Annotated in this window: 57 protein-coding genes and 2 pseudogenes (1 of these 59 only partly in view); 39 read left to right on the forward strand and 20 right to left on the reverse strand. The window is 60.6% G+C overall.

The genetic code is table 11. The features are described from left to right. Positions 1-195 precede the first annotated feature (195 nt). The 9 genes and pseudogenes from wecB to AC57B1_RS04625 form a co-directional block, all read left to right on the forward strand. Entirely contained in the window at positions 196-1353 is a 1158-nt protein-coding gene (wecB, locus tag AC57B1_RS04585; protein WP_496416780.1) for a non-hydrolyzing UDP-N-acetylglucosamine 2-epimerase, read from the forward strand. Then, complete coding sequence (locus AC57B1_RS04590; protein WP_496416781.1) at positions 1350-2597, forward strand: glycosyltransferase family protein; 1248 nt, start codon at positions 1350-1352, stop codon at positions 2595-2597. The genes wecB and AC57B1_RS04590 overlap by 4 nt, the downstream gene beginning before the upstream one ends. Next, positions 2594-3442 carry an ABC transporter permease gene (locus AC57B1_RS04595; RefSeq protein WP_496416782.1) on the forward strand — a complete coding sequence of 283 codons (849 nt, stop codon included), beginning with the start codon at positions 2594-2596 and terminating at the stop codon, positions 3440-3442. The genes AC57B1_RS04590 and AC57B1_RS04595 overlap by 4 nt, the downstream gene beginning before the upstream one ends. Further along, positions 3420-4823 carry an ABC transporter ATP-binding protein gene (locus AC57B1_RS04600; RefSeq protein ID WP_496416783.1) on the forward strand — a complete coding sequence of 468 codons (1404 nt, stop codon included), beginning with the start codon at positions 3420-3422 and terminating at the stop codon, positions 4821-4823. Before AC57B1_RS04595 ends, AC57B1_RS04600 begins: the two co-directional genes overlap by 23 nt. Positions 4824-5035: 212 nt before the next feature. Then, positions 5036-5200 (forward strand): annotated as a pseudogene (locus tag AC57B1_RS04605) (class I SAM-dependent methyltransferase); the annotation flags it as partial. Between the two features lie 315 nt (positions 5201-5515). Then, positions 5516-8167 (forward strand): glycosyltransferase, encoded by a 2652-nt coding sequence (locus AC57B1_RS04610; protein ID WP_496416827.1) that lies wholly within the window; start codon positions 5516-5518, stop codon positions 8165-8167. Positions 8168-8575: 408 nt separating this feature from the next. Then, positions 8576-8851, forward strand: a complete 276-nt coding sequence (locus tag AC57B1_RS04615; RefSeq protein ID WP_496416784.1) for a hypothetical protein — start codon at positions 8576-8578, stop codon at positions 8849-8851. A 119-nt stretch (positions 8852-8970) separates the two neighbouring features. After that, positions 8971-9444, forward strand: a complete 474-nt coding sequence (locus tag AC57B1_RS04620) for a GIY-YIG nuclease family protein (RefSeq protein WP_496416785.1) — start codon at positions 8971-8973, stop codon at positions 9442-9444. 229 nt (positions 9445-9673) lie between these two features. Continuing rightward, positions 9674-9832: pseudogene (locus tag AC57B1_RS04625) on the forward strand (Tn3 family transposase); the annotation flags it as partial. Here AC57B1_RS04625 and AC57B1_RS04630 read toward each other — a convergent pair. The 5 genes from AC57B1_RS04630 to AC57B1_RS04650 are packed head-to-tail and all read right to left on the reverse strand — an operon-like array spanning position 9826 to position 14476. Then, positions 9826-10353 (reverse strand): PH domain-containing protein, encoded by a 528-nt coding sequence (locus tag AC57B1_RS04630; RefSeq protein WP_496416786.1) that lies wholly within the window; start codon positions 10351-10353, stop codon positions 9826-9828. The pseudogene AC57B1_RS04625 and the gene AC57B1_RS04630 sit on opposite strands and share 7 nt — an antisense overlap. A gap of 14 nt (positions 10354-10367) precedes the next feature. Further along, positions 10368-13595, reverse strand: a complete 3228-nt coding sequence (locus AC57B1_RS04635; protein ID WP_496416787.1) for an LPD7 domain-containing protein — start codon at positions 13593-13595, stop codon at positions 10368-10370. Then, a complete protein-coding gene (locus tag AC57B1_RS04640) occupies positions 13589-13828 on the reverse strand; it encodes a hypothetical protein (RefSeq protein WP_496416788.1) in 240 nt (79 codons plus the stop codon). Before AC57B1_RS04640 ends, AC57B1_RS04635 begins: the two co-directional genes overlap by 7 nt. Positions 13829-13853: 25 nt before the next feature. Next, on the reverse strand, positions 13854-14219 hold the full coding sequence (locus tag AC57B1_RS04645; protein ID WP_496416789.1) for a plasmid mobilization protein: 366 nt from the start codon (positions 14217-14219) through the stop codon (positions 13854-13856). Further along, the gene (locus AC57B1_RS04650) at positions 14219-14476 is read right to left on the reverse strand and encodes a hypothetical protein (RefSeq protein WP_496416790.1); all 258 of its coding nucleotides are present in this window, start codon (positions 14474-14476) and stop codon (positions 14219-14221) included. The genes AC57B1_RS04645 and AC57B1_RS04650 overlap by 1 nt, the downstream gene beginning before the upstream one ends. A 346-nt stretch (positions 14477-14822) precedes the next feature. Between AC57B1_RS04650 and AC57B1_RS04655 the strand changes: the two genes are divergently transcribed. Beyond that, positions 14823-15353 (forward strand): hypothetical protein, encoded by a 531-nt coding sequence (locus AC57B1_RS04655; RefSeq protein ID WP_496416791.1) that lies wholly within the window; start codon positions 14823-14825, stop codon positions 15351-15353. Positions 15354-15575: 222 nt separating this feature from the next. Here AC57B1_RS04655 and AC57B1_RS04660 read toward each other — a convergent pair whose 3' ends face one another. Together AC57B1_RS04660 and AC57B1_RS04665 are read right to left on the reverse strand one after the other, a co-directional pair. Further along, positions 15576-15851, reverse strand: coding sequence for a MerR family DNA-binding protein (locus tag AC57B1_RS04660; protein WP_496416828.1), 276 nt, complete (start codon positions 15849-15851; stop codon positions 15576-15578). Between the two features lie 33 nt (positions 15852-15884). Next, a complete protein-coding gene (locus AC57B1_RS04665; protein ID WP_496416792.1) occupies positions 15885-18854 on the reverse strand; it encodes a Tn3 family transposase in 2970 nt (989 codons plus the stop codon). Between the two features lie 142 nt (positions 18855-18996). On the opposite strand from AC57B1_RS04665, the gene AC57B1_RS04670 reads away from it, so the two are divergent. Genes AC57B1_RS04670 through AC57B1_RS04680 form a run of 3 tightly spaced genes read left to right on the forward strand, consistent with a single transcriptional unit; the run spans position 18997 to position 20775 of the window. After that, a complete protein-coding gene (locus tag AC57B1_RS04670; RefSeq protein WP_496416793.1) occupies positions 18997-19653 on the forward strand; it encodes a recombinase family protein in 657 nt (218 codons plus the stop codon). After that, positions 19625-20407 carry a helix-turn-helix domain-containing protein gene (locus AC57B1_RS04675; protein ID WP_496416794.1) on the forward strand — a complete coding sequence of 261 codons (783 nt, stop codon included), beginning with the start codon at positions 19625-19627 and terminating at the stop codon, positions 20405-20407. Before AC57B1_RS04670 ends, AC57B1_RS04675 begins: the two co-directional genes overlap by 29 nt. A 26-nt stretch (positions 20408-20433) precedes the next feature. Next, a complete protein-coding gene (locus tag AC57B1_RS04680) occupies positions 20434-20775 on the forward strand; it encodes a hypothetical protein (protein WP_496416795.1) in 342 nt (113 codons plus the stop codon). A 106-nt stretch (positions 20776-20881) separates the two neighbouring features. Here AC57B1_RS04680 and AC57B1_RS04685 read toward each other — a convergent pair whose 3' ends face one another. Continuing rightward, a complete protein-coding gene (locus AC57B1_RS04685; RefSeq protein WP_496416796.1) occupies positions 20882-21025 on the reverse strand; it encodes a MerR family DNA-binding transcriptional regulator in 144 nt (47 codons plus the stop codon). Here AC57B1_RS04685 and AC57B1_RS04690 point away from each other — a divergent pair. The 7 genes from AC57B1_RS04690 (at position 21024) to AC57B1_RS04720 (ending at position 26160) form a co-directional block, all read left to right on the forward strand. Further along, positions 21024-21500, forward strand: a complete 477-nt coding sequence (locus tag AC57B1_RS04690) for a mercuric transporter MerT family protein (RefSeq protein WP_245292648.1) — start codon at positions 21024-21026, stop codon at positions 21498-21500. The genes AC57B1_RS04685 and AC57B1_RS04690 overlap by 2 nt on opposite strands. A gap of 17 nt (positions 21501-21517) precedes the next feature. After that, on the forward strand, positions 21518-21856 hold the full coding sequence (locus AC57B1_RS04695; protein ID WP_225246255.1) for a heavy-metal-associated domain-containing protein: 339 nt from the start codon (positions 21518-21520) through the stop codon (positions 21854-21856). 4 nt (positions 21857-21860) lie between these two features. Next, positions 21861-22079, forward strand: coding sequence for a hypothetical protein (locus AC57B1_RS04700; RefSeq protein ID WP_125302879.1), 219 nt, complete (start codon positions 21861-21863; stop codon positions 22077-22079). Between the two features lie 9 nt (positions 22080-22088). Next, the gene (merA, locus tag AC57B1_RS04705; RefSeq protein WP_052642505.1) at positions 22089-23519 is read left to right on the forward strand and encodes a mercury(II) reductase; all 1431 of its coding nucleotides are present in this window, start codon (positions 22089-22091) and stop codon (positions 23517-23519) included. Positions 23520-23528: 9 nt separating this feature from the next. Beyond that, a complete protein-coding gene (locus tag AC57B1_RS04710) occupies positions 23529-23789 on the forward strand; it encodes a hypothetical protein (protein ID WP_052642507.1) in 261 nt (86 codons plus the stop codon). Positions 23790-23919: 130 nt separating this feature from the next. Beyond that, positions 23920-25275: a dihydrolipoyl dehydrogenase family protein gene (locus tag AC57B1_RS04715; protein WP_052642509.1), complete on the forward strand. Its 1356-nt coding sequence runs from the start codon at positions 23920-23922 to the stop codon at positions 25273-25275. Positions 25276-25494: 219 nt separating this feature from the next. Beyond that, positions 25495-26160, forward strand: coding sequence for a hypothetical protein (locus AC57B1_RS04720; RefSeq protein WP_052642511.1), 666 nt, complete (start codon positions 25495-25497; stop codon positions 26158-26160). Here the strand turns inward: AC57B1_RS04720 and hisI are convergent. Both hisI and AC57B1_RS04730 read right to left on the reverse strand, forming a co-directional pair. Beyond that, a complete protein-coding gene (gene hisI / locus AC57B1_RS04725) occupies positions 26091-26507 on the reverse strand; it encodes a phosphoribosyl-AMP cyclohydrolase (protein WP_077472851.1) in 417 nt (138 codons plus the stop codon). The genes AC57B1_RS04720 and hisI overlap by 70 nt on opposite strands. A gap of 55 nt (positions 26508-26562) precedes the next feature. Beyond that, positions 26563-26856 (reverse strand): hypothetical protein, encoded by a 294-nt coding sequence (locus AC57B1_RS04730; protein WP_077472850.1) that lies wholly within the window; start codon positions 26854-26856, stop codon positions 26563-26565. A 387-nt stretch (positions 26857-27243) separates the two neighbouring features. Here AC57B1_RS04730 and AC57B1_RS04735 point away from each other — a divergent pair, with 387 nt between their 5' ends. From AC57B1_RS04735 to AC57B1_RS04745, 3 genes are all read left to right on the forward strand, one after another. Continuing rightward, a complete protein-coding gene (locus tag AC57B1_RS04735) occupies positions 27244-27666 on the forward strand; it encodes a mercuric transporter MerT family protein (protein ID WP_052642515.1) in 423 nt (140 codons plus the stop codon). Positions 27667-27685: 19 nt separating this feature from the next. Beyond that, positions 27686-27979 (forward strand): cation transporter, encoded by a 294-nt coding sequence (locus AC57B1_RS04740; protein WP_052642517.1) that lies wholly within the window; start codon positions 27686-27688, stop codon positions 27977-27979. 151 nt (positions 27980-28130) lie between these two features. Next, positions 28131-28529 carry a MerC domain-containing protein gene (locus AC57B1_RS04745; RefSeq protein ID WP_052642519.1) on the forward strand — a complete coding sequence of 133 codons (399 nt, stop codon included), beginning with the start codon at positions 28131-28133 and terminating at the stop codon, positions 28527-28529. Positions 28530-28661: 132 nt separating this feature from the next. Here the strand turns inward: AC57B1_RS04745 and AC57B1_RS04750 are convergent, their stop codons facing one another. After that, on the reverse strand, positions 28662-29288 hold the full coding sequence (locus AC57B1_RS04750) for a recombinase family protein (protein ID WP_052642521.1): 627 nt from the start codon (positions 29286-29288) through the stop codon (positions 28662-28664). Between the two features lie 95 nt (positions 29289-29383). Here AC57B1_RS04750 and AC57B1_RS04755 point away from each other — a divergent pair, with 95 nt between their 5' ends. Further along, on the forward strand, positions 29384-32281 hold the full coding sequence (locus AC57B1_RS04755) for a Tn3 family transposase (protein WP_496416797.1): 2898 nt from the start codon (positions 29384-29386) through the stop codon (positions 32279-32281). Between the two features lie 204 nt (positions 32282-32485). Here AC57B1_RS04755 and AC57B1_RS04760 read toward each other — a convergent pair whose 3' ends face one another. After that, positions 32486-34588 carry a ParB/RepB/Spo0J family partition protein gene (locus AC57B1_RS04760; RefSeq protein ID WP_496416798.1) on the reverse strand — a complete coding sequence of 701 codons (2103 nt, stop codon included), beginning with the start codon at positions 34586-34588 and terminating at the stop codon, positions 32486-32488. 202 nt (positions 34589-34790) lie between these two features. Between AC57B1_RS04760 and AC57B1_RS04765 the strand changes: the two genes are divergently transcribed. The 6 genes from AC57B1_RS04765 to AC57B1_RS04790 all read left to right on the forward strand — a co-directional run bounded on the left by AC57B1_RS04765 (position 34791) and on the right by AC57B1_RS04790 (position 37088). Next, a complete protein-coding gene (locus AC57B1_RS04765) occupies positions 34791-35204 on the forward strand; it encodes an antirestriction protein (RefSeq protein WP_496416799.1) in 414 nt (137 codons plus the stop codon). Positions 35205-35259: 55 nt separating this feature from the next. After that, on the forward strand, positions 35260-35580 hold the full coding sequence (locus tag AC57B1_RS04770; RefSeq protein ID WP_496416800.1) for a hypothetical protein: 321 nt from the start codon (positions 35260-35262) through the stop codon (positions 35578-35580). Beyond that, a complete protein-coding gene (locus AC57B1_RS04775; RefSeq protein WP_496416801.1) occupies positions 35577-35771 on the forward strand; it encodes a hypothetical protein in 195 nt (64 codons plus the stop codon). The genes AC57B1_RS04770 and AC57B1_RS04775 overlap by 4 nt, the downstream gene beginning before the upstream one ends. Before the next feature lie 44 nt (positions 35772-35815). Next, on the forward strand, positions 35816-36040 hold the full coding sequence (locus AC57B1_RS04780) for a DUF3717 domain-containing protein (protein ID WP_496416802.1): 225 nt from the start codon (positions 35816-35818) through the stop codon (positions 36038-36040). After that, a complete protein-coding gene (locus AC57B1_RS04785; protein WP_496416803.1) occupies positions 36037-36447 on the forward strand; it encodes a hypothetical protein in 411 nt (136 codons plus the stop codon). The genes AC57B1_RS04780 and AC57B1_RS04785 overlap by 4 nt, the downstream gene beginning before the upstream one ends. A gap of 341 nt (positions 36448-36788) precedes the next feature. After that, positions 36789-37088 carry an XRE family transcriptional regulator gene (locus AC57B1_RS04790; protein WP_496416804.1) on the forward strand — a complete coding sequence of 100 codons (300 nt, stop codon included), beginning with the start codon at positions 36789-36791 and terminating at the stop codon, positions 37086-37088. A gap of 110 nt (positions 37089-37198) precedes the next feature. Here AC57B1_RS04790 and AC57B1_RS04795 read toward each other — a convergent pair whose 3' ends face one another. The 7 genes from AC57B1_RS04795 to AC57B1_RS04825 form a co-directional block, all read right to left on the reverse strand. Continuing rightward, the gene (locus AC57B1_RS04795; RefSeq protein WP_496416805.1) at positions 37199-40033 is read right to left on the reverse strand and encodes an IS1096 element passenger TnpR family protein; all 2835 of its coding nucleotides are present in this window, start codon (positions 40031-40033) and stop codon (positions 37199-37201) included. A 16-nt stretch (positions 40034-40049) separates the two neighbouring features. Further along, positions 40050-40379 (reverse strand): hypothetical protein, encoded by a 330-nt coding sequence (locus AC57B1_RS04800; protein ID WP_496416806.1) that lies wholly within the window; start codon positions 40377-40379, stop codon positions 40050-40052. Between the two features lie 24 nt (positions 40380-40403). Further along, positions 40404-40676: a type II toxin-antitoxin system YafQ family toxin gene (locus AC57B1_RS04805; RefSeq protein WP_496416807.1), complete on the reverse strand. Its 273-nt coding sequence runs from the start codon at positions 40674-40676 to the stop codon at positions 40404-40406. Further along, the gene (locus AC57B1_RS04810; protein ID WP_496416808.1) at positions 40676-40963 is read right to left on the reverse strand and encodes a type II toxin-antitoxin system RelB/DinJ family antitoxin; all 288 of its coding nucleotides are present in this window, start codon (positions 40961-40963) and stop codon (positions 40676-40678) included. Before AC57B1_RS04810 ends, AC57B1_RS04805 begins: the two co-directional genes overlap by 1 nt. Before the next feature lie 815 nt (positions 40964-41778). Next, positions 41779-42633 carry a plasmid replication initiator TrfA gene (trfA, locus tag AC57B1_RS04815; RefSeq protein WP_496416809.1) on the reverse strand — a complete coding sequence of 285 codons (855 nt, stop codon included), beginning with the start codon at positions 42631-42633 and terminating at the stop codon, positions 41779-41781. 177 nt (positions 42634-42810) lie between these two features. Continuing rightward, complete coding sequence (locus AC57B1_RS04820; RefSeq protein ID WP_496416810.1) at positions 42811-43695, reverse strand: ParB/RepB/Spo0J family partition protein; 885 nt, start codon at positions 43693-43695, stop codon at positions 42811-42813. Beyond that, positions 43688-44509, reverse strand: a complete 822-nt coding sequence (locus AC57B1_RS04825; protein WP_496416811.1) for a ParA family protein — start codon at positions 44507-44509, stop codon at positions 43688-43690. Before AC57B1_RS04825 ends, AC57B1_RS04820 begins: the two co-directional genes overlap by 8 nt. A gap of 284 nt (positions 44510-44793) precedes the next feature. Here AC57B1_RS04825 and AC57B1_RS04830 point away from each other — a divergent pair, with 284 nt between their 5' ends. From AC57B1_RS04830 to pxpA, 4 genes are all read left to right on the forward strand, one after another. Further along, positions 44794-47064: a bifunctional diguanylate cyclase/phosphodiesterase gene (locus AC57B1_RS04830; RefSeq protein ID WP_496416812.1), complete on the forward strand. Its 2271-nt coding sequence runs from the start codon at positions 44794-44796 to the stop codon at positions 47062-47064. 4 nt (positions 47065-47068) lie between these two features. Continuing rightward, on the forward strand, positions 47069-48103 hold the full coding sequence (locus AC57B1_RS04835) for a helix-turn-helix transcriptional regulator (protein ID WP_496416813.1): 1035 nt from the start codon (positions 47069-47071) through the stop codon (positions 48101-48103). Positions 48104-48284: 181 nt separating this feature from the next. Further along, positions 48285-49340 carry a TRAP transporter substrate-binding protein DctP gene (dctP, locus tag AC57B1_RS04840; RefSeq protein WP_496416814.1) on the forward strand — a complete coding sequence of 352 codons (1056 nt, stop codon included), beginning with the start codon at positions 48285-48287 and terminating at the stop codon, positions 49338-49340. Between the two features lie 252 nt (positions 49341-49592). Next, a complete protein-coding gene (gene pxpA, locus AC57B1_RS04845; RefSeq protein WP_496416815.1) occupies positions 49593-50372 on the forward strand; it encodes a 5-oxoprolinase subunit PxpA in 780 nt (259 codons plus the stop codon). Between the two features lie 8 nt (positions 50373-50380). Here the strand turns inward: pxpA and AC57B1_RS04850 are convergent, their stop codons facing one another. Beyond that, complete coding sequence (locus AC57B1_RS04850; protein ID WP_496416816.1) at positions 50381-50779, reverse strand: helix-turn-helix domain-containing protein; 399 nt, start codon at positions 50777-50779, stop codon at positions 50381-50383. 90 nt (positions 50780-50869) lie between these two features. Here AC57B1_RS04850 and AC57B1_RS04855 point away from each other — a divergent pair, with 90 nt between their 5' ends. The 5 genes from AC57B1_RS04855 to AC57B1_RS04875 all read left to right on the forward strand — a co-directional run. Continuing rightward, the gene (locus AC57B1_RS04855) at positions 50870-51118 is read left to right on the forward strand and encodes a DNA-binding protein (RefSeq protein ID WP_496416817.1); all 249 of its coding nucleotides are present in this window, start codon (positions 50870-50872) and stop codon (positions 51116-51118) included. A gap of 146 nt (positions 51119-51264) precedes the next feature. Continuing rightward, complete coding sequence (locus AC57B1_RS04860; RefSeq protein ID WP_496416818.1) at positions 51265-51924, forward strand: lytic transglycosylase domain-containing protein; 660 nt, start codon at positions 51265-51267, stop codon at positions 51922-51924. Between the two features lie 50 nt (positions 51925-51974). After that, positions 51975-52340, forward strand: a complete 366-nt coding sequence (locus tag AC57B1_RS04865) for a hypothetical protein (RefSeq protein WP_496416819.1) — start codon at positions 51975-51977, stop codon at positions 52338-52340. A 7-nt stretch (positions 52341-52347) separates the two neighbouring features. Then, positions 52348-52785 carry a VirB3 family type IV secretion system protein gene (locus AC57B1_RS04870; protein WP_496416820.1) on the forward strand — a complete coding sequence of 146 codons (438 nt, stop codon included), beginning with the start codon at positions 52348-52350 and terminating at the stop codon, positions 52783-52785. Further along, positions 52785-54837 carry the 5' portion of a VirB4 family type IV secretion system protein gene (locus AC57B1_RS04875; protein WP_496416821.1) on the forward strand. 518 nt of this gene lie beyond the right edge of the window, so the window shows 2053 of its 2571 coding nt (coding positions 1-2053); the start codon lies at positions 52785-52787; its stop codon lies off the right edge, out of view. The genes AC57B1_RS04870 and AC57B1_RS04875 overlap by 1 nt, the downstream gene beginning before the upstream one ends.

The raw sequence follows: 54837 nt of genomic DNA on the forward strand, positions 1-54837 counted from the left end.
GCGACGAGGCTAAACGCTCCCGCCAGATGGACGAAGCGTTCGCCGCGCCGTAGCCCACGCCCTTTCCGACAGGGCGTCGCCGGCTAAACGTGCTTTATTTTCCGTTTTCTCAAGCGACCCCCTTTCGAAATCTTACGTAGAATGCCGAATGCCTCGGGCTCGGCTCGGCAATTTTTACCGGAGAGGGCTTTATCAATGAAAAAAAAAGTAGCTGTGGTTTTCGGTACTCGTCCCGAGGCGATCAAAATGGCGCCATTGGTACGCGCCCTCAGTGAATCCTCGCAACTCGAACCCGTCGTTATCGCAACGGCGCAGCACCGAGAAATGCTTGATCAGGTTCTGCAAATATTTGCAATCAAGCCTGACTACGACTTGGATCTGATGCGCCCCAACCAGACACTGCCGGGTCTCACCTCTCGCTTGATCACATCGCTCGATGAAGTCGTAAAGAAGATCGCGCCGAGTGCGATGCTTGTTCAGGGGGACACGACCAGCGTTCTTGCGGCATCCCTGGTCTCCTTCTACAACAACATTCCCGTCGGTCACGTCGAGGCGGGCCTCAGAACCAACGACATGCGCAATCCGTTTCCTGAGGAAATGAATCGCGTTGTCACCGGCCGCCTGGCCCACTGGCATTTCGCACCCACCCAGTCATCAGCACAGAACCTTCTGGATGAGCGAGTGCCGGCTGATGCCGTGTTTATGACGGGCAATACCGTGATCGATGCGCTGTTCGAAGCGCGCCAACATGCAGACAAGGTGCAGCGGCAAGTGGCCGATGGCCGCCAGATGATTCTGGTCACCACACATCGCCGCGAAAATTTCGGCGAGCCGCTCAAGCGTATTTGTGCTGCCATCCTTGAATTACTGGAACGCAATCCGGCACTCGATGTGCTGTTCCCGGTGCATCCCAACCCGAATGTGTCATCCGTCGTGCGCGATATGCTTGGCAACCATCCACGAGTCGATCTGTGCGCACCGCTCGACTATCTGTCGTTCATTGCTGCCATGGAAGCAGCACATATCATCCTGAGCGATTCGGGTGGCGTGCAGGAAGAGGCGCCCGCGCTCGGCAAGCCCGTATTCGTGCTACGCGAGGAAACCGAGCGTCCCGAGGCAGTGTCCTTCGGCGTGGCGGATCTGGTCGGCACCGATACCGCACGTATCGTCGAGAAAGTTCAGCGCCTTCTGACTGATCCGGCCGCTTACAGAGAGATGGCACGAGGCGCATCTCCTTATGGCGATGGTCTAGCCGCGCGACGCATCGTTGGGATACTTGAGGATGCACTGACCGGAGACGGTTCCGTTCCAGCCGGCTCCTCGACGTTCGCATCAAGCGGTCAGCCAGCATGAACGCGCGCGTGGATGGGGACAGCAGCCGCGGCGTCGCGTCGCACGGCCGACGTTTGATTTATTTTTCATCCATACCTTATGCCAGCTATGCGCAGCGTCCGCACTTCATGGTCGCTGAGTTCGCGAACAGCGGGTTCGACTCAGTGCTATGGATCGATCCCTATCCCACGCGTCTGCCGACAATCGCAGACTTGAAGCGGGTTCGCCCCGGGAAGGCGGCGATGGTGCACGCCGGCGATGCGCGCGTCCGGGTCTTGCGGCCCGCCGCTCTGCCCATCGAACCGCTTCCGATGAGCGCCTTCGTCAATCATGTCGTTGCGTGGCGAACGGTGCGTGCCCAGTTGCTGGAATTCGCGCGCGGAACTGATCATTGTGTGCTCGCCATTGGCCGGCCCAGCAAGCTCGCAGAATGGGCGCTGAAACGAGTTCCGCATGAACGCTCGTTCGTCGACGTCCTCGACAACTTTCCGGCGTTTTACCGCGGACTATCGCGAATCTCGATGAAAGCCCGCCTGCGCGCCGTCTGTCAAAACGTCACGGATGTGTATTGTTCCTCGTCGCAGCTCGCGTCGGACGTGAGCAGGATGAGGCGCGATGCGATCATCGTGCTTAACGGCTATCCAACGAGCCGCCTCCCCGAGCTGTCGAACGCGGGCCCACGGCGATACGTCGGCTACATCGGTACAATTGCGGAGTGGTTTGACTGGCCCCTGGTACACTCGCTGGCGCTCGCGCTGCCCGACGTGACGATCCGACTGATCGGACCTGAGTTCGTCGCCCGCCCCGCAAATCTGCCTGCCAATATCGAGTTGCTTGGCGAGTTGCCGCAAGACGAGATGGCGAATATGGTCCGCGAGTTTGCCGTTGGGCTAATTCCCTTCCGGATCACAGACCTGACGTCCGGTGTCGACCCGATCAAGTTCTATGAATATCGGAGCATGGGCGTACCGGTCTGGTCGACTGCCTTTGGTGAAATGAAATCTCGCGAGCATACGGAAGGCGTGACGCACATTTCGCGGGAATCCGACTGGCCGCGCTTGTGGGAACAGGCCCGGGCAACCACCGTCAACCCGGAGGCAATTGCGTCATTCCGTGCCGAAGTAGACTGGAACAGGCGCTTTGAGCCTATCCTGATCCGTTCGCGGATGGTAGCCATCGCACCGGCCACGCGACACGCGCACGATAAGGCTGTCGCTCCTTCACTTCAATCCACGCCGGACCGCCCAATCCTACCGAATCAATGAGCCAAATCAGCTTTATCAAGAACGGCGCTGAATTCAAGCATCGCGCGGCCCTCAGCAGAGTACTGCTTGACCTGTTCACTCATCGCCAGCTACTGCTCCAGCTCGTGCGCCGCGATATTGCGGGCCGCTACCGCGGTTCCCTGTTCGGCACGGTCTGGGCATTTTTGAACCCCCTCCTGATGCTGTCCCTGTACACCGTGGTGTTCGGGATATTCCTGCATGCGCGATGGTCCGGCGCGGCGAACAGCCTCCAGTTTTCCGTCGTGCTGTTTGCCGGTCTCATCGTATTCAATTTTTTTTCCGAGTGCCTCAACCGCGCACCCATGCTCATTGGCGGCCATGTGAACTATGTCAAGAAAGTGGCCTTTCCGCTGGAGCTGCTTCCATGGATGACTGTTGGAACCTCACTCTTTCATGCGGGCATCAGCCTCGTAGTCTGGACGGTTTTTTCCGCGTTCGTTTATGGCACGGTTCACTGGACGCTCATCTTCGTACCGTTGATCTTCGTGCCCCTGATCTTCATGGCGGTCGGCGTCAGCTGGATCATCAGTTCGCTCGGCGTGTATGTGCGCGATATCGGTCAGGTCATCGGTGTATTGACCTCCGTCATCATGTTCCTGTGCCCGATTTTTTACGCAATCGAGTCGCTACCCAAGCCGTTTCAGGCGTTGCTGCTCATCAACCCTCTAACGCTCATCATTCAGCAAGCCCGTAGAGTCATGATTGACGGCGCCATGCCAGACTTCGGAACGCTTGCAATGTACACAGCGGCAAGCATGGCTTTCGCATGGCTGTCGCTGGCCTGGTTCCAACGCGCACGGGATGGATTTGCCGATGTACTCTGAGTCAAATACGACACATACCGGCAGCGTGGTCAATGACGATGTGGCAATTCGAATTGAGGGTCTATCGAAGCGTTACGCTGTTTACCACACACCGTTGGAACGTTTGAAGCATGTGATCGCGCCGCGCCGACAAAAAGGATTCAGCGAGTTCTGGGCACTCACCGATATCGATCTGACGATCCGGCGCGGCGAGACCTGTGCGATTGTCGGCCGCAACGGTTCAGGCAAATCGACGCTCCTGCAGATTCTGTGTGGCACCCTTCGCGGGACGTCGGGCCGCATTGAGGTGAACGGGCGGGTCGCAGCGCTTCTGGAATTGGGCGCCGGGTTCAACGGCGACTTCACTGGGCGCGAGAACGTCTATATGAACGGCGCCGTGCTGGGTCTTTCACGCGCTGAGATCGATGAGCGTTTTCCAGAGATCGAGGCGTTCGCGGAAATCGGCGACTTCATCGACCAGCCCGTGAAAACCTACTCCAGCGGCATGTATGTGCGCCTCGCGTTCGCCGTCGCGATTCACGTCGATCCGCAGATCCTGATTGTCGACGAGGCCCTCGCGGTCGGCGACTCGCGCTTCCAGGCCAAGTGTCTGAACCGCATCAAGAAGATGCAGGCAAAAGGCGTCACGATCCTGTTCGTGTCGCACGACGTGGGGGCGGTTCGAACGCTGTGCGAACGCGCTCTCTGGCTGGATAAGGGTGAGGTCCGGATGCTGGGCGACGCGTTTTCCGTGACGGCCCAGTACAACCAGTATCTGTTCGAGGTCGAAGAAAGCGACGACGTCAATGACACGGCGCCCGCACAGGAAAGCCCGGTCGCGGTAAGCGAGAAGCCATCCCTGCAACCGGAGCAGGACGCCACCACGAACGACGCCCTGGAATTGATGGCGATGCATCACCCGATCAATCATTGGGGTAGTCACATCGGATCGATCCTAGAAGCGGGTATCTACAACGCCCGTGGCGAACGCGCGTCAACCTTCATGGCCCGCGAGGATATCGAAGTGAGGGTCAGGGTCCGTCCGCCGGCGAATGCAGACCGAACGACCCTGAGTGTCGCTTTCTCGCTGAAGGATTTGCGAGGTACGGATCTGATCGTGTCGACCACCTGGGATCAAAAGGCGATCGACTTCGCGCAGGCGGCCGACGTTGCCTTTGTGCGATTCCGATTGAAAAACAGACTCAATAGCGGCAACTACCTCCTGGCCGTCGCACTAGAAGATCGGACCAGCGTCATGCCCCAGTACTACGAGTACATCGAAGGTGCTCACTACTTCACGTCGCTCGTCGAGGAAAAGCTGTATGGGACGTTCCTACTGGATGTGGAGCAGGTCATCGATTCCGCGCAAGCGGCACCGCTAGCAAAACGGACATTCGCATGAGCCACCAAGAAAATATGAATAGCAATCCCTACTGGGACCGACGCTTCGTGACAGACTGGGAAGCGAACGGAGGCAGAGAGCAGAGCCGCTTCTTCGCACGCGTCGCGATCGAGGCGATGCCCGAATGGCTCGTGCATGCGGTGCGCTGGAATAATCTGACCGTCTGCGACTGGGGCTGCGCGCAGGGTGACGGTACGGAAATGCTTGCGCAGATGCTGTCATGGGACATTACCGGCATCGATTTCTCCAGCCCCGCCATCGAGAGCGCGCAACAGCAATACAACAGCATCAAGTTCTCTCACGAAAACCTGCTCGACGCGCCGAACCGCCCGGCTTTCGACGTTCTTTTTTCGTCGAACACGCTTGAACATTTCGCGGACCCATGGAATGTCTTTAACAAAATCGCGGACTACGCGTCCAAGTTCATCGTGTTGCTGCTTCCGTACCGCGAGTTCGAGCGGCATGCCGAGCACGAGGTGACGTTCGACGCGATCAACATTCCGGTCTCGCCCAATGCCGCCTGGTCGCTCGTGCACCGTTCAGTCGTCAATACGCGGTTCAGGGATCCGAGCTACTGGCCGGGCGACCAGATTCTGCTGGTGTACGCGCGTACCACGCAGCTCGCCACTCAACGCTTCACGCTCGCGGACGCCAGCTTATACGACGCGGATCATTCCGATGAGACTGCGGCGTTGCGACAGCAGCTTGCACTGGCAGAAGCGCGCCATGCCAGCGAGCTCGAAGCAGCGCGCGAGGAATGCCGGCTGGCACAGTCGCATGCAGAATCGATGCAAGCTCGGCTCGACGACGAAAAGTCTCGTGCGGATACTGCGACAGCGCAGTTAGCTGCTTCAGAAGCGCACCATGCCAGCGAGCTCAAAGCAGCGCGCGAGGAATGCCGGCTGGCACAGTCGCACGCAGAATCGATGCAAGCTCGGCTCGACGACGAAAAGTCTCGTGCGGATACTTCGACGGCGCAGTTAACTGCTTCAGAAGCGCGCGTGGTCATGTCCGAGGCCAAAACAGCTGCGCTACTGGTCGAGCTCGACGAAGAGCTTGGCAAGGTACGACAACTCACTAAACAAAACGCGATGCTGGTTGCAGCCGCCCATCAGGATAGCGAACGCGTTCATTTCCTTCAGTACCGCGAGCAGGCACTGATGACCGAGGTCAAGACCTTGCTTGCGACCAAGAGCTGGCGGATGACTGCCCCGCTGCGAGCGATTCGTGGCACCCCTGACTGGATGAAAGGCCGCCTTCGGGATGTGAACTACGCCTACGTGCATGGCGGCGTCCGCAGCGTCGCTTACCGGTCGCTGACGTATATCCCCAAGCATCTGAAGCGGCGGGCGGTTCTCCCGTTAAGCACGACATCGTTCCCTGACGGAATCGCAAGCGCACCCGCCAACGCGGTCGTGGTTGCGCATGCACCACGGGTGCAACGTGCCCTGGCAGACGTGTTCGTATTCAGCATTATCGACTGGCATTTCAGAATTCAGCGGCCGCAGCACCTTGCGCGTGAATTCGCGCGGGCGGGTCACCGCGTGTACTTTTTCTCCAATCACTTCGAAGACTCGAAGGAGCCTGGCTTCTCGGTCGAGCATCTGGACGACACTCTGCCGCTGTATCAGGTCAAGCTGAAGGTCAGCGGTGCGCCGGCGATTTATTTTGCAGCGCCGACGGCTAAAGCCACCACGCAGATCCTGGCTGGGATCAAGCTCTTCCGTCAATGGAGCGGCACTGATCGCTCGTATTCGCTTGTGCAGCACGGCTACTGGTATCCGATCGCTACGCAAATGCAGTCTGAATGTGTGACGTACGACTGCATGGACCATCACGAAGGATTCGGCAATGTACCGCAGGAGCTGCTCGACCTCGAAGAGCGGATGATGAGGCGCGCCGATCTGCTGGTCGCGACCTCGTCGTGGCTCGAGGATCACGCCCGCAAATACAATCAGCATGTCAAGGTGATCCGGAACGCGGGGCAATACGCCGATTTCTGCAATGCGCCATCCGAACGCTATATTGACCCGCGTGGCCGTCAGATAATCGGCTATTACGGTGCCATTGCAGAATGGTTCGATGCCGATCTCGTCGCGCGCGTCGCGCAGGCCTTTCCCGACGCACTGGTGCTGCTGGTCGGAGCCGACACCGCCGGTGCGGGCGCACGCCTAAGCGCGTTCGCGAACGTCGAAATGACCGGCGAAGTGCCTTACGCGCGGCTGCCTTACTACCTGTACGCGTTCGACATTTGCATGTTGCCCTTCAGGGTCATTCCGCTAACGCTCGCGACCAATCCAGTCAAGGTCTATGAGTATCTGGGGGCTGGGCGTTCCGTCGTCTCGATCGATTTGCCGGAAATGGCACAATTTGGCGAACGCGTCAGGCTGGCCGACACCCACGAAGGCTTTGTCGAAAAGTTGCGTGAGGCGATGACGGTGCTGCCCGATAGCACCGAAGTGATCGATCGCCGCAAGGCTTTCGCTGCGGGACAGACCTGGGCGCACCGCGTTCAAACATTCCGGCAGGCAATCGAAGCGTTACCTCGTCCGAAAGTCAGCGCGATCGTGTTGACCTACAACAATCTCGCGTTGACGAAGGACTGCCTCGACAGTCTGGAGACGTACAGCGACGATGTCGATCTGGAGATCGTCGTTGTCGACAACGCGTCGAGCGATGGTTCGCCTGCGTATCTGTCGTCGTGGGCTGCATCTCGCCCGAACGTCAAGTTGGTTCTCAATAGCGACAATCGCGGCTTCGCGGCCGGCAACAACCAGGGCCTCGCGGCAGCGAGCGGTGACTATCTGGTCATTCTGAACAACGATACGGTCGTCACGCGTGGCTGGGCCCGGCGCATGGTCAATCACTTCCGGAATGCGCCTGAAATCGGTATCCTGGGACCGCTGACCAACAACATTGGCAACGAGGCGCGGGTCGACACGCGCTATACCACGCTGGACGCAATGCACCACGAGGCTGAGGAAATCACCCAGTCGAATCTGGGCAGGTGGTTCGAGCTCAATACGGTCGCCTTCTTCTGCGCAATGTTGCCGCGTTCCACCTATGAACGCTGCGGTCCAATCTGCGAAGACTACGGCGTCGGTTTCTTTGAAGACGATGACTATTGCCGGTGCGTCCAGGCAGCGGGCCTTGTCGTCGCGTGCGCCGAAGATGTGTTCGTGCACCACCATTTGTCCGCTTCATTTAATAAGCTCGGCCAGGAAAGGAAGCGGATGTTGTTCGAGACCAATCGGGCTATCTACGAAGCGAAATGGGGATCGTGGACGCCTCATCGCTATCGCGTGCGCATCGATGATGCGCAGACGGCACAATCGCTTGTTTAAGGAACGTCACGCCCCTGTGACCGCTTCGGCAAGCGTTGCCGACCACACGCGAATCCGCTCGACTACCGGCGTGCGCGTACAGCGATGTCGTGTTTGGCTTGTTCCGCTTGCGGGCTGTCTGTCTGTCATTTTCCGAAGACGACTGAACGGAATGTCAGAAGTCGATTGCACCGGCTGTTCTGGCGGCTGCCCAAATGGATGGTGGGGGAAAAATCGCGGTTGTCTTAACCGATGCTCAGTATCGAGTCCTTGCGTGTGCCATGAAAAAAGCCCGCCGAGGCGAGCTGATGCCATATTGGATAGACCCTATCAAAGCCGGACTACTGAGTTCGGCGCACACAGGCCAGACCACTCAAACGTTGAGCTTTTGCGGGGGCGGCTGGTGAGCCTTTTCAGGAGCCTCAACCGATGACTACTTCTCACAAAGGCGCTCATGGCACCGTCAATCTGTTGGTCGACAGCGATGCTCTGACTGAGTGCGTGCGTCGCACCGTGCGGCTCGAAGCCGCGCCCGACGGCAGGAGCGTGCTGCTCATCGACGTGGATTCGCGCAAGCCAGGCATCCATCGTGAGGTACGCTATGAGATCACGCCAGCAGAGTTGATCGCTGCGATCCGTGCACACGGCGCTGAGTTGCGCGGAGAAAGTCACGCAAATGATGCTACCGTTTGCGACAGTCGGTAGACGGCCAACAACCGCCATTCACGGGCACGCCATCGTTGGGTAGCGCCGGAGGTGGATGCTCGAAAAGCCCTTCCAAAGGGCACGTGCTTGGCGGCGGAATAATATAACGAGAGCGACAAGTGGACGTTCCAGCACAACGGGGAAGCCGGCGGGTCGACCCTCTTCGGCTTATCGAGCAGAAGAACGAACTGATCCCCATCGCCGATATCGACGCGATCCCAAGAGGGCTGCGAGGAATCTATGTGTTATATCGGACAGCGGACTCGGGCAACCCTCGGAAGCCGTATAGGCACGTGGTCTATGTCGGCATGTCGGCCACTGGCATCAAGGGGCGCTTGCGTGCTCACCGTCGGCGCAAGAGCGATTACTGGGATTGTTGTTCAGTATTCGTTGTATGGCCCAACGTCCGCGCGGAGGAAATTCGCGAACTTGAAGGTATTCTTCGGCATATCTATCGCTTCGATCCGAACGCTCAACAGCTCAACGCGCAGGGTTCTTACAAGAAGTTGGCCCGGACACCCAAAGTCACGCTATCCGAGGCCTTCCGGCGCCAACCAGAGTACAGCGAACGCGACGATGTAGATGCCGAATAGAAAAGTCGTAGCCTCAGAGATTGAGGATCGGCCGCTTCTCGTCGCCATGCTGACCTGCTGTCAGTGAGTTGCAGATAATGTGAGCACGCGGCGATGGAATGCAAGCCCGCACGGCCGAATGCAAGCACGGTTGCAGATAATCCGAGCACGCGCGCTCCGTCAGTTGCAGTTATTGCGAGCAGGAAATCGCGTCGATTGCAAGCAAGGCCGGATTCAAACGCAAGTCGTTACACTTATCCGCAAGCTGTGCACCTACACCGCGCCGAATCCGACACGGCGCGCGATCTTCGAGTTCGACAAGCTCATCCGCAGCATCTACACGTTGCGCTACCTGCGCGATCCGCAACTGGAACGGAACGTACATCGCTCACAGAACCGTAGTCAGACGCGACCCATGTTTACTTCGCGAACGCCCTTGATATCGCGCAGCGCGATCGCGGCGCGGTTCAGCTCGTCGCGTAGCTGCTCGGCGTGCTTCATGCCCGGCAGACGCCACACCGGGTTATTCGAATCGCTCGTCATCACGACCACCCCGCCGATACCGAACAGGCGTTGCCACCACGGATGAACTGACGTGACATCCTGTATCCGGAACAGCTCGATGCTCGACACACGGCGGTTCAGGATGCCCTGCCGGCACGTGATGCGCTCGGTATCGATGATGATCTCGGTAAAGGCCGTTTGCAGGTACACCAGCAGCACGCTAAGACCGACAAGCAGCAGCGCGATCGCCGGCGCGAACCACGGCACCGGCCAGCGGTTCAGCGCGAACACGTAGCCAGCGACAATCAGTGCGGCCACAACGAGCCACTTGATGAATGCCGGCAGGTTCACGACCTGTGACGGCGTCCCGCTGAAGATGACTTGCCGTGCGATCTCCGCCCGGGCAACGATGCCATACCGCGCCATGATTTGTTTCCTCCTTATCGGTCGATGTCAGGCCCACGCTCCGGAGCATCCGGACCGTCTGGTACCTCAGGGTCCTCGCGATCGTCATTGCCGGGTCCGGCGTCGGCCCCGCCCGGTTCTGGTTCTGGCGCGCGCAGTATATCGCGCAGCCGTTCACGCTCATGAGCGTCACGCTCGCGATCGGTATCGCGCTGCGCCGCCCGACGCTCAGCCGCCTCGGCATCGAGCTCCGCTCGCCGGATCTGCCGGATACGCTCGAGCTCGGGATCGGCAAACTCGACGTGCATCCGGGTTTCGGCTGCCACGCGCGCGGCGGCCGCCTGAAATGCCTCCGGACCGGTGAGCGTCAGCGACGAGCCAAACTTTTGCTGTGCGAACCGCAGCGCGATCTCCAGCGCGTCACGCTCCTGATCCCACAGGCGCAGCGTTCGCCCCTCGTCGACGAACAGCGCGGCGCCATCCTTGCGGTAATCCACGTTACCGTTGACGAGCACTTCATAAGTGATCGACGGTCCACGATAGATGAGTTCGTTCGGCTCGCCGGCATCTGCCGGTCGGAACGCCACCGTGCGTGTCTCGTCTGCCGTCCTCGCGAGTTCCGACCGCAGCCGTTGCATGCGCCGCAGCTCGCGCAACGCGCGTTCGTCGCCCGCCTGCGCGCGCTCCTGCAGGAAGTCGCGATACTGGTCCGTCAACGACCGCCGGGCGGCGCCCTTCAACGCGTCGCGCTCGCGGGCGACCTGCTCCCGCAACGCCGCCTCGGCTTCAAGCCGTCCAACGCGTGCAGCAGAGAGCGCGTCCTTGCGTTGCGCCGGCGATAGATCTGTCCGGTCGGCAATCGCGCTGCGTTTCCCGTAGAACGCTGACTTGATGGCCGTCCGTCGCTCCGTCTCGTGCCGGCCCTGCGTGGTCCATTCGCTGCGCAATGCATCGCGGTACGCCGCGCGCCACGCCTGAAACTCCGCCCACAGATCGCGCTCCGGTGTGCGCCGCGGAGCATGCGCCGGATCCCGTCCGGTTTGCGCGCGATAGGTATCGCGCAGCAGCTGCGCCGCGTCGGTCCACGACAGATTCATTTCCTTCGTCAGGAAGTCCGAGACATTGAGATTGCGCGAGCCTGCCTTGATCCGGTCGGCACCGTCGCGGCCCTTGCCGACCTGGTATTTCTCGACGATCAGACCGTGCGAGTGCGCAAGGGCTGCGAGCAGCCGGCTCGCATCGAGCGTCGCGCGGATTTCCGCAAACTCGGCCCGCTCGCGGTCCGCCCGAACGGATCTCGTTTCGTCCAGATCACGCGCGAACTGGTCGAGCACCGTATCGGCTTCGCGTCCGGTCGATGCTCTCGCGCGGGCATTGAACGACTGCCCCGCAGACCTGCCAGCATCTGGCCAGTTGCGCGGCGCCTCCATCGTTCCGGGCGGTTGTCCATAGGTATCGGACAGCCCGTCGCCAGCGTCGAATGGATACAGTGGCCGCTCAAACGCGTCGATGCCTGGCAATGTGATCCGGTCACGACCCGCCGCCAACGTCACGGACCCGAACGGCATCGACGCGATCGCGTCGAACGACTGGATATCCGAAATACTTCGAGGCGACCGGTCCTGTTTGAACTCTCGCGGCATCCTGCCACCGCCGAGCGCCCGATTCATTCCGAAGGTCTTGCGCTCGAACTTCTCCGCGCTGGTCGCTACAAGTCTCGCCCTCTCAGCCGGATCAGCCTGCTGATACGCCGTGTACATCCGCGCCGCGATGGATCTCCAGCTCGGCGCATCGCGCTCCCCTGTCAGTCCTCCTTCTCGCTCGCGATCGCCAGACCATCGCAATGCGTCAACTCGTTCGGCTTGCTGGTTTCCCAGCTCCAGTAATGCATCAGGCGGCAGAAGCATTTGACGTCGAGCGGCGTCGCCATCCAGACCGCTGCCGGGCACACCTCGCACACGGTCGAAGGATTGGGGCGCCGGGCCGGATCGATCGAAACGAGCGTCAAAGTCACGATCCGCTCCGGCTCGCCACCGCCTGGTGATTTCTTCGTGTTCGCGTTCGAGCGCTTCCCAGCTGGTTTGCCCCCGCTCTGACGCTCCTCCGGCTCCGGGTTCCCGCCCGTGGCCGCGAGCTCTTCCCAGCCCCCGCCAATCTCGCCAGTTTCCGGGTCCACGGCTGCTGCGTCGTTCGCTACGTTCTTCGATTCCGCGTTCATCCAGTCCTCCAGTGCGTTGATAGAAGCGCGTCTCACGGTGGGCGAGCAGGTGCCGCTGCTCGTCCGGCGATGCCTTCCGGTAGGTTTCGTAAAAGCTGCTGCCGCTGTTCAGATACTTGATTTCCCGCGCCCGCACCGCATGCCACTCGTTCAGCAGTTCAACATACGCGGCCGGCGTCTCGCGCGGCACGCCGGGTTCGATGTACTTGGCGTGGATGTCCGATGCGAGCGCGTCGCGCTTGGCGTCCGCATCGAGCTCGATAAACTCGCGCGAAAACACGTACTCTTTCAGATTGACGCCCTTTGCCGCGTCGTGCGGCTTGACGTTTTCATACTCGACTTCACGCCCGGCGTTGCGCGTGCGCGTGTCGCCGTACTCGGCCAGCAGCGCCCTGAAGTCGTCATGGCGCGTGATGTTGCGTGTGAGTATCGCCTCGAGGATCGATGCCTTCAACTCCCGGTTCGCGCCGGCGAACGCATCGCCCTTGTACCGGCTGATCATCTCGGATGCGTCGGTAAACGCGACGCGCCGGTTGTCCTTCGGACTCGCGAGGCCATATTTCGCGTTCGCGTGCTCCTGAAAGGCCTCGAGAAAGCGTGTCTGCTGGTCGACCTTGCCGAACGGTTCCAGCCGTCGCCCGGTCAGCAGATTGACCTCCGGCACCACAAAATGGATATGGATCTTGCGCTCGATCGGCTCGCCGCTTTTGCGGTCGGCGTAGCTTTTAAGCCGCGGCACGTGCGCCTCGGCATAAAACGCATACTCGTCGGGTCGATAGGCGGAAAAGGCAAACGCTTCGAAGTCACGCGCAATCGCTTCCAGCACGTCGCGCGAGACCTCGTCCTCCTTGAATGACAGGGTGATTGTCAGATACCGCTCGGCCGCCGTGTCCATCGACTGGATGATCTCGTTCGTCAGGTCCAGGTCGCCCGCGAGAATGACCCGCTCGTCCATCTCGTCGCGCTCGAACTCGCGATCCTGCTTCTGGCCTTTCTCCAGATATTCCTTGATGCCGTCATGGTGGCCACGCACGCGGATCAGCATGAGCCGGCCTCCGGCTGCGCGCGCGCCTCAAGCCACAACTCGACCTGCGCAATGCGCCGCTCGAGACCGAAATACACGTTCGCGTACAACAGGTGCCGCGCTGCCATGACCTGAGCGCGCACGCCGTCGCAGTGCGTGCGGCTCAACGCGCCCCGCCCGGCGCCAATGAGTTCGCAGTGCAGCCGCGTTTCAAGCTCGGCCACTGATGCGATCGCCTTCTGCACCTCGCTCATGTCGTCTCCGTATCAGGTCACCGTATCAGTCGACCTTGCCTAACGTCGCTTTCAGGTACCGCGAGATCATCTGCAACTGGTCAAGCAACTGCGCATACGTCGCCTCGGACAGCTTGCCGCGCACGTGCTCGGAGTTCGCACGGTGCGCGATCTGGTTCAGGTTGTTGCTCGTCTTGTTGAACACGTACAGCAGGCGCTTGCGATCGGTGCTTGCCTTCGGTCGCGCGACGATCTGCGTGCGGTTGGTCAGCACCGCTTGGCGGAAAAACTCCGATTGCGTCATCCCGCTTTGCGCCACCTTGGCAAGGTACGCTGCGCGATCCGCATCCGACAGACGGAACGCGATCGGCTTGCCCAGCCCTGCCACGCCATTGCTTTTCTGCTTTGGCATCACCAGAGCCCCTTTGAGCGACTACGGTCGATTTCAGCGCCGACCATCGCAAACGGCCTGCCGTCGTCATCGATCGGATGCGCGCGAAACTCGTATTCCGGCCACCGCAACTCGCACTCGCGCAGCACGCGCATCGCCTGGTCCCCCGTCATTGGCCACGTATAACCGGCCCACGGCGGATAACGCGGCTCGCTGCCGCGCTCATCGGCACGCGGCCCCACGACAAGCTGGATCACCCATTCGCTGCTCGGAATCATCGCCTGACCTCCGTATTCGCTACATATGCATTACGCATACCTGGCAGTGCTTAGTGTCGGTAACGGAGTGCCGACATGCTGACGCGGCAGTAGCCCGCGTCGGGGTTTCAAAGGGGCTCGCCCCTTTGGCACGAGATATTTTACGGGATGCGTAGCATCGCGTAAACATATCCGACGTGCCTCGCCTCGCCTTCAATTTTAACCGCGCTACCTCACAATACCCGCCTACACCCCGAACCATACCCTAAATGCACCTTTCAGGTGGACATCAACAGACACCAAGTGGACACAACATACCCATCATATGCCATCATCATCCCGTCCAGTACCCTCCCAGCAGACACCAATGCCCAAGATTGACATTGATGCCATTACCCAGTCGCTCGCACCCGACCATGACGCCCCTTCCGATCGCCGCGAATCGGCTTTGCTGGTCGATCTGATCGAGCACATTGACGCCGCCATTGCGAGAGGCGTCCCACGCGCCGTCGTCCTGTCGCGCCTCCATGAAGGCGGATTCACCATGACACTCCCGGCTTTCATCAAGGCCTTGCAGCGGATTCGCAAACGCCTGGGTAGGCCAGCCCCCCGCCGAGGTTCGCGCAACCCCGACCAGGCCATTGCGCAACCAGCCACACCGACACCTCAACCTCGGCCCGCATCGCCAGTCACTCACGCGCCTACGCCCAACGCAGCGTCTGCCATGACGAATAGCGCCACCGTCAAGACACGTGAAGAACTGCAACGCGACAACCCAACCTTGTCGAGCGTTCAGATCAGCAAACTGGTTGCCCAGCAGTACGCCGATCCAGTCGTTACGTCCGAAGAGCTTGAAGAAATGAAACGCAAATACAACCCACCTCAGGTGAAGCGCTAAACCGTATCGCCCCGCCGCGCTGCGCCGGGTCGGGCCGCTCCCCATGCATCCTGCATGGGTCCCCGTGGCCCTCGATACGGGCGCGCGGCGCGCGCCAATCCGCCTGGTGGTCGTCAGGCGCAGCAAAGGGTTTTCAGAAAAGGGGCGGTATTCAGGGTTTTACTGCCGTGCCGTTAATGGGGTCGGTTCCGGTATGGGGCGAAATGACACCCTAAGCGCCCGTCAAGCGGCGAGCGCGTTAAGGATCGGGCATTCCGGCACGTCTTCGCCAGAGCATTGCGAGATCATTGTCACGAGCACCGCTTCAATGCGCTGGAGGTCGGCAATCTTGGCGCGAACCTCGGCTAGATGCGGTTCGGTCCGGCGCTGCACCTCCGCGCAGGTCTGGCTTCTGCAATCGACAAGATGAAGCAGGCCGCGGACCTCGTCGATGCCAAAGCCGAGTTCGCGCGCCCTGAGGATGAAGCGCAGGCGGCGGACGTCGGTTTCGTCATAGATGGGGGCATCGCAGAATCTGGTCGTAAACGTACGCTAAGGTTCTGACTGGCGGTTTTGTGTGCGTAATGGACGGAATCCATCTTCCGGCAATTTCATATCACCCCAGAGGTAATCGCCGGTGAGGCTGATGTGCTCCCAGCCCAAGGGCGCCGAATGGCTGAGCAATGCGTCGTTGATGTCGCGGCCTTGCCCTCGAAGATAATCTGCCGCTTGCCCCAGATAGACGGTGTTCCACAGGATGATCGCCGCCGACACGAGATTGAGGCCCGAGGCCCGGTGCCGCTGATTTTCAAATGTGCGATCCCGTATCTCACCAAGCCGATTGAAGAATACGGCACGGGCCAAGGCGTTGCGGGCCTCACCTTTGTTGAGATTGGCGTTGGTGCGGCGACGCAGATCGATGTCATCAAGCCAGTCGAGCATGAACAGAGATCGTTCTAGACGGCCAATTTCCCGTAGCGCCCGCGACAATGAATTCTGCCGCGAATAGCCCGCGAGCTTCTTCAGCATGACGGACGCACTGACTGTACCGGTGCGGATCGATGCGGCCAGATGCAGCACATCCTTCCAATCGTCCTCGATGGCCTTCACATTGATGGTCCCGCCGATCAATTGATCGAGGGCGGCAAATTCGACGCTGGGCGTAAGCGTATAGAGCCGCCGCTCGCTGAGGTCGCGAATACGCGGGGCAAACCGGAATCCCAGCAAATGGCAAAGCCCGAACACATGATCGACAGCGCCAGCGGTGTCGGTGGCATGCTCCTTGATCTCCAGTTGGCTCTCATGGTTGAGCAGGCCATCGATGACATGCGCCGCCTCGCCAGCGTTGGCGGCGATGACCTTGTTGTAAAATGGGGCATAGCGGTCTGACACGTGGGTGTAGAAGAGGACCCCGGACTCTGAGCCATATTTGGCATTGTAGTCCGCGCGGCCTTCGCCCTTGGCGCCGGCTCGGTAAAACTGACCATCTGACGACGAACCGGTGCCTGGTCCCCAGATCGCCGAATGCGGCAAGACATGATGGTAATCGACGATGGCCGCCAGTGCGGCCGCATAGGTTTCGTCGCGGATGTGCCACTGCGCGGTCCAGATCAGGCGGGCGTGCGTCAACCCTTGCGAGCTTTCTGCCATGCGCCCCAACCCGAGATTGGTGGCATCGGCCAGGATGGCGGCCATCAAGGCTGGCCCATCCTGGGGCGGCTCGCCGCTTCGCACGTGGGCGAAGTGATCGCCAAACCCTGTCCATACCGCAACTTCGGCGAGCAGATCGGTGATGCGGATGCGCGGCAATAGGCCGTAAAGCTGGGCTTTGAGCACCTCGGCTTCCTCGGGAACGGCGTTGCGGAGCGGGGAGATTTTGAGACCGCCATCGTCGAGGATTACGTCGGGCAACTGGCCCTTCAACGCTTTGCGGTTAACCTCGGCCATGCGTGCACCGAGCCTTTGGCGTCGATCGGCGAGCCAGGCAGCAAACGAGGTATCGACCGCGACGGGGACATTCTGCTCGAGGAGCATGGTTTCGAACGCGGGCTTTGGAAGCAAATAGTCACTCAGCGTCCGATATGCCCGGCTGCCCTCGACCCAGATCGCGCCCGACGCCAAGCGCTCCCGCAAATGCACAATGACTGCGATCTCATAGGCCCGGCGATCCACCGTGCCGTCCTGAAGAACGAGCTTGCGCCAGCGAACCCGAAGAAATCCTAGCGGCACGTTGGGCGGAAGAGCCCGCCGGTTGGCCGTATACATGTCATTGAGTATAGCGACTGCCGCAAGAACGGGTTCGTTCGACTTCGCTGCCCTGAACGTAAAGGCCGCCAGAAAAGGCGGGGCGAAACGCCGTACCGATGGATAGCGTTGAAGCACATCCTCAAGGCCGTCTTCGCTCCCAGCAGTGAGCAACTCGGTTTCGCGAACGCTGCGCTCGATGTTCGACCATCCAATTTCCCGGTCAATTGCATCTCTAGGATCTTCGGGATTCCAGCGCCCTTCGATCAACAGGCGTCCGAGGGCTGCATAGATTTTGCCAATTTCCTTCAGACGGCCAGCTTCCTCGACAAGCCGGTCGGAGCGCGATCGGGCGGCACGACGGAAGAGCGACCCGATCATCTTTTCCATCATGAAGACGGCGGCGTCGGTCAGCGCCACTTCAATTTCGATGGTGAACGCGCAGAGCGTCGCGGTACGCCGAACCTCATCCAGCCTCGATAGATGCTGTGCGCTCATGATCGCCGCCTCGCGTGCCATGACGGCATAGCGGTTGGCGTGAATGGTGCGCGCCCGCTCCGGCTCGATGGCCAGACCCCGCGCTATTTCCAGCCTTTCAATCACTGCGGCGAGGTTGCCGGCGCTCGGCGCTTCGGGATATTCGCGCAACCAGGCCAACGTCGTCCGGCCAAGAGCTGGCCCCGTAATGAGCAATTGTGCGAGATTATCCCGCTGGTCGCCAGATAGGCCACGCGCAATTCCGGAATAAGCAGATTTTCGCGCACGGGCGCGGGCTACTAGGGCGATACGCTCGAACGTATCGCTGGCCGGCAAGGTGACATTGTTGTCGCGCATGGCCTGCACCATTGCCACAACGATCGCTTCGCCCCTGTCGGTCGCTGCAGCCACATCGGCGGCGATTTCGAACAGCGCACGCCTATCTGAAACCACGAACGGGCGCATGCCCAGCCACGCTTCGGCTTGAGCGCGATGTTCGCGCAGCGTCGGGGATCGATCTGCATAGAGGTCAAAATCCTTGACTGTGCAGGTGAGCTGTTCGGCGAGCAGCGCCAGCATCGGCAAGGGCGGTGCCTCATCTGCGCGAAGGGCTCGGCCCGGCGCTCGTAAATAGCAAAGCTGGACGGCAAAGCCGATCCGGTTAGCGGGACGACGCCGACGAAAGATCTCCGCCAGCTCCGCACTGCCCAGCGTGTAGACCCGCTCAATGCTGGAATGGTCTGTCGGGGGATCGAACAGCGCCGCACGCTGCCCGGGAGTGAGGATGGTTTTGCCCGCCATGTGCGATTCCCGATTTCACGTGTCACTTATTCATATTGAGAACCGTTTATCATCCATAGACAAAATGACGGATTATATGACACTATCGTGTCCAGTGGCAGGGTGCTGGCAACCGCGCTCCATAAACGGACGTATATGTGACATGCTCATCGGATATGCCCGCGTCTCGAAGGCCGATGGCTCGCAGGCCCATGACCTGCAACGCGATGCGCTGGTTGCCGCCGGTATCACCGCCGACCAGATCTACGAAGACAGTGCATCGGGACGCCGTGATGATCGCCCAGGGCTCGACGCCTGCCTGAAGGCACTGCGTGCCGGCGACACTCTGGTCATCTGGAAGCTGGATCGTCTAGGCCGCGACCTGCGACACTTGGTCAACACCGTCGGCGAACTGACCACGCGCGAAATCGGTCTCAGGGTTCTCGCAGGAGAAGGTGCCTCGATCGACACAACGACTGCCAATGGCCGCCTCATTTTCGGAATTTTCGCCGCACTGGCAGAATTCGAGCGCGAACTGATCGTTGAGCGCACAAAAGCTGGTCTCGCGGCGGCCCGCGCGCGCGGGAGGAAAGGAGGACGGCCATTCAAGATGACGCCAGCCAAGCTTCGCCTCGCGCAGGCGGCGATGGGAAAGCCGGAAACCGTCGTGGCAGACCTTTGTGTGGAAATCGGGATTACTCGGCAAACACTGTACCGGTTTGTCGATCCCAAGGGCGCATTGCGCGCCGAAGGCGAGCGCCTGCTCGGTCAGAGGAAAACTGGAAAATCTGATGAGCGAACCGTTAAAATCTCTGAGTGAACGGGAACAGGACACGTTGCGGTTGCTGCTGGCGGGACATGATGCCAAGTCGATCGCAAGAGATCTCGGTCTTTCGGTTCACACGGTCAACGACCGCCTTCGCGAGGCACGACGCAAACTCGGCGTTTCCAGCAGCCGAGAGGCAGCCCGGCTTCTCGGCCAAGCTGAGGGCGAACACCCCAAATCTCTTGCACCCACAAATTTCGGGATGGCCGAGCAGGAGATTGGAACTCAACAGACGGTGCGCACCGGCCCACTTACGGGCATCAACCACCGTCGCTGGTGGCTCGCAGGAGGATTACTCGTGTTATTTGCCATCGTCGCCGTCGCCTTCCTCTCAGTGAATGGCGTAGAGGAACCCCGCGCTTCTTCAGCGCTCGCGAGCCAAGCTAGCGCCCCTTCGCCCGCGCCGTCCAGTGCGGCTAGTGCAAGCCAAGCCCAAAAATGGCTGATGCTTGTCGACCAGCAGAACTGGTCGGAGAGTTGGCGCGAGGCGGGGACGATATTCCGTTCCCAGATTTCAGCAGATGGCTGGGCCTCTGCAATCGTCCCAGTCCGTAAGCCGCTTGGCGCGGTAATATCCCGTTCGCTTGCCAAGGCGACGAAAGCCACCTCGCTACCCGGCGTGCCAGCAGGGGAATATGAGGTTCTCGAGTTTCAAACGAACTTTGCCGCCAAGCGAGGGGCGATTGAGACGGTGATACTGGCAAAAGAACAGGCCGGATGGAAGGTAGATGGTTATTTCATCCGCTAACATTCTGATCGACGGGAAGCGCTGAGATGATCCAGTCAATCATCGCCCTCATCGCAATAGGCCTGCTGATCCGCATGTCCTTCCGTGCCAATGCTCGCTTCCGCAAAGAGGTCCGGTTGCCCATGCAATGGGCATTGGACGGATCGGTAAATTGGACCGCGCCTCGCGTTTTTGCGCTTGCGATGACGCCAGCTTTGGCTTCCTGTATTTTGTCCGCCATCGTCGCGGTGACACTTTTTCTGTCGCCCAGACCGGGCCAAGAAGGAATGGAAATTCCAGGGGTGATTTTCATAGCCTTGGTTTTCCTGACCGCGCACTGGTTCCATCTCTGGATGATTGAGAAGTCACTGAAAAAGAACGACCTCTGATCCCCAGCGATCCGGGCACCTGATACGTTAAAGCCAGAGCCATTGCCGCTCCGCTCGACAAGCGCAGGCCTTAGCGTACGTTTACGACCAGATTCTGCGATGCCCCCTAGATGCGATAACCGCTGGCGCTGCGCGGCGGGTCGGGTAGCAGGCCGATCTTCTCGTAATAGCGGATGGTCTCCAGATGGCAGCCGGTCGCACGGGCCAATTGGTGGCGCTGCAGTCCCTTGGCGGAAAGAAGAGAATTCATGGTGAAAATACCTCTTGAGTCTGTACTGGCTACAGAGCCTATCCTGTTTTCAGTCAGAAATCGAGGATGGTTTGCGATGAACGAAATTGGTAGCAAGACATTGAATTCTTCGAAGGCGGCCGCCGAACCGGATCGGCGCGAGGGCGGGCTCGCGGCGATAAGCGTTATCGGCGCTTTTCTGGCATCGGCCTGTTGCATCGTCCCGCTGCTCCTGGTGACACTCGGTGTATCGGGCGCATGGATCGGCAACCTGACGATGCTCGAACCCTATAAGCCCTATATCGCGGCGGCGACACTCGTGCCGCTCGGGTTTGGCTTCTGGCAGGTCTATTTCAAGCCCAAAGCCGCGTGCGAGCCGGGTTCCTACTGCGCCCGTCCGCGCTCCGCCATCATCACCAAGACCGCGCTTTGGATCGCAACGATCCTCATCGTGCTCGCCAGCACCATCGGCTGGTGGGCGCCGCTGTTCTATTGAAACGAGGAGATAACCACGTGAAATACCTGTCGAAACATCTGGTCGCCGCGGCTGCGCTTGGCTTGAGCGGTACTATTATGCTGCCACTTGCCCTTCCCGCGTCCGCACAATCCGCGTCGGAAACGGTTACCGTCAAGGAGCTGACGCAGACCTTCGCAATCGAGAACATGTATTGTGCCCTTTGTCCGGTCACCGTGCGCAAGGCCATGGAAGGCGTTGCGGGCGTGAAGTCGGTCAAGGTGGATTTCGAGGCCAAGACGGCGACGGTTGCCTATGACCCGTCGACCGCGACGGTCGCGGCCATTGCCGCTGCTTCCACCAATGTTGGCTATCCTGCCAAGGCGATCGGGAGTTGAGTCCGTGCCTGACCGGTCCATGCTTGGCGTCGGAGTGGTTGGCGTCTTGATCGCGGCGCTGTGCTGTCTGGTGCCGATCCTGCTGGTGGCGGCAGGTTTGATCGGCGTGGGAGCGCTGACAACAGCGGTCTACGGTCTGGTGCCAATTCTCATCCTCATCATTGCCGCAGCCGGTTACCTGCTGTGGCGACATCGTTCACACATCGATACCAGGAAACATTAGGAGATTTTCATGTCTGACTGCTGTGCGCCCCAAAAAGGCAATGGCCGCTACGATCTTGCGGTGATCGGTGCCGGTTCGGCCGGGTTCTCGGCCGCAATCACGGCCTCTGAGCAGGGGGCGAATGTCGCCCTGATCGGCCACGGCACGATCGGCGGCACCTGTGTCAATGTCGGCTGCGTACCGTCGAAGACGATGATCCGCGCTGCCGAGGCGCTGCATGGTGCACGCGCCGCGCATCGCTTTCCCGGTCTTGCCGGGGAAGCCAACGTCGCTGACTGGGGCCGTTTGGTCGCCGCCAAGGACGACCTGGTGACCACGCTCAGGCAGAAGAAATATGTCGACCTTCTGCCACAATACAACGGCGTCGCCTATCTGGAAGGGAAAGCGCGCCTGAATGGTCAGGGCGCTCTGATTGTGAACGGCGATCCGATCATGGCTGGCAAAATCATCATTGCTACCGGATCAGCGCCGGCCCTGCCGGACATTCCCGGCATTGGGGATGTGCCTTACCTCACCAGCACGACCGCGCTCGAGCTTTCCGAGCTGCCGCGTTCGCTGCTGGTGATCGGCGGTGGCTATATCGGCTGTGAACTGGCGCAGATGTTCGCCCGTGCCGGGGCGGAAGTGACACTTGTAACCCGCCGCCGCCTGTTGCCGGAAGCCGAGCCGGAAATCTCCGCAGCATTGACCGGTTATCTTCGCGACGAGGGCATTACCGTCCTAACCGGCCTCTCCTATCGCCGGATCGCGCGCACGGACCGCGGTGTCGAACTGACGGTCGCCATCGACGGAGCGGACGAAGTGATCGCGGCCGAGCAGGTGCTTTTGACCACTGGGCGGTCCCCGAACACCGGCGGTCTTGGCCTTGCCGAGGCGGGAGTTAAGCTATGCGGTAATGGCGGCGTCTTGGTTGATGAGCGGATGCGCACCTCAAAGCCTGGCGTCTATGCGGCAGGTGATGTCACCGGTCGCGACCAGTTCGTCTATATGGCAGCCTATGGCGCCAAGCTCGCTGCCCAAAACGCACTGAACGGTGACAGCCTTGTCTATGACAATGCGGCCATGCCGTGGGTGACGTTCACCGATCCGCAGGTCGCGGGCGTCGGCCTGACCGAACAGGCGGCTCGCGACGCCGGCTTCGAGACCAAGACTTCGATCGTATCTCTTGACCAGGTGCCGAGGGCGCTGGCCGCGCGCGACACGCGCGGGCTCATCAAACTGGTTGCCGACGCCAAAAGCGACCGATTGCTTGGTGGACAGATCCTCGCGCCCGAGGGCGCCGACAGCATCCAGACGGTGGTGTTGGCCATCAAGCACGGCATGACGGCGAAGGCGCTCGGCGAGACAATCTTCCCTTATCTCACCACGGTCGAAGGGTTGAAACTGGCGGCGCAGGGCTTCGGCAAGGACGTGGCGAAGCTGTCATGCTGCGCCGGATAGGAGGCTTCGATGGAACCTTCGAACGGATACGGCCTTGCGGGATTGCTCGCGGCTAAGATCGTCTGCTGCGGCGCGATTGTACTGGCAGCAACAGGCGCGATCAGCTTTGCCGGCCTTGCCAGTTGGCTGGTCGGCGGCGGCTACTTCTGGCTGGCAGCGGCCGTCTTGGCCATTGTCGGAATCTACTTGTGGCGGCACCGCGCGCGGGCAAATGGCAAGACCGACGGCAAAGGCCCCGTCGGTCAACCGATATACGGTCGGCGCAAGTAGTTCTGCTCAAAAGCGTCGCCGGATGTCATGTTGAGAAGGGTATTATTGCAGGCAGGGCGTTGCAAACCTTGCTGTGGGGGTTAGGTTTTTTGTCAGGGGGAAAAGTAGTCTTTTAGGAGAGGAGAATTGCATGAGCGATAACAAAAGCTTCGATCTGATCGTGATCGGAGGTGGGACGGGTGGAAATGGTGTCGCCCGGATGGCCGCTGACGCTGGCTGGAAGGTCGCCAGCATCGACGCCCTTCCTTTCGGCGGCACCTGTGCATTGCGAGGCTGCGATCCCAAAAAGATGCTGATCGCCGTGACTGAGGGCATTGACTGGGCCCGCAACTTGAGCGGCAAGGGGCTGGAAGCACAGACATCCGTCGACTGGGCGGACATGATCGCCTTCAAGCGCACGTTCACCGACGCGATGCCTGGTCGCATCGAGGGCGGGCTGGAGAAAGCCGGTATCACCGTGTTGCATGGCGAGGCACGCTTCACCGGGCGAGACAAGATCGAGGTGAATGGCGAGATCTTGTCGTCCCGGAACTTTCATATCGCCACCGGCGCTCGGCCAATGACGCTGAATATCCCCGGCGAGGAGTTGCTGGCGACTAGCACCGACTTTCTCGAGCTGCCCGAACGGCCGGACCGGGTCGTGTTCGTCGGCGGCGGATTCATTGCGATGGAATTTGCCCATATCTCCAAACGCGCAGGGGCGCGGGAAGTCACGGTTCTGGAGATGATGGAGCGACCGCTGGGCAATTTCGACCCCGACCTGGTCGGTATCCTTTCCGAGGCGACCGCCGATCTGGGGATTGACCTGCGGACCGAGGCCAAGGTTCTGAAGATCGAGAAAGACGGGTCGGATTTCACCGTTACCTATAAGACGCCGGAAGGAAAGCAGACGATCAATTGTGATCTGGTGGTTCATGCCACCGGGCGCGTGCCCAACATCGAGCATCTCAACCTGGAGGCCGCGGGCGTGGAATACGGCCGCAAAGGCATCAAGGTCAGCCCCTACATGCGGACCACAAATTCCGCCATTTTTGCAGCCGGCGACTGTGCCGACAGTGGGCCTAATCTGACCCCGGTTTCGGCCAACGAAGGCCGGATTGCAGGCAAGAACCTGCTCGCAGGAAAGGATGAGCGCGCGGTCAGTTATCCGCCGATCCCAAGCGTTGTCTTCACGCTGCCGCAGCTTTCCTCGGTCGGCCTGTCCGAAGCCGCAGCACGCGACAAGGGGCTGGCCTTTGACACGCATTTCGAAAAGACCGCCGGCTGGTACTCGTCGCTGCGGGTCGGGGCGCGCTACAGTGCCTACAAGGTTCTGGTCGAGAACGGGACCGGCCATATTCTTGGTGCACATCTGATCGGCCCCGGAGCGGAGGAACAAATCAATCTCTTTGCCATGGCTATGGGCGCAGGGCTGACCGCGAACAGGATCAAGGGCATCATCTTCGCCTATCCCAGCTATGCGTCGGACATCAGTTCGATGGTGTAGCTGATGCGGCAAGGCTGGCATTTCGATTGCGGGCGTCTCTGAAAACGCTCGACGCGACGGGGAGCAGAGTTTGGGAGGCGCCCCACCGGCAGACACACGATCGTTTCGAACGGCCAACGGCCTTACCATCGAGGACAGCATGAGCAAAGGAATGTCCCCCAGTCAGCGATTCCCGACGGTCGAGCGTCTTAGTCCTGCCCGTTCAGCAGGATTACGCCCATGACCAAGCGCCGGGTCTGTGATTCCGAGGCACCCTACGGCGATCCGGGCATGCATCTCGGCCGCCTCGCACTCGGTCTCTCCGACAGCGCCGCTGCGTCGACCGACGCGCGTGCGGTGATCCGCGATATCGGACGGTTGCTGTCCGCGGCAACGCTTCGCGTCGATCGCATCTTTGTGAGCGCGCAGCCGCTGCATCCGGCCTTCCGTGCCCGGACCTATCTCTGGCTTGCCGACGACGACAGAGTTCGTGTCATCGATTGGCCGCATGGTCTGAAGAACCGACCGGGCTATCTCGCTTCCCCGGATCATCATGTGCACACGACGCGCACGGAGCTCCGCGTTCCTCGCCTGCAGGACGTCCGAGCGTTTCGGTGCGACCTCTACGGCGAACTTAGGGCTGACGGCTTTACCGACTATCTTATCGTTCCGCTGCGCTTCGGTGATGGCACGATCAATACTCTCTCCATCGCGACACGCCGGCGGAACGGCTTTCCGGAGGTGGCTTTGGAGGGTTTTCGGCGGCTGGTCGGTCTTCTGACCGTGATACTGGAGCGCCTGGTCGCGCTCGAAAACATCGATATTACCCTGAGGACCTATCTCGGCGGGGCATCCGGCACCCGGCGGAGCGTCGGGCGACCCGGCGCCGTAACGATCCGGCGATAGAAGCAACTCGCCCGGCCGGTATGGCAACATCCGCCGTCTCCGCCAGCGCGCACCTTGAGCCACACCGCGTCCTGATCACAATCGATGCGCAGTTCCTCGACCTGCTGGACTTGCCCACTCGTCGCGCCCTTATGCCAAAGACACTTGCGGGACCGGCTCCAGTACCAGGCCTGACCGGTCTCGATCGTCTTTTCCAGCGCCTCCGCATTCATCCACGCCAGCATTAGCACCACACCGTTCGCCGCATCCGTGGCGACTGCAGGAATGAGCCCATCCGCGTTGAATTGCGGCGTCAGAATGGAGTTTTCTTCGATCGTTTCCGCGAGGTCCGCGGCCGGCGTGGTCATGGGCAAGGGCGTATCTCCGAGTGTACGGGGTATTTCGCGATTGGAGTGTGCCGGCTCAAAGGATGGTTGGTGGTTGGCGGCTGCCGGGCCGTGCTTTGGGCTCGTCACATGTGCATGTCGGGGAGGCATCTTCCCGACGAGATGAAGCCCGGCGCCAGCGCATGAGGGCATAGCCGGCGGCTCCAGCCAGGAGTGTCAGCACACCCCCTATCACGAGACCTTGCCCGCTGAACCAGCCCAAAACGCCGCCCACCGCCGAGCCGATGACTACCGGTCCAAGGCAGCAAAGCGCGACTAAAGGCGCGATGATGATCGCGGTCACGATGCCGGCGGTCGGTTTGTCGTCCAAGGCGCTCTCCGTTCTGATCGCAGATCCATAGCATCGCTGCGGCGCGGTCCATTAATCACAAGCACGACCGCGTCGGGTATCCCGATGACGCGATCGCTGCCAAAGAGATTCGTTACACCCTGTACTCGGTACAGGGTCAAGACAAAATCTTGATCGCTTGGCCACGTAGGCACTGCGGAAACAGAGATTGGTAGCGCCACGGTTCATGATGCTTGAAAACCCCAGCTACGGTCTTCAGACGACAGCGACTGCTCAACGGGTTCCACTTTCCAACGCCCTCACAGAAGCGTGATCGCAAATCGTTGAAATCCCCCTTGAGTCTGTAGTGACTACAAGGCGTAGGCTACTTCGCAAATCGCTGTTCAACGATGCAGAAAGTGAGCAATTATGGAGGCATCATCAGGTCTCAAAGGATCCCGAACGTCGGCGACCGCCGCCATCCACGTGACATCGGAACACCAGCGGGGCGGACGCCAGCAACTGCTCGCCGCCGGCGGCATTCTCGGGGCGATCGCCGTCTCGAGTTGCTGCGTCATCCCGTTTGCCCTGTTCACCGTGGGCATCGGCGGAGCCTGGATCAGCAACCTCACCGCCCTCGAACCGTATCAACCGATTTTTGCCGCCATGACGTTCGGTATCCTCGGCTACGGGTTCTATCTCGTCTATCGCGAGCCAAAGGTCGCCTGCGCTGAGGGCTCCTATTGCGCCCAGCCCAAGTCGGGACGGATCGCCAAAGCCGGCCTCTGGGTTGCCACCGTCCTCGTCATCGTCGGACTAGGGTTCCCGAGACTTGCGCCCCTGTTCCTCTAAGCCAAAGGAGAATGATCCCATGATCCGCCCTGTCGCAGTTGCCGTTCTCCTCGCTCTGCTTTCCCCGCTCGCCGCCGTGGCCGGCGAGAAGACTGTTATACTGAACGTTGACAACGCCACCTGCGCGCTCTGCGCCCCCATCGTCAAAACGGCCCTCTCTCGTGTCTCGGGTGTCACAGCGGTCCAGGTAAAGGAAGCCGACGCAATGTCGGGTGCTGTCGCCACGGTCTCTTTCGATGACGCAGTCACCGGCGTACCGACCCTCATTGCTGCGACGACCAACGCCGGCTATCCGTCGCATGTGGCGCAATAGCCGCCGGCTGATTGGCGGCGGCGGGCGGAGAGCGGTATCACCTCTCTTCGCTGCTCCACATCGGCACGCTGCTGCCTCAAAGGGTGAACGGCGCCGTCGAAAATATCCACCCGGCGGGTGCGAAGTTGCAGGTGTGTAGGAGACTGCAGCTATGGCCGCGAACACCATCGAGCAAAGTACCTTTTGGAAACGGCACCTGGACAAATTCGGGGCCGCCGGATCGGTCTTCGCGGCGCTCTGCTGCCTCGGTTCCCCGGTACTCCTTTCGATTGTATCGGCCGTCGGGCTTGGCTTCATCAAAAGAGATGCGATCCTGTTCCCATTGTTAGCAGCGTTTCTGGCCGTCACCCTACTCGGGCTATATCTTGGAACACGCAGCCATCATCAACCGTGGGCTCTCATCATCGGGGGGCTCAGTACGCTGGCGATAGCGGTCGTGTTTCTCGGTCTCATGCCAAGCCTTGTCCTGGCCTACGTCGGCATTTCTGGTTTGATCGCCGCCAGTTTTCTCAATGTCTGGCTCAGAGTACGCCAGCTAAGGAGCCGGTAACACCGAAACAATCAGTTCGCTTTTGGCGAACGGGAGACGATGTAGGCGTATCTCTGGTCATGGAGCCGGCGTTGCCCGGCGATCAACCGGCGTTCCGGTTCTCGCTCGATGTCATCGGGACCTTTATCGGGCTCAACGATTTGGCTCGCGAGCGACGATAGCGTTGCGGTTACGTTGCACGATATCGGAGACGGTGTTCTTGCTGAGCCCAAGTTCGCGACCAATGAGCCGATAGCTGCGGCCTTCAGCAACGAGCGCCAGAACTCGCGGAGCCAGACGGTCCGACTTCGGGCGCTGCCCCCGCTGTCGACCGAGTTTCTTGCCGCGCGCTTTGGCAACGGCCAAGCCCGATTTGACCCGTTCGCTGATAAGATCGCGTTCGAATTCAGCGATACCGGAGAGGAAAGTCGCCAGCATACGGCCATGAGGAGATGACAGATCGAAGGTCATGCCGTTCATGGCGATGACTGAGACCTTCCAGCTTTCCAGCTCGCGCAACGTGTTGAGGAGATCGATCGTCGAGCGTCCCCAGCGGGAGAGTTCTGTGACCAGGATGGCGTCGATATGTCTGGCCTGAGCGAGCGCCATGATCTTCTTGCGCTCGGCCCGGTCCAGCTTCACGCCCGAGCCCGTCTCTTTATATATGCCGGCAATTTTATATCCGGCACGTCCGGCGAAGGCGGTCAGATCTCGCTCCTGTCGTTCGCAGGACTGATCAGCCGTCGAAACCCGGCAATAGATGGCCACGCGCTGTCCCAATTGAACCCTCGTGGTTTTGTGGCTCGCAAAGCCTTGATTTGCATGGGGCGATTGTTGTCCAAAACAGACTGTACTTCAACAGGGACAACGCGCGCATGCCAAGACGACATATTCTCGCCGAGCGACAGCGCTCGGCGTTGCTCGACCTGCCGACGGACGAGTTATCACTGCTGAAGCATTACACATTGGGCGACGACGATCTGGCAAACATTCAGGAACGCCGCAGACCAGAAAACAGGCTGGGTTTCGCCCTGCAGCTTTGTGCACTACGCTATCCAGGGCGCGCGCTGGCTCCGGGCGAAATGATTCCGCATGAAGTCCTTTCCTTCATCGGAGCTCAGCTCGGCGTTCCGGCCGATGCGCTTCTCACCTATGCCGCCCGGCGTCAGACCCGCCAGCAACATATGGAGGCGTTGCGCGAGATCTACGGCTACAAGACATTCACGGGGCGCGGGGCCCGTGATCTGCGGGATTGGCTTTTCGATCAGGCTGAAGATGCCAGGTCGAACGAAGATCTGGCGCGGCGCTTCGTCGCGCAATGCAGGAAAATGGTGACCATCCTGCCGGCGGCGTCAACGATCGAGCGTCTGTGCGCCGATGCCCTTGTTGCCGCCGAGCGATGCATTGAGACACGGATAGCGGAAAGGCTCGACTTTAGTGTGCGCGAGCAACTGGACGGGCTTCTGACCGAAATGGTTGACGGAAACATCAGCCGTTTCATCTGGCTTCGCCAGTTCGAAGTCGGCAGCAATTCCGCATCAGCGAACCGCTTGCTTGATCGGCTGGAGTTCCTGCGCGGTCTGGAAGTCGATCCCCAGATCCTCCTAGGCGTACCGCCACACCGCATCGCGCGCCTGCGTCGGCAGGGCGAGCGTTACTTCACGGATGGCCTGCGCGACATCAGTTCGGATCGGCGGTGGGCGATCCTCGCCGTTTGCGTCGTCGAATGGGAAGCCGCGATCGCCGATGCCATCATCGAAACCCACGACCGCATCGTTGGGAAAACTTGGCGAGAGGCGAAACGGCTACATGACGAGCGGATTGCCGGTTCCAAGGCCGCAGTCACCGATACGCTTCGCGCTTTCACGGCATTGGGAGCCTCTTTGCTGGAAGCTCGCGACGATGGTGTTCCGTTGGACAATGTGTTGGCACGGTCGGCCGAATGGCATCAGCTTGAACAGCTGGTTGCCGTAGGGACGCAACTCACCAGTACATTGGCAGACGAGCCGTTGGCTCACGTCGGACAAGGGTATCATCGTTTTCGCCGATATGCGCCGCGGATGTTGCGATGCCTGAAGCTCAAGGCTGCGTCGGTGGCGGAGCCATTGATTGCAGCCGCGAAAGCCATCGGCGAAACACGTGCGCCGACATCAACAGGTATATCATTCCTGCGGCCGAATTCGAAATGGCATCGCCATCTCCGAGCGCAAGACCGAGGCGATGGTCGTTTATGGGAGGTCGCGGTGCTGTTTCATCTTCGCGATGCTTTCCGGTCTGGAGACATATGGCTGGATCATTCCCGCCGCTACGGCGATCTCAAGCAGGTGCTTGTTCCGATGACCTCGGCGCAGGCGAATGCCAGGATGGCTGTTCCTCTCGATCCTCAAGCTTGGCTGGCTGACCGCAAGGGTCGCCTTGCGGATGGTCTGAAGCGGCTGGCACGTGCCGCTCGCGACGGGACCATCCCCCATGGTAGCATTGAAGATGGAACGTTGCGGATCGACCGGTTGACCGCAGACGTTCCCGAAAGCGCAGAGGAACTGGTCCTCGATCTTTATCGTCGAATGCCGCCTGTGCGGATCACTGACATCTTGCTGGAAGTTGACGCGGCGGTCGGATTCTCGGACGCCTTTTCCCATCTCAGAACCGGAGCGCCATGCAGCGATCGGGTCGGCTTGCTGAACGTTCTGCTCGCCGAAGGGCTGAACCTAGGCCTTCGAAAAATGGCGGAAGCCTCGAACACGCATGATTACTGGCAGCTCTCGCGCCTTGCCCGCTGGCATGTCGAAAGCGAGGGCATGAACCAGGCGCTGGCGATGGTCGTGGCCGCGCAGGGCAAGCTGCCGATGTCCCGGTTCTGGGGCATGGGAAAAACCGCATCAAGCGATGGTCAGTTTTTCCCTTCGGCACGACAGGGCGAGGCCATGAACATGATCAACGCCAAGTACGGCAGTGAGCCTGGGCTCAAGGCTTATACCCACGTCAATGACCAGTTCGCGCCGTTCGCCTCACAGACTATTCCCGCAACCGTCAGTGAAGCTACGTACATCCTCGATGGCCTGCTGATGAATGAAGTCGGCCGGCAGGTCGGCGAGCAATACGCCGATACGGCGGGGTTTACCGATCATTTGTTCGGGACCAGTGCCATGCTCGGCTACCGGCTCGTCTTGCGCATCCGCGACTTACCGTCGAAACGGCTTTATGTCTTCGATCCCGCGGGGACACCCAAAGATTTACGCAAGCTGGTGGGCGGCAAAATCCGCGAAGAACTGATTGTGTCAAACTGGCCTGATCTCTTCCGCTGTGCTGCCACGATGGCCGCCGGAAAGATCAGACCGAGCCAGTTGCTCCGGAAACTCGCATCCTATCCCCGACAGAACGATCTTGCGGCCGCGCTTCGGGAAGTCGGCCGCGTCGAGCGCACTCTCTTTATCATCGAGTGGATCCTCGATACCGATATGCAGCGCCGCGCCCAGATTGGCCTCAACAAGGGCGAAGCCCACCATGCCCTCAAGAGTGCCCTGCGCATCGGCCGTCAAGGTGAAATCCGTGATCGAACCACTGAGGGGCAGCATTACCGGATCGCCGGGCTGAATCTGCTGACGGCGATCATCATCTACTGGAATACCGTCCACCTTGGCCACGCCGTCGCCGAACGGCGAAACGAAGGCCTCGATGTGCCACACGAACTTTTAGCCCACATCTCTCCTCTGGGCTGGGCGCATATCCTGCTGACCGGCGAATATCTTTGGCCCACGGAGGCAAACGCTTAGGGTGTCATTCCGCCCCCAGCCGGAACCGACCCCTTAATGAGGCTAGCCGGTTGGTCGCCCGATCCGTCGGCGTGTGTTTGCGGAGCCAGGCCTGACCGTACCTGACGGCCTCGGCTCCCTTTTTGTGCCCACACGACATGCAGGGCGCAAAAAGCCGCCCGGGCCTGCACCCGGACGGCTTCACGTGTGAACAGCTACCGTCGTCTATGCGGCTTCGGCCAGTCCTTCGTGGTCGTCGCCAGCTTCGTGCCCGGCCTCATCAATCACGTCATCCGGATCAGCACCCGCGTTGTGCGCCTCGTCGTCCGCTTCACCGTCTGCGTCATCATCCGCCCACGCATACGACCGAAATTCCGGCACCGCGCGGTTCGCGAGCACTTCCGGCAGCCAGCCCGACTCGGCCATCCGCACTTCGGCGGCAGCCGCCGCCGCGTCCTTCTTCATGCCCTGCACCTCGGCGGCGGCCTGCGGTGAAACGTGCTCGCGCAGCACGTCCGCGATGCGCGATTTCGACACGTGGTCAAAGTAGCTCGCGCGCGTGGGCTTCCAGTAATACGACAGGTCCACGTTCAGCACGTCAGCAAGGCTGTTGACGGCGTGTTCGCCGTCACATCCGTCGATACCATCAACGGTGGCCGCCACGCAGAACGCAAACAGATTCGACTGGATATCGGAACCCTGATCAAGCAGCCACGGCAGCAGTGCATCCGCGCGCGCCGGAAGCATGCGCATCCACTTCGCGCGCTCGGCCTCGGTCTCCTTCCACGCCACGCTGTCGGCCATGTCGTCGGCGTGCTTCACCAGGGCGTTGCGTGACGTGCGCAGGTCAACCTGGATCGCGTGCTCCGGATACTGCCGTTCATAGTGTTCTTCGAACACGACCGGAATCATGCGGCTCATCAGCACCGCGAGCGCGACGTTCGGATGCCTCGCCAGTTCGGTCTGGATCGCCGCCGTGCGGTGTGCTGTCAGACGGCGGCACAGCTTTTCGTTGTGCAACGGCGTCACACGCGCAGGCTTGCCGGATTGCTCCGTTGCCGTCACCGGCAAGGCATTACCACCGCGTGCGGCGGTCCTCTCCTCGGGCCGGATCAGGCCGCGCTCGATGGTTACGAACCCATCGTCATCGAGATAGACGAACGCCCCGGCGCGCTGCATGTCCTCCGGTGCGAACACTTCGAAGCGTTCGGCGTACTGGTCGACCGCGTGCGTGGCAACATCGACAGCCGTACTCAGGCGGTCGTGTCGTGCCTCATCTTCCTCGCCGTCCTCGTCGTAATAGGCGTTCAGTTCCATGTGCGCCGCGTCGCGTGTCGCGACCAGTGCGGCAAGCTCGGCCTTTTCGCTCTTCGTCGGCTTGCGCGTGGTCGAATGCACACGGCCATAGCGGATCAGTTCGTTTGCGTCGCCCCGGGTCCGGGTCTCTATCCAGTTCCACCCCTGGGCGGCGACAGCCTGGGAGATTTCAATCAGGCGGTCGGTCGCGAGCCGGTGCAGCAGGTCGGCATCCGTGATGTATCCGGCATTCTCGCCGTCGCTGAACAGGTCCCGACGCACGAAGCCGCCTGCCGCCTCATACGCGTCCAGCCCGACGAACTTCGCGAGCGCATTGTCGCGTGAATCGATTTCGGCCTTCGTGATCGCCGCGCGCAGCTCGGACGGGCGGCGTTGCCATGCGTTGATCGCGTTGTTCCACACGCTCTCCTGCGTCGCGTGATCGTCGGCCAGCGCCAGCATTTTGGCCTGCTCGTAGTCGAGCTTGTCATCACGCAGCAGATCCAGCAGCGCCGGCGCAAGGTTGGCAATTTTTAGCGCACGGCGCACCACCATTTCCGACACCTTGAACAGCGCGGCGATGTGAGCCGTGCTTTTCCCCTCCTCGGTGAGCAGCCGGAAGGCGACGCTTTCGTCTGCGATCGACATGGCTTCTCTTTCCCGGTTTTCGATCAGCGACGCGGCCACCGCTTCGCCCTCGCTGACGATCAACACCGGCACCTGGTAGTCCTTCGTAATCCGCTCCTGCGAAAACAGCAGGTCCAGCGCGGCGAGCCGCCGCTGTCCGGCGCACACGCCGAGCTTCGGCTGCTTGCCACGGCCCTTCATGGCGTGCACGACCAAATTTTGCATCAGGCCTTTTTCAGCGACAGTTCCGGCGAGCGCCTCGATGCCGGTGGGAGCCTTCTTGCGGACATTCAGCGGCGAGCGGCACAGCCGGGCGTACGGGACGTATTCGATCTGCGTCGCCTGGACTTCGTTACTGGGATTCTTTCGGGATGTTTGCATCAGAGTTATCTCCGGTTTGGCCATCGCTTTATTGCGAGGCACACCGATATCTTATCAGTCTTTTAGCCCTAATAAACGTAATGTCGATGATTTAATCTAATTGATTTATTTTGCCAGTAAACATATTAAATCAATTCTATGCAAAATAGACGTTTCTAAGGGGCTTTTAGCCCTTATAATGAAATCGTGCCTCGCAATAAAGCGATGGCCAAACCGGAGATAACCGATGACCCAGACTCTTGCCCGCATTACCTCTTCCGTCGTCCCTGACGAGTTGCGCCTCAATGTGCTTCCCCGCTACCTCGGTCGCCACTTCCTGCCGGGCGAGGCGCTTGTGTACGACTGGGCGGCCCGCCTTTGCCATGCCTACGACGGCGGCTTCTGGAATTTCTTCACGTTGTCCAATGGTGGCTTCTATATGGCTCCGGCCAACCTTGGGCGGGTCCATGTCCGCTGGCACCTGAACGGCTATAACGACACGATGGGCGCGGACGCCTTCGGCATCGTCGTCACGCTGTTCGCACTGTGCCATCTGGCCGAAAAGACGCGCGATGACGCGATCATCAACCGTTACCACGAACTGCGCACGTTCGCGACGCAGCACGTGGAAGCGGCCAACATCCTGCGCGTAATCGACTGATCGTGTTTTCCGGCCTGTGGTCTTCCCACAGGCCGGACATACCAAGGACACCGAAATGGATACCCTGAACATCCGCCCGACGTGGCTCACTGCCCTTCTTCCGTTGCTGGCCGTCTATCAATATGGAGACCGGGAAATCGTACGTGCTGAACTGTTCCGCATGGCGCTGTCTGCGGATGCGGCGGCCAGGTCGGCCGACGCACTGCACCGTATCGCCAACATGCTCGACCGGGACGGTCACGCAATCGACATGCACCGTGAGGAGCTTTGCGCCATCGCGCGTGCGGCGCTTTCCGAATTCGACCGCGTACCGCCTCGTGCGCCTCTGGTTGCGGTTCATGAAGCCGTCCAGCGCACCCGTGAGCGCGCCGCATGACGACAGAACTGAAACAGGGTTGCGACCTGAAGCGCGGCGACGTGCTGCGTACATGGTTCGGCAACCAGACGATTCTTCAGGTGCTGCCGTACAGCGGCCCGTTCGACTTCATCTGTGGTGTAGCGAAGTTCCCGGGCGCTGAAATGTCGATTGTCCGCGCCGGGCGTTACGAAGTGCTGGTCACCCGATAACCGGAACTGCCCGCGCGTACCGCGCGCGGGCTATGGAGTCTGACATGCCAACCTTTACAATTGCCGAAATTGAGCAGGCGATCAACGTGTGGCGCAATCGCCAGGCGTCAGGAGAAGACGCGGCGCTGTGCCCGAAAGCGCGTCGCCTTGCCGACATCTATGGCGAGATGATCTATACGCACGCAACGACCATCGACGTGTCTTCGCTGTCAGCCGAGCAGGTGGAAGCTGTGACCACTGCCCTTTATCAACAGGAATTGCCGCTATGACCGACGAATCGAAGTTTCCCCCCGAAGTGCTCGAACAGTTTCGCCGCGAGCAGGAGGAAAGCGACGCCCACTTTACTGCCGCGCCTGAGCGGTTTTTTGAGGCATGGAAACAGGCTGTCATGCTGGCCGGTCCGGTGTATTTCGGCGATGGCACCAGACAAGCCGTTGAGAAGGCGAAAGACAAATGGGCGCTCGCGCCCAATGGCGCGGTCATTCTCGATGCCTTCGGTGTTCTCAGCAGCGGCGAGCGGACCTTCCTTGCCGCGCTGTATTCGTTCTACAACTCGGACGATAGTGTTCCTCTGTGGGAGAAAGCGGGCATCAGGGGCTTCGCCTACCTGTCGGGGCTGGACCTTGTTCGTCGCAAGCTGATCGCGGAGCTTTTGCTGAACTACGTTGGCTGGTGATGGCCCGGTGTATCTGTGTTCGAGGCTGACAGGCTCCCACTCGCCAGTCTGGTTGCAGACACCTGTGCCGTGCCCCCCTTCCTGCTAAACACGGTCTCAGGATAACCGGGAGCGTATCGCGCGCGCCGGCGCGCCCGGATCGAGGCGCCTGGGGACCCACGCCGGCAGGCGTGGGGTGCGCGCCGGCGCGCCGCAATAGCGGCGTGACGATCCGGTGCGGCCTGGGCAGACCGCCGCCCGGGGTCGTCAAGCGTCCGCAGGACGCGTGAATCCTCCGCGGCGCAGCCGTGGGGGCACGAATGCAGGAGGTTCCCTGCGACCACACAAAGGAAATTGAACCGATGAATTACGAAGTGAACATCAGGCCGGAATGTCTGCGTCCCGCAGAGGCGGGATGGGAGCGACCACACGGCGCCGAGATCCAGGAAGTGATCCGGCGCACCGGCTTGCCCGGGCGGGGCGTCGCGCGCGTGCTGGGCTTGTCTGAATTCGGTGGCCGGCAGGTGCGTCGCTGGATCAGTGAGGACGCTGCCATTCCCTATTCCGCATGGGCGCTGCTGTGCGATCTGGCGGGCCTGGGCTGCATCTGGCGCGTCCCAACGCCCGGCACACAAGCCGATCCGCCAGACTCGCCGGCCTGATGCGGCATGGGGCCATCGCACGTGTGCCGCCTTGCTTGCCCGCTGCTACGTCAATCCGCACCGTATTGCCCGATCAGGTATGGCGTGCCGCCACGCTCCTCAATCATGCGTCACTCCCAGCCGCTGCCGATGTTCGCAAGCCGCGCATTCGCTTCGGCGACGCGAAACGCCTCCGGATCGAACGACCCGCCGAGCCAGTCGAGCAGCTCGCGCCGGGCGCCCGTCCTCCGGCCGGCGAGCGTACGCAGCAGATGCGCGTAGCCGGGCGGACCGCCACAGTCTTCCGGTGGGCAGGCGCGCCGGCCTGCGACACAGCGCGGATACCGGATGCGCGACGAGGGCGGCACTTCCGCCTCGATCTCAACCGCGTGATGCCAGTCGTCGCCCATGTCATACGTGTAGCCGATCGTGTCGCCCGGCTGACAGACGTTGAGCAACCGCACGCCGTCGGCGCGATCGACGTCGAGATCGACCCGGTCGAGGAAGCCGTACAGTCCAAACCCGTACCGGTGCATGTCGCCCCACCCCATCGCTGCCTGAAGTATCCCGTGCAGCCCGGCCAGACTGATGTCGGTCGGGATCTCGATGCGCCTCCAGATCTCCGGCGCGACACCGAGCAGGCTCACACGCAGCCGCCAGATGCGCGGCGGCGACACCGCGGGCTTCCCCGATTCCGGGAACGGAATCACGTCTGCTATAGACCGTTCATCAGGCAACCCGGAGTGCGTCCAGCGACGCTCGCCCCACTGCGCGTCGATCGCGCAGGTGCAGTTCCGGTCCTGCGCCTCGATCGAGATGTCATCAAGCCAGGCCTCGACCTCCCTGTCGAGCAGGATCTCCTGCCCGTAGGCGATCGTCAGCAGAACCACGCCCGGTTCGACGGTCTCGGCATCACTGGTCTCGAGGATCCAGCGTTCGAGCTCGCCGCGTACGCGCCCGGCCAGACGATCGGATGACGCCTGAACCTGCAGCGTCAGCCGGATCCTGGCAATCTGTTCGACGACCGGAGGAAGTCCCGGTGGGACCGGCCCGGCATCCCCGGCGGGAGCCACCGGTGGTGGCGTTGCCTCGTGACCGGATTCCAGCGCGTCTTCCACGGATCCGGCCGTCGCCGATGTCGTCAGCGCCTGCATCTGCCCAAAATAACCCGCCAGTTCGCGCCGGACCCGCTTCGTCTCGGCCTGCGCATAGAGCGTGGTCGTGGTCAGCGACGCGTGACCCAGCACTTTCTGCGCGACATCGGGCGGCACGTTGGCCGCGACCGCCTGCGTGCCGAACGTGTGCCGCAGCGCGTGCGGGGTCGAGTTCGCCAGGTGCCGGCGCTCGTCGTCGGTCAGGTCGAGGGTGCCCTGCAGCTGGTCGAACGCCCAGCTCACCAGGCCGCGTAGTCCATTGCTCGAGTAGCCGGCTGGCTCCGCCGACCCGGCAGCGTGCCGGCGCTGCGCGGCCGGCGTCGGCGGAATGTCGACCGGCCTGATCAGCGGCGCCGTCGCCGGCGGATCATTGAAATCGAGCCTGCGGTCGGCCCAGTGCGCGCGCAGCGCGGCCAGCGTCGCGGTGCTGACCGGCACCGAACGTTGCTTGCGTCCTTTACCCAGCACACCCAGCACCCAGCCGGCGGGCGTATCACCGTCGGCTTGCAGGTAACCCAGGCGTTCACGGCGCGCGAGCGTCGCCTCGGTGATCCGCAGCCCCGAATCGCCCATCAGCAGGATGGCCGCCTGGGCGGCCCGCCATTGCGGACCCGATGGCCCCAGGCGCCCGCTGCGCCCGTCGAGGCCCACGCGCACTTTCGTCCAGAGCTGCAGCGGCAGCGCCCGCTCGATGCGGATCGCGTATTCCGGCGTATCGGTGGCCGGGTCGGTCACCGCCGCCCACGGATTGCCGGCCAGATAGCGGACCTTCACGAGCCAGTCGAACGCGGCGCGCAGCACGGCCACCGCGTATTTCTGGCTGCCGGGCGTGAGGCCATCGGGGGCGAACGGGCGCCAGCGCGGCGAACGGCGCGCCATGCGCGGTCCGGTGAAGCGTTCGGCCGGCGCGGCGAGGAACGCCTTGTACGCGTCGCAGTCGTCGACGGACAGCGACGACAGTGCCGCGCCGCGTTCCGTGACCGCCCACAACAGCAGCCGTTCGAGCTCGCGCGTATACGCGCGCAGCGCCTGCGGCCGGTCGGTATAACGGTGCAGATACGAGCGAATGGCATCCAGGTCGTGCTGCGCCTGCAGGTAACACAGGCCCGACGCGCGATTCACGCCGGCGGCACCGGACAGCAGGTCCGGCAATTCGATCCGTTCGAGCGGCGCGAGCGGGCCGGATGATGGCCCCGCCGAGCCGGCGGGCACGAGCGCGACGTGGGTGGCCGTCGGCGCGGCGAGCGGTTCGGTGGCATCGACGTCGGCGTCGACCGTGACCGCCAGCGAGCCGGCGTGCCGGCGCAGCCAGGCGACCAGGATCCGTGCGCGCAGGAGGCCAATGCGCGGCACCGAGCGCCACCAGCTGCCGCCGTGCCGGTTGCAGAACGCGACGAGCCCGCCGAGCGTCGTACTGCCCTCGCCTGTGAGCCGCCTGGCGATCAGCGGCCGGAACCACAGCCCGACCGGGTGATGCGCGAGCGGCACGGCCACGGCGAGCCGTGAGGCCTGCTCGACCATGCGCAGGCTCACGGCGGTCAGCTGCGCGCTGCCGTGCCGGCGGATCGACGCCTTGAGGTGGTCGGCCAGCACGGATGAACCGTGCAGCAGCGCGAGCTGCACGAGCCCATCGCGCATCGTGCGCAGGTGGTGCTCGAGCCGGGCGGGATCGTCGTGGTACGGCGTCGTATCGGAATCGAAGTACAGGCGCGCGATCGTCGGCAGCGGCACGCGCTGCACCCAGGCGCGCAGCGCCGCGAAGTCGGTGCGCGTCCAGGTGCGCAGGGGTGGCTGGATCAGCTGCTCGGCCATGTCGGATCGGCCCGGCTCAGCGGAAACCGCGGAAAGGCGCGCGGGCGACGTGTGCCCAGCCCGGCGCGTCCTCGAGGCAAACCAGCCGGGCGAACGTGCTGCGGCCAGCGGCCGTGAGCTGCGCGACCTCGGCCGGCGCATGATAGAACGCCGAGTCGGGCGAAGACTGCTGCTGCGAGACGCGCACGGGCTGACGGGTCCATTCGATCAGGCCCAGTGCGTGCAGGGCGTCGAGCACCCTGCCGTGCCGGTAGCGGACCACCTGCCGTTGCCGCACGTGGCGTAGCGCGTCCAGCACCGCGGTGTGGGTGACCGTGATTGAACGGGGCACAGGCGTCTCGGCCATCGCACGCATGGTCAGTGTGCCCCGCTATTCGTCGAACAGATCGGCGTGCGTACCGGTGCGCTCCAGACGCAGCACGTTGCCGTCGATCTTGTAGAGCAGCAGCCAGTCCGGTTCGAGATGCGCATCCCGGAAGCTGGCCCACTCGCCCTTGAGCGGGTGATCGCGATAGGGCGCCGGCAGCGGGCCACCCGCGAGCAGCAGGGTGATGAGCGCCTTCAGCTTTTCCATGTCCTTGCGGCGTTTCTGCGCGCGCTTCACGTCGCGGTGAAACTGGTTTGAATAAACCGGTGTGCGCATCAGATGCCGAGTTTCCGGAACAGGTCATCGGCGTCATCGGCGCGGTTCAGCTCCTCGTCCCGCTCGCTCCTGCGCAGGGTCTCGGCGGTCACGGCATTGGGCACCTCGACCGCGAACGGCACGGCCCGGTCGCGCGCGACGCGCACCAGGGCCATGCGAATGTAGTCGGACACCGAAAGCCCCATCGCGGCAAGCGCATCGGCCGCCTCGCGCTTGAGTTCGGGCGAGACACGGGCGCGCACCACGGTATCGGTGGGCGCGGCGGAATGGGTGGAGTGGACGGACATGGCAGCCTCCATGGGTGGTGATTCGCTAATTGTAGCTACAACCGGCCACAAATTCAACTCGCAGCGGCGGCGCAGCGCGATTTCACGGATTCTGGCTAACCAAATGCAATGTTGCTAATAGCAATTAGCAACATTGAAATGTCATCACACATCTCGCTGGCACGCACAGACCACTGTACGAGGACTTTCGTGCCGAACGGACGAGGTTATCCACGCCCGGAAGTTTTGACGTTGGACTTCTTTCTGATTGGGGCAAGCCCCAGCGGGGCGCGTCAGGCCCGTAGGGCGCGCTCGCGAAGAGGCGGTGGGCATCTCGGGGACCCCGAAGGCCGGGGACCGGCCAATGGGGCTGTGCACAGCTTTATGCTGTGTGCAGCCGAGATGTCCACCGACGGACGCGGGAATCCCGCTGGACTGAGCAATCGATGGGTTTGGAGTGTGAATTCCGTGAACTTGTCCACAAGCCATAGTGGTTAACTTAGGTTAAAGATAGGTTAACGACTTTTCATCGCTTGCTAAACCCCGCCCAGCTTAGGTTTGGCTGCGGCCGGGTGGAATGTCATGCCGTGAAACCGGAATGCTATGCCGTGAAACCGGAATGTTGTGCCGTGAAGGTCGGAATGTTATGCCGTGGCTCGCTAAAGATATCCACACGGCCGCCTTCGACCAGGTTAAAACACGCTTGTGCGGAATGCTGTGCCGTGATTTTTGGTTTATCGCCTGCTTGATGCACGGTGGCGGAATGCCATGCCGTGATCGTGGCCGCCTTGTGCTTGTCTGGAGAGCGGAATGCCGTGCCGTGGATTTACCTCTGCTCAGCTGCGTGTCCACTTGACCATCGTGTCGTCTTTATAAAACGCGACGTTGGCGAGAATTCCGACACGCTCGAGCTCTTCAAGGGCCTCGGCAAGTGCTTCCCGAAATTTACGCAGAGGTGACGTGTAACCGCACCACTCCTTCAGCTTTATCACACTGATACGGTGCAATCCGCGTTCGTGACTCGCTGCGTACGACTGAAGCCACTTGGCCATGTCCACGCGATTCGCGATTTGTTGCCGCTTTCTGATATCAATGAAGGAGAACTCGTCATTTTGAAATAGGGTCCGAATTTTGCCCCCGATCGTGAATTCCCACTCTCCTGTCTCATTGTCCTGAACAAATTCGCTTACCAAGGGGAGATGTGCCTTGTAGCGTTTCGTCTTGATCGTCAGCGTGCCGGATAGGCGTTGAAATGATTGTTCAAGCCACTCATACGCGGATTTTCCGAATGCGCCGGTCTTCCCTGTTGGCTTCCAGCCGAGCGCTTTGAGAAATTCCGCGCGGTTGAGGCGCACCGGTTGTGTCAGATCAACGCCCTGCGCGAATTTCAGGGCGAGCATGAATACGTCTTGGTCGGCCATATCCAGCTGTTTGCCCGTGAATCGAACTTCAACGCCCTCTGGCGAGGCTAAAAGAGTGTTGTCATGCATCTGGCGCCGCCCTGGCTGAATCGGGGCGAAAAGAGGCGTCCGCGCAAGGTAATTTGGCAGTGCGCTGGTGTCCTCTTCCGGAAAGAGGGGCAACTGGCCGCCAGTGGCGGCCGTCTGGACTTGTTCCTCTAGCTGTTTGGCGTCCTTGCCGGTCGCTCGTTTGACTAGCGCGGCGGTTTTCGCAATAACGTCTTCGGGCATATCGATCGGTGGTTCCTGTAACGGGGGCGCGGAAGGCCTTGAAACACGGCATGGCATTCCGCCCGGCGGCTCCTGATAACTGTCAAAAGCCTTATCCATATTGGGTCGAACGGCTACCCATGAATTTGGGCGACCTTGCCGATTAGGACAATGTCCAAAGTTTGGACATCCCGTTCCCTACTCCAGAAGCTCCAGCACGAACCGTTGAATCTTCTCCATTTGTTCGTCCGTTAGCGCGCTATTTGCCAGTTTCATTACGAACTCGTTGGGTGTATGCGAGAACGTGCCAACCTTTGCCCCTCGCCTCAAAATATGCGTCGGCTTCTGGCGGGATGCCTGCGCACTTACCGGCTTGTGGCTCAGGAACATCGCTACCTTGGTCTGATCGAGCTTCCCGGTCTCCAACAACGCCCAGGCTTCCTCGAGTCTCTTACGGATAGCTCCATCGTCGCCTGCTTCCTTGAGCACCTTTACGATGTCCGTTGCCGCAGAACGAGACAGCAGCTTCGGTTTGGCCGCTAGTCGCTCACGGATATCGGTAGGGAGATCGGAAAACGACAAATACCGGTAAAGATCGGACCGTTGAATACCAAGGGATTCAGCCAGCTTTGTTCGCTTGGGAAAGTGTTCTTCGAGGCGTTTGATGCTCTCCCCTATCTCGAAATCTGACAGATCTTCCCGTTCGATGTTTTCTGCGAGCGCGAGCGTTGCACTGACGGCCTCGTCCACCGCTATCACCAAGGCTTCGATCGTCGGCTTGCCTAGGAGTTTGTGCGCACGCAAGCGCCTCTCCCCAGCTATCAACTGGTATCGATCACCGTCTACGGGGCGTACGCTAATTGGCTGCAGCAAGCCCACGGCACTGATGGAGACGGCCAGTTCGCGGATCTCCTCCTCCGGAAAACTGGTTCGCGGCTGGTACGGGTTCGGGTCGATCTTGTCGAGATGGAGCTTTGTGTGTTGCCGGCCGACGTCAAAGTCGTCGCGATAGTTTGCTTCGCGATGGCGCTGCGTGTTTTCTTCTGCTTTTTGCGCCAGTTGCGCCTTCAGGCTCTTACTCATTTTCTGCGCCCTCCTCAACTGCCTTGAGTTCAAGTGTCTGCACCAGGCTCGCGGCGAGCTGGCGAAACTCTCGTGCGACTTTTGAGGTCCGGTCAAGCGCGTGCAGGCTCTGTTGCATCACGGCGGCCTGATTTACTTTGGTGCTGGTAGAAATCTTGACGGGCAAAATCTCGCCAAACGTCTTCAGCGCAGTGCTCTCCAACAGCTTGCATACCGTTTGCCGCTCGTCGTGTTTCAGGAGAAGTGCACCCAATAGCTTTACCGAAGGATTGATCCGTCTGATTTTGTCGATGTGCTTTAGCAGGTCGTCGGCGCCGTAAAGACCGTATTGAGAGCCAGATTCGACGGGCACGATGATGTGCGTGGCGCATGCCATCGCATTGCTCGTGAGGAGCTTGAGGCTCGGTGGGCAATCGATCAGGATAACGTCATATATCCCGTCGGCTGCCTCGAGCTTGCTGCGTAGCTCCTCCGATGGGCGCGGTGTCTCATCCTTCAACTCATCTTCTGTTTTTCCTAGGGCAAGAGAGCCATAGATCAGGGACACGCCATCGATGTTCGTCTCTTCATGGATAGCACTCGGCAGGTTCGTGACGTTGGACAACAACAGCTCGGCGCAGGTGAAATCAACCCGGCTTGGATGTGTTTTGCCAATATGGAGACTGGCGTTTGCCTGTGGATCTATGTCGACGACGAGGACCTTCAATCCCAGCCGACCAAATTCGGCCGCTAGGTTTATGACAGTCGTTGTCTTGCCGCACCCACCTTTGTGATTGGCGATTGCCAAGACCTTAGTGTGTTCGAAGTTTGGCATTGCGTGTCCGATGTTGTTGATTTGCGTGCACGATACCGATATCGGGCGGCCCTGTAAAGTCGGTTTTGTCCAAAGTTTGGACAGTCAACCGCCTAGGCATACATATATGGGTATAAAAATGCGAGCCGCATGGGGCCGGGTGGTTTCAACGAGGTCAGACGTCGAAAGCGAGCAATTTGCTAACAATTTAAGGGTTGTCGGGCCGGTAGGGGATTCGTACTATGCCGGTATTCGTCATATGGATTCGCCGCCGTGGCATCGATCCAGTAACAGGAGGCGCCGTTATGGCGAATACAAAGAGCGGGCAGGTTAAAAGCAGAATCACGGGTTGGGCGCAACGCGTAGGGAGCGTTCGCCCAGCACTTTCTGTGATCTGGATCCCAGCAGTCGCAATTGCACTTGTCGTTGGTATCTGGGCGACTGTAGTCGTCCGCATACAGACCGAGGGAAGGGAGGCGCGGGACACGGCTGCAGCCTCCACTGTCGAACTGGCGTCGTCATTTTCGGCACACATTGCCAAGACGGTGCACGATGCCGACATGGTCGTTAGGTGGGTGAAGTTCGAGTATGAGCGCTCGCCGGCTACGTTCGACCTGGCTGCATATGACCAGCGAGGAATGATCTCAGCCGACACCGCCCTGCAGGTGACGATCGTAGGGTCGAACGGGGATGTGTTGCAGACAACAACACCTGGCGGGAAACAGGTGAATCTCAGTGACCGGCCTCACTTTCTGATCCATCAGGCCAACCCCGAGGCCGGCTTGTATATCAGCCAGCCCGTGCTCGGTCGCGTGTCGAACCAATGGACGTTGCAGTTCACGCGTCGTTTGAACAACCCTGACGGCTCGTTCGCGGGCGTGGTCGTGGTTTCGGAGAATCCCGATTTCCTTACCGACGGCTTTTACAATCTCGATACCCTCGGGCCTCGGGGTATGCTTGCCGTCATATCGGATAATGGGTATCTGCTGTCCCGGCGAACGGGGCTGGGCAAGGCGTCGCCCGTGGGTCCACCCGCAGCGGCGTATCACGAAATGGTGGGCGCGAAAGGCCGTGTGGTCAGTGATCCTGTCGATCACATTCGCCGGTTTGTGACGTATCGACACATCTCCCAATATCCTGTTGCTGTTCTCGTCGGACTGTCAGAGCGCGACGAGCTGGCTGGCTACCAGCACGCGAAGGTGCTGTACCTTGTGATGGCAGCCGTCATCAGTGTTTTGTTGCTCACGGCAGCAGGCTTTATCACCGTGATGATGGGCAAGCTACAGGGTTTGGCTGAAACCGATTCGCTGACAGGCTTGCCGAATCGTCACCTGCTTACGCAAACGCTTCGCCGGCGAATGGATGCCTTGGGTGCATCGGCGCGGCTCGCGATGCTGTATATCGACCTCGACAATTTCAAGAAGATTAACGACACGCTGGGCCACAAGACGGGTGACGAACTCCTGCTCAAGGTTGCGCATCGACTTGCCGATGTGGTTGGAAAAGAGCGACTGCTAGCACGTATCGGCGGAGACGAGTTTGTCATTCTGGTAGAGGATGACGACGCAGCAAGGAAAGCCGGAGATCTGGCCGATGTTGTGATCAAGGCGTTCGAGCGCCCGTTCGTCATGCGCGGCAACAGCTATCTGATCTGTGTGAGCATCGGCATCGCGGTCCACAGGAATGCGGTTGATAACGAGTTTGCCTTGCTCACGCAAGCGGATCTCGCGATGTATGCGGCCAAGGAGACGGGCAAGCCCGCCAATGTCAGCCAGCATTGCACCTACACGCCAGCACTGTCCGAGCGCGCCCTGCACGATATTGAACGGCATCAGGAATTGCAGTACGCCATCATCAATCGTGAGTTTTTCCTCGAATATCAACCGATCGTTAGCCTCGATGGCGAACTGCGCGGCGTCGAAGCCCTGGTGCGCTGGCGACATCCCACAAAGGGCGTGTTACAGCCAGCCGAATTCATCCAGTTTGCCGAGTCGAGCGGGCTCATCGTGCAGATCGGTGAATTCGTGCTTGAACAGGCGTGCCAGGACTTTCGGGAATGGCAGGACACGGATCCGCGACCACTGACCCTGTCAATCAATGTATCGCCTGTGCAGCTCACCACGGGCAATGTGGTTCGCGCTGTTACGCGATGCCTGAATGACTACATGATTGAGCCTGACCGGTTGCAGCTGGAGGTAACAGAAACGGTCGTTCTTGATGAGTCGGCTTTGGTCAGGACCCGGCTCGAAGCGTTGCGCAGGGCAGGGGTGAAGATCCTTCTCGATGATTTCGGTACCGGCTATTCGTCACTGTCAAACCTCGTCAACCTGTCGATCGACGGCGTGAAAATCGACCGGCATTTCACGCGCGGGGTGCCCGCCAAGAAGGCTTCGTCGGCGATGCTGACGCACCTGATCGGCCTGGCGCGCGACCTTGGGCTGTCATTGGTGATTGAAGGCGTCGAGACGCAGCAGCAGGTTGCGTGGCTCTCGCGTTTTGGAGACGTGACGGTCCAGGGTTTCTATTTTTCCAAACCGGTGCCGGCGACGGCGCTTCCGATCGCCAGGGCGGCCTAGTCGCATGGTTACGCTGGCTACAGATAGAGCTGCGGACGGACGGGGAGAGGCCGTCTATGAAGGCGTGAATCGGCTCGGCCGCGATGAAGTCACGTTGCGCCTGCGCCGGGGAGGTGGCGATCTCTTCACGCTCGAGCGTCAGCTCGTTCGCGCTGGCGGCGTTACGTTGACGCAGGTATTTCCCGTCGGCGCTGAGGCCGAACTTCATGATTTCGCGTCGGCGGACCCATATGGCGACAGCCTGCAAAGCTCTTATCTGGCTTTGAAGCAGCGTTACCTGTCAGAGGCGAGAGGGCCGATCGTACAACGCCCTGGCATGCCCGGCGATTTCTTCGACCAGATTGGCGAAATCGAGCATTGCCACCATGAAGCTGAGTTACTGCCGATTGTGCAGACCGTGACGCGGGCGCTCGGTGCTGAACAATACATCTTCAGCTGGCTTGTACTGGACGCAAAGTCCGGTGACGTCATTGAGCATCGATATCTTGTCGGCTGCGATCCTGCATGGCTGAACAAGTACATCGATCACGTCTGGTACATGAATGATCCGTCGCTCGAATATGCAAAACGCAATGCGACACCGGTGCTCTCGTCCCGGCTGGATCTGTACAACGATGTTCACTGGCTGACCGAAGCGGCGACACACGGCTTTCGCAACAACCTGGTCTGCCCCGTGCATGCAGGTGCCAATTCGTTGGTCGTCCTGCTTCAGGCCAGCAACGCAGAACCAAGAGAGGCCGGAGAGGGGATCTTGTGGCGCAATCGACGACTGCTGCGAGCGCTTGCATGCGAGCTGCTTGACTGGCGTTTGGCAGGACTACGGCAGCAGGCAACCAGCCAGTTTGGCCTGAGCGAGGAGGAGCTGAAAGTCCTGCGACTGGTGCACGGCGGAGGAACGGCGTCCAACGTTGCGGACGCACTCCAAGTGTCCGTGAAGACCGTCTACGGCGTCGTGTATCCGAGAATCAACAACAAGATGGGCACGCCTAACATTAACAAGGCGGCCGACATGGCTGTTAGCTGCGGACTGATCAAGTAGGCGCAAAAAACGTACGCCAACTTTTCATCATATCAAAGGCGTTGGCGTTTGGGAATGGTAATTCGGAAACGGAATTACCCTCGCTTTTCCGGTTAGAGTCTTGTCCAACTGGCCGTCGATGCGCCTCTCGCACGGAAACTGGCGGCCTCCCCTTCGTCACCGGCAGTCCGCCTTGATAAAAATGAACAGATTAGGACAACTATTTACCCGGCTGGCTGTCGCCAGCACGTTGATCTGCTGTGTAGGGCTTCAACCTGCCCTCGCGCAGCAGACCTGGTCGATCGCGACCGCGTATCCGGCCGACACGGTTGCAGGCCGGGGCGTCGCGTTTTTCGCCAGCGCGCTGACTGGCCAGACAGGTGGCAGGGTGTTGGCAAAGCCGGAGTTCAAGGCGAAAGCTGGCGCGACGGATCTTGTATCGGCGGTTCAGAACGGACGATTGCAGGTAGCGGACGTGTTTGGCGGGGCGCTCGCACAGCTGGATCCGATATTCGAGTTGTCTACGCTGCCATTCCAGGTGCATTCACTTGGCGACTCCCAGCGTCTTGCGTGTGTGGTTGAGCCTCTGTACCGCCGCGCATTGTTGCGTGCCGGGCTTCACATGCTGTTCATTTCGCCGTGGCCGCCGACCGGGCTGTGGTCGCGCGAGCCGGTGGCGGATCCAGCCGACATGGCCGGCCTGCGGGTACGGACCTACGACGACAGCTCTGCCCAGGTTCTTACCGGCTTGGGTATGCGCGCAACTGCGCTACCCGTTCAGGACGTGCGTCCGCTGCTGCGGACCGGTGCGCTGGACGGTGTGCTGTCATCAGGCGATGGGGCGGTTGGAAGGTCTTTTCACGGACAGTTGCCAAACTTCACCGCGATCCACTACGCGTTCCCGGTGTCATTTGTCGTGATGAGCCAGACGCGTTATGAGGCGTTACCGGACGAGTTGCGAGATCAGCTCGATAAGGCGGCCAAAGACGTACAGCGCCGCCAGTGGGCAACGTTGCCGGCGCGCATCCGTGAGAACTACGCAGCCATGCGGCTGGCTGGCGTCAATGTAAACGCCTCGATCGATGACGGCTTTCGAACGCATCTTCGCGAGGCGGGTGATGCACGCATGAAGGAATGGCTTGCACGCGTGCCGGTTGAATACGCCACAACTGTCAAAGCGTTTCTGGAGGAGGCGCCGTCGGCGCAGGACACATGTCCAATCAGCTTGCTGGAAGCTCAACAGGGCGCTCGCGGGTAGTCGCGATACGTAGTGCGATAGTGGCCTCAGGCGTGATCGGCACCTACGTTTTTCTTGTGCTCGCGAGCACGTCACATATGTCTGCCAGAGAGCGTGCAGAGATCCTGATGCCGTGGAAGGCGAACGAAGGACCGATTGCCACGTTGCATGTACGAGTTGGCAAGAGTGCGTGCCGTTTCGAGAACGTATTTATTGGCGACGGCGCTGTTCGTACGGCCAGCCATTGTGTATCTGAAGAGGAGAGTGCAAAGGATGAGCGCGAAAAGAATTGACCTGAACGTCGACATTGGCGAAGGTTTCGAGCACGACATTGAACTGCTTGGCTACGCCACGTCGGTCAACGTCGCATGCGGATGGCATGCAGGTGATCCGCTGACCATGCGCCGCGTTACGGCGGAGGCAATACGTCGAGGCGTTGCGATCGGTGCGCATCCGAGCTTTCCTGATCGCGAGAATTTCGGCCGGGCTGTCATGACCCTTTCGCCAGATGAGGTGTACGCCGGAGTGCAATACCAGGCCGGTGCGCTTGCGGCGGTTGTGGCGGGTCTGAGTGGCCGTGTCATGCATGTGAAACCGCACGGCGCTTTATACAACCAGGCTGAGGAGGATGCCGACCTGGCCCGCGCCATTGTGCACGCTGTCCGTGACATGGATCCCGACCTTGCAATATTCGGCCTCGCGGGCGGGCAGCTTATCCGGATTGCGCGCGAAGAAGGGCTAGTCGCGATCGAAGAGGGTTTCGCCGACCGCGCCTATACGCCGGCAGGCAAGCTGGTGCCTCGATCCCAGCCGAACGCGCTGCTCGAGAACGACGGCGACGCCTGTGAACAGGCCATCAGCATGGTATGCGATCGTCGCGTCCGGGCATCCGACGGCAGTTGGGTTGCGATTAGCCCACAGACGCTGTGCCTGCATGGAGATGGATCCCACGCGGTGATTTTCGCTGACCAAATTTGCGCTGCGCTCGCGAAAGCAAAAGTGGCTGTCCAGCCTGTCAAGCGTGCTAACGAAGTGGCCTCCGTCGTGGATTGAAGGATCGCTCAGGAAAGGAGATCAACAGCTTTCTGGACGACGAGAGGGTCGACCTGTCCGGATTCCGAAGCGGCTTGGTAGACCAGGGAAAGCAGCTTTGCTTTCTTCTCGCCGCCAAAGCTTCGCCCAGCGTGGGACAAGCCGTCTTCAAGGGCACTGAAGACTCTTTGTAGGAGTTCCGGGTCCACTGCACCGTAGCGCGGTGCTCGATGGCCGGTCAGGAGATATGTGACATCGAAACCGTGCGCAAAGAGCGTCATGAGATAGGCGGCGTCCGGATAACTCTCTTCCTTTTCGTAGGCAGACTGGGTTTTGCGGTGAATTCGTGTCCATTCGGCGACGTCTGTCTGAGTTAGGGAGAGGCGATCACGTTCTTCCACTAGACGCTGCCCAAAGGTTGATGGCATATGGAACGGCCTTTTGTGTTGTAAATGGCAGAAAAATGTTTCATACTGATCGCAAACGTATCAGGCACGGACAGTATACGGACCCATCTCATGACACTGAAAACCTTAGAGGAAGTCCGGGCAGAGTTCGATCGGTGTGGCATCTCCGTTTCGGGCTGGGCCGTAAGACACGGAATCCCCCGCAACATCGTTAACGGCGTGTTGCAGGGAAGACTGAAGGGCAAGCGCGGCCACGCGCACAACGCGGCGGTCTTGCTGGGACTGAAAGACGGCGTTGTAAATCGTGAGGAGGCGCGCGAGCCAGATCTTTGCGAGGCACTGCCAGCCAGGGAAGGGTAGGTGAGGGTGTAGGAGCGGTCAGCGTCGATGTAGCGAGCATCGGCGCCGACCTGACCAGTTGTTGGAACCTGAGAGGTCGACAATGGCTAAAGCCATTATATCGTTCGGGCACAGCCGGCGACATAACGTGGGCGAGAGGGGAAGTCATGCTTGATTTCATCTCGTTAGCCCAGCAATGCGCGCCGAACGTCCACCCCACGACGCTTCAGGCGGTCGTGAGAACTGAGTCCGGCTTCAATCCGTACGCGATCGGCGTCGTTGGTGGCCACCTTGCGCGCCAGCCGCGCGATCGCGCTGAAGCGGTGGCGACGGCAAGGGCGCTCAATGCACAAGGCATCAATTTCAGTATGGGGCTTGGACAGGTCAACAAGGCCAATCTTGCCCGCTACGGATTGACCTACGAAACGGCCTTTGATCCGTGTGCGAACCTGCGCGCGGGCAGCGCGATACTGCACGACTGTTATGAGCGGGCGACTGCGGCAATGGGGCAGAGTGCACCGGCATTGCGTGCTGCGATCAGCTGCTACTACAGCGGCAATTTCACGCGCGGCGAGACTGCCGACGCCAACGGTACCAGTTACGTGCAGCGCGTTGTTGCCAACGCCCAGACGGTGGCAGGCTCAAACAATGTCGTTCCTGCGATTCCTGTTGTGATGGACAGTCAGTCCGACAGACCAGCACACGCTGCAGCGCCTGATGCCAAAACATCTTCCGCGCGCCGCAGTGGCCCCAAACAACGGCAGGACGCACCGCACCCGTCATGGGACGCATTCGGCGATTCCGCTTGTGACAACGACTGCAACTGACCTGAGCCGCGACGACGCGGCCTGATCTCAACCACGTGAAAGGAGAAGCCATGCAACGCAATACAAAATTCAAGATTATGAAATCAGTACAACTGAAATGTTATGCGTATCGCATGACGGCGCAGCGAATCTTGACCCGCGCGCGCCAGGCGGTGGCATTGGGCATCGCAATCGGCCCCGAACTCGCATTCGCGGGTGGGGGGCTGGACTCAGCAACGCAGGGCGCGACCACCTTCAAGATCTGGCTCTATTCGTTCCTCGGCGTCGTCGCGGCCTGCGTGCTGATGTGGAAAGGGGCGGAGTGCTGGGCCGATCGCGCGCACTGGAGCGAGTTTGTGACGATGTGCGGCAAGGTGGCGGCGGTGGGCTCGGTGGTCGGCGTGCTCGCACCGTATCTGTGGAACATGTTCAGCTGAGCACGCCATGTCGGACGAAAAAACCCGCTATCCCGGATTCAACGGCCTTGGCCGCACGGCGGCCATCTGGGGCGTTCCTTATATGGCGATGCTGGTTGTCGTCGTCGCGTCGATGTTTGTCGGCGTGCTGATTTCCTTCTTCGTCGGACCAGGCGGTCTGCTGTTTGTCTTCCTGGGCTTTCCGGTGCTGCTGTATTTCAAGCACATCTGCGAAACCGACGACCAGGGCCTGCGGATCATGTGGCTGGAATTGCGTTGCCGCTTCTACTTCTGGCAGCTGCGGGTCCGCGCGCGGCTAAATGCCGGGCGAGCCGCCCCGCGCTTTGGCAATACCTCTACGCTTGCGCCGCTGCGATACGGACGGCAACGCCGCGTCTACCGCGATTTTTTCAAACCGTTGTCCAAGAGTGAGCGCCGGCTGCGTGAGCTCGATCCGGAGGCCTGATGCAAAGCAGACCCGCCGTCACCAGCGAAATCCTCGGCGCGATCGGCGCCGTGGAAGACTGGATTCCGAAGTACGGGCATCCGGTCACGAAACACGTACAGCACCTTGAGGGCAACCGGTTCATGGTGACGCTGGCCATGCGCGGCGTGCCGTTCGAGGTGCACGAGAACGTCGCGATGGAGCGCATGTTCGATCGCGATACGGAAGCGTACAGCAAGCTTGGGCGCGACCTGGGTGGCCGCCTTGGCTATCACGCAACGTTCGTGCGACAGCGCGTGAGTTTTGATCGCGTGTACCGGTTCAAACAGCGCTTCATGCAGTGGTTCGTACGCGAGTACATCGGGCGACGTTTCGGAGCCGAAAAGTTCTTCGAGAATCGCTATTACCTGTCGCTGATCCTGAAATACGAGGACTTCGATGACGGGCTCAAGGAAATCGGCTCCCTTGCGAAACAGGCGCTGCTGCAGTTCGGCGAGTATGAAGCCGAGTTGCTTGAAGTGTACGAGCGCAAGCACATGAACGGCACGAAGATGCTGTTCTCGCCCTTGTATGGGCTCGTCAGCTATCTCATCAATGGGAAGACCGGTGATCTTCCGGTCGCAGCGGAACCCGGTACCGATGTCATCCCGTCGAGCCATCTGCACTTTGGGTACAACACGCTCGAGATCGGGGCGAGCGACGTGCCGGCGTACCGGCGCGTTGCAACCTGCCTCGACCTTCGCAGTTGCCCGGAGAAGCCGGGCTGGGGCCAGCTCGACCCGCTGATCACGTTGAACATGGAATTCACGATTACGCATACGTTCAACTGCATGACGGGCTTCGAGTCAAACCGGACCATCGATTCGGCGATCAACAAGCTGGAATCAGCCGGTGACAAGGCGAAGCACCAGGTCAAGGAACTACGCGACGCACAGGGTTACGTGAACACGGGTGAGCTGTCGTTCGGCGAGTATCACGGCGCGGCGGTTATCTACGGCGAAACAGCGAAAGAGGCGTTGGAGAACGCCGACAGGTTTGCGTCCCGTTCGCGCAACGAGTGTGGAGTTGAATGGTCGCCCGCGACGGGGTCTGCTCCGTTCACGTACTTCTCGCAGGTCCCGGGCGCGCGAGTCAAACCGCGACCGAAAGTGCAGTCCTCGCGCAATTTTGCGGCGATGTACACGTGCCATGACTACTCGTCAGGCAAGGCGGAGGGCAACCCGATCGGTGACGGCTCGGCCGTCATCCCATTTCGCTCGGATTCGGGCGTGTACAACTACAGTTCGCACGCGAGCCGGCTGGGGGACATCAATGTCTCGGAGAAGGTGGCCGGGCATTTTGAAGGGAAAGGCACGACGGGCAGCGGCAAGTCTACGGTCGTCGTTGCGGCGACGGGCATGCTGTCCCGCTTCGATCCGATGCTGTACGTGCTGGACAAGGGTCGAGGCTGGGAAGTGTTCATCCGGGTGATGGGTGGCGCCTATGTCTATCTGGAGAAAGGCAAGCCGACCGGGTGGGCGCCGTTCGAGCTCGCCGACACACCAGACAATCGCGAATTCCTGTATGGACTCGTCGAACTGTGCGGCCGGAAGAACGGTGTCGACCATCAGGGTAAGCCAATCAGGATTGACCTGACGGCCGGCGAGAAGATTCACTGCCGCAACGCCGTCGATGCGGTAATGGGGGTCGATGACGTACGGCTGCGCCGCTTCAGCCTGCTACTGGACAGCATTCCGGACGAAGGCGACGACGGCCTGCGCGCACGTCTGTCGATCTGGTGCAAGTCGGAGGGCGGCCGGTTCTGGTGGGTGTTCGATAACCCGCCCAATCTCTCATTGAACATGAGCGAGCAACGCTGGATCGGGTTCGATGTTGAGGCGTTTCTTGTCGAGAACTATGAGCCGTCGGAGCCCGCATTTGCATATCTGTTCCATCTCAAAAAACTGATGCGTCGGGAAGGCACCCTGATGCTGACGGTGATCGAAGAGTACTGGCTGCCGCTGCGCTTTCGCACGATCCGCGAGCAGATCGAGGAAACGCTGGCGAGCGGGCGTAAGGAAGGGGAATTCATGG

The organism is Paraburkholderia sp. BGA-UO-ETr-F21, from assembly GCF_059567925.1.

What these genes read in the sequence shown, in the direction of transcription:
- wecB (WP_496416780.1), top strand. Translation starts at nt 196, where the DNA reads ATGAAAAAAAAAGTAGCTGTGGTTTTCGGTACTCGTCCCGAGGCGATC.
- AC57B1_RS04590 (WP_496416781.1), top strand. Translation starts at nt 1,350, where the DNA reads ATGAACGCGCGCGTGGATGGGGACAGCAGCCGCGGCGTCGCGTCGCAC.
- AC57B1_RS04595 (WP_496416782.1), top strand. Translation starts at nt 2,594, where the DNA reads ATGAGCCAAATCAGCTTTATCAAGAACGGCGCTGAATTCAAGCATCGC.
- AC57B1_RS04600 (WP_496416783.1), top strand. Translation starts at nt 3,420, where the DNA reads ATGGATTTGCCGATGTACTCTGAGTCAAATACGACACATACCGGCAGC.
- AC57B1_RS04615 (WP_496416784.1), top strand. Translation starts at nt 8,576, where the DNA reads ATGACTACTTCTCACAAAGGCGCTCATGGCACCGTCAATCTGTTGGTC.
- AC57B1_RS04630 (WP_496416786.1), bottom strand. Translation starts at nt 10,353, where the DNA reads ATGGCGCGGTATGGCATCGTTGCCCGGGCGGAGATCGCACGGCAAGTC.
- AC57B1_RS04635 (WP_496416787.1), bottom strand. Translation starts at nt 13,595, where the DNA reads ATGCTGATCCGCGTGCGTGGCCACCATGACGGCATCAAGGAATATCTG.
- AC57B1_RS04640 (WP_496416788.1), bottom strand. Translation starts at nt 13,828, where the DNA reads ATGAGCGAGGTGCAGAAGGCGATCGCATCAGTGGCCGAGCTTGAAACG.
- AC57B1_RS04645 (WP_496416789.1), bottom strand. Translation starts at nt 14,219, where the DNA reads ATGCCAAAGCAGAAAAGCAATGGCGTGGCAGGGCTGGGCAAGCCGATC.
- AC57B1_RS04650 (WP_496416790.1), bottom strand. Translation starts at nt 14,476, where the DNA reads ATGATTCCGAGCAGCGAATGGGTGATCCAGCTTGTCGTGGGGCCGCGT.
- AC57B1_RS04655 (WP_496416791.1), top strand. Translation starts at nt 14,823, where the DNA reads ATGCCCAAGATTGACATTGATGCCATTACCCAGTCGCTCGCACCCGAC.
- AC57B1_RS04665 (WP_496416792.1), bottom strand. Translation starts at nt 18,854, where the DNA reads ATGGCGGGCAAAACCATCCTCACTCCCGGGCAGCGTGCGGCGCTGTTC.
- AC57B1_RS04670 (WP_496416793.1), top strand. Translation starts at nt 18,997, where the DNA reads ATGCTCATCGGATATGCCCGCGTCTCGAAGGCCGATGGCTCGCAGGCC.
- AC57B1_RS04675 (WP_496416794.1), top strand. Translation starts at nt 19,625, where the DNA reads ATGAGCGAACCGTTAAAATCTCTGAGTGAACGGGAACAGGACACGTTG.
- AC57B1_RS04680 (WP_496416795.1), top strand. Translation starts at nt 20,434, where the DNA reads ATGATCCAGTCAATCATCGCCCTCATCGCAATAGGCCTGCTGATCCGC.
- AC57B1_RS04690 (WP_245292648.1), top strand. Translation starts at nt 21,024, where the DNA reads ATGGTGAAAATACCTCTTGAGTCTGTACTGGCTACAGAGCCTATCCTG.
- AC57B1_RS04685 (WP_496416796.1), bottom strand. Translation starts at nt 21,025, where the DNA reads ATGAATTCTCTTCTTTCCGCCAAGGGACTGCAGCGCCACCAATTGGCC.
- merA (WP_052642505.1), top strand. Translation starts at nt 22,089, where the DNA reads ATGTCTGACTGCTGTGCGCCCCAAAAAGGCAATGGCCGCTACGATCTT.
- AC57B1_RS04710 (WP_052642507.1), top strand. Translation starts at nt 23,529, where the DNA reads ATGGAACCTTCGAACGGATACGGCCTTGCGGGATTGCTCGCGGCTAAG.
- AC57B1_RS04715 (WP_052642509.1), top strand. Translation starts at nt 23,920, where the DNA reads ATGAGCGATAACAAAAGCTTCGATCTGATCGTGATCGGAGGTGGGACG.
- AC57B1_RS04720 (WP_052642511.1), top strand. Translation starts at nt 25,495, where the DNA reads ATGACCAAGCGCCGGGTCTGTGATTCCGAGGCACCCTACGGCGATCCG.
- hisI (WP_077472851.1), bottom strand. Translation starts at nt 26,507, where the DNA reads ATGACCACGCCGGCCGCGGACCTCGCGGAAACGATCGAAGAAAACTCC.
- AC57B1_RS04735 (WP_052642515.1), top strand. Translation starts at nt 27,244, where the DNA reads ATGGAGGCATCATCAGGTCTCAAAGGATCCCGAACGTCGGCGACCGCC.
- AC57B1_RS04740 (WP_052642517.1), top strand. Translation starts at nt 27,686, where the DNA reads ATGATCCGCCCTGTCGCAGTTGCCGTTCTCCTCGCTCTGCTTTCCCCG.
- AC57B1_RS04745 (WP_052642519.1), top strand. Translation starts at nt 28,131, where the DNA reads ATGGCCGCGAACACCATCGAGCAAAGTACCTTTTGGAAACGGCACCTG.
- AC57B1_RS04755 (WP_496416797.1), top strand. Translation starts at nt 29,384, where the DNA reads ATGCCAAGACGACATATTCTCGCCGAGCGACAGCGCTCGGCGTTGCTC.
- AC57B1_RS04760 (WP_496416798.1), bottom strand. Translation starts at nt 34,588, where the DNA reads ATGGCCAAACCGGAGATAACTCTGATGCAAACATCCCGAAAGAATCCC.
- AC57B1_RS04765 (WP_496416799.1), top strand. Translation starts at nt 34,791, where the DNA reads ATGACCCAGACTCTTGCCCGCATTACCTCTTCCGTCGTCCCTGACGAG.
- AC57B1_RS04770 (WP_496416800.1), top strand. Translation starts at nt 35,260, where the DNA reads ATGGATACCCTGAACATCCGCCCGACGTGGCTCACTGCCCTTCTTCCG.
- AC57B1_RS04775 (WP_496416801.1), top strand. Translation starts at nt 35,577, where the DNA reads ATGACGACAGAACTGAAACAGGGTTGCGACCTGAAGCGCGGCGACGTG.
- AC57B1_RS04780 (WP_496416802.1), top strand. Translation starts at nt 35,816, where the DNA reads ATGCCAACCTTTACAATTGCCGAAATTGAGCAGGCGATCAACGTGTGG.
- AC57B1_RS04785 (WP_496416803.1), top strand. Translation starts at nt 36,037, where the DNA reads ATGACCGACGAATCGAAGTTTCCCCCCGAAGTGCTCGAACAGTTTCGC.
- AC57B1_RS04790 (WP_496416804.1), top strand. Translation starts at nt 36,789, where the DNA reads ATGAATTACGAAGTGAACATCAGGCCGGAATGTCTGCGTCCCGCAGAG.
- AC57B1_RS04795 (WP_496416805.1), bottom strand. Translation starts at nt 40,033, where the DNA reads ATGGCCGAGCAGCTGATCCAGCCACCCCTGCGCACCTGGACGCGCACC.
- AC57B1_RS04800 (WP_496416806.1), bottom strand. Translation starts at nt 40,379, where the DNA reads ATGGCCGAGACGCCTGTGCCCCGTTCAATCACGGTCACCCACACCGCG.
- AC57B1_RS04805 (WP_496416807.1), bottom strand. Translation starts at nt 40,676, where the DNA reads ATGCGCACACCGGTTTATTCAAACCAGTTTCACCGCGACGTGAAGCGC.
- AC57B1_RS04810 (WP_496416808.1), bottom strand. Translation starts at nt 40,963, where the DNA reads ATGTCCGTCCACTCCACCCATTCCGCCGCGCCCACCGATACCGTGGTG.
- trfA (WP_496416809.1), bottom strand. Translation starts at nt 42,633, where the DNA reads ATGCCCGAAGACGTTATTGCGAAAACCGCCGCGCTAGTCAAACGAGCG.
- AC57B1_RS04820 (WP_496416810.1), bottom strand. Translation starts at nt 43,695, where the DNA reads ATGAGTAAGAGCCTGAAGGCGCAACTGGCGCAAAAAGCAGAAGAAAAC.
- AC57B1_RS04825 (WP_496416811.1), bottom strand. Translation starts at nt 44,509, where the DNA reads ATGCCAAACTTCGAACACACTAAGGTCTTGGCAATCGCCAATCACAAA.
- AC57B1_RS04830 (WP_496416812.1), top strand. Translation starts at nt 44,794, where the DNA reads ATGGCGAATACAAAGAGCGGGCAGGTTAAAAGCAGAATCACGGGTTGG.
- AC57B1_RS04835 (WP_496416813.1), top strand. Translation starts at nt 47,069, where the DNA reads ATGGTTACGCTGGCTACAGATAGAGCTGCGGACGGACGGGGAGAGGCC.
- dctP (WP_496416814.1), top strand. Translation starts at nt 48,285, where the DNA reads ATGAACAGATTAGGACAACTATTTACCCGGCTGGCTGTCGCCAGCACG.
- pxpA (WP_496416815.1), top strand. Translation starts at nt 49,593, where the DNA reads ATGAGCGCGAAAAGAATTGACCTGAACGTCGACATTGGCGAAGGTTTC.
- AC57B1_RS04850 (WP_496416816.1), bottom strand. Translation starts at nt 50,779, where the DNA reads ATGCCATCAACCTTTGGGCAGCGTCTAGTGGAAGAACGTGATCGCCTC.
- AC57B1_RS04855 (WP_496416817.1), top strand. Translation starts at nt 50,870, where the DNA reads ATGACACTGAAAACCTTAGAGGAAGTCCGGGCAGAGTTCGATCGGTGT.
- AC57B1_RS04860 (WP_496416818.1), top strand. Translation starts at nt 51,265, where the DNA reads ATGCTTGATTTCATCTCGTTAGCCCAGCAATGCGCGCCGAACGTCCAC.
- AC57B1_RS04865 (WP_496416819.1), top strand. Translation starts at nt 51,975, where the DNA reads ATGCAACGCAATACAAAATTCAAGATTATGAAATCAGTACAACTGAAA.
- AC57B1_RS04870 (WP_496416820.1), top strand. Translation starts at nt 52,348, where the DNA reads ATGTCGGACGAAAAAACCCGCTATCCCGGATTCAACGGCCTTGGCCGC.